The sequence below is a fragment of the Acinetobacter amyesii genome (assembly GCF_023499985.1).
In the GTDB taxonomy this organism is placed as follows: Bacteria; Pseudomonadota; Gammaproteobacteria; order Pseudomonadales; family Moraxellaceae; genus Acinetobacter; species Acinetobacter amyesii.
The window spans coordinates 1-57,671 of record NZ_JAMCOU010000026.1 but is presented as its reverse complement, the minus strand read 5'-3'; the positions used below and the strand labels follow the sequence as shown (position 1 = coordinate 57,671).

Sequence of the window (57,671 nt, the reverse complement as noted above, 5' to 3'; positions counted from 1 at the left end):
ACGCACTAGAATAATTCTACGACTGTATTTTAAGCGACTGCCATGACTCAAATTTTGCAAAAAAAACCGCCTGCGCTCAATATCCGTGCTGGCCATTTAGCCCGCCAACTGATTGAACAAGAGGGTTTAAACGCTGCTCAAGTGGATATCCTGCCCGGTGCTGCTGGTGGCCCGAAAGGCATTGGTATTCAAGGTTTAGATCAGGCGATTTTTGCTGACTTTTTGCCACGTGCGCAACAAAAGCGTACTTTAATTGGTTCATCGATTGGCAGTTGGCGCTTTGCCAGTATTGCTGCTTGGGGAGCTATCGAAGGCACGAAACGCCTTTCTGAGCTGTATACCAATCTGAGCTTTCATAAAAAGATGAGTCGTCAAGAAGTCAGCGATGTGTGTCGTGGCATGCTGATCGATTTGATTCAAGGTCAAGAAGCTGCACTGGTTAATCATCCTGATTATCACCTCACTGTGCTTTCAGTCAAAGCTCAGCATATTTTCCAAAGTGATAAAGCCCTGCCGCTGTTAGCCTCTGTCGCAGGGATCGTGGGCACGACAGCGCTTGCACGTAAACACAGTCGTTATTTCATGCAGCGTGTGATTAGTCAGCCTGTGTCAGGTCATCAATTTACTGTGGCGGATGATGGCTTTACCACGCATTACCATGCATTGACTCAAGACAGTGTCATGCCGTGGCTTATGGCTTCTGCATCTATCCCCGGTGTCATGGCCGCGATACGTGATATCCCTGATGCGCCACAAGGCAGTTACCGCGATGGCGGCCTGATTGACTATCATATTGACCTACCCTTCCAAAGTCAGGGCATCGTGCTGTATCCGCATTTCACGGATAGCATCACCCCAGGTTGGTTTGATAAATTATTTAAACGCCAAGCCAATCCTGAAAATCAGGCGCGTACCCTGTTGCTGTCACCTTCACAAGAATACCTTGCAAGCTTGCCGCTTGGCCGACTGCCTGATCGTAAAGACTTTACCCTCAAAGGCTTAGACAACCAACAACGCATTAAAATGTGGAATCAATGTGTGGCTGAAAGTCAGCGTATGGGCGATGAGTTTTTGGAGTTGGTTGAAAAGCAACATTTCCCAGCAGTCATGCAAGCACTCTAAGCGTTACAGTAATCTCTTGCGAGGGACGCTATAATCCTGTTTCAGAATTTTGAGCTTATTTAGTATAGATTTATGCGGATATTTTTAACTGTTTTGCAGTATGCCTGCATCGCTTTTGCACTTTTCCTTGTTTATCAAGTGTCAACCGCCTTGATCAGCGGCCAATACGATTTAATGGAAGTGGTAGCAGATGTCGGTACCATTTTAATTTGTATCGATTTGACGGTGTTTTTATTTACCAGTAATGCAAAACAAGGCATTAGCATCGAAGACTATGCGAAACAATTGGAACAAAAGCCGTCAAAATTGGTATATGTCACCCGTAAATTGGGACATTTCGGTATTTTGCTGATCATTACCAGTTGGATTGTACCGATGATTCGCTAATGTATTTTAGTTCAATAAAAAGGATCATCATGTGTTCATGATGATCCTTTTTATGTCATCGGATTTTATTTATCCGAAGAAATTAACCCGTCCAGTTTTTACATCATACACTGCACCAACAATCGCCACTTTACCTTCTTGCACCAACTGCTGTAGCACTTCACTATTTTGCAAAATATAGCGGATGTTGTAATGCACATTCATTTGCGTCACTTGCTCTAAAAATGCCGGACTCAGCGTTTGTGGTTGCATCAATTCGGCAACACGCGATACAGACTCATTGAGTGGCCCCAGCACATATTGAATATGTGGCATACGCGTCAGGCTCTGAATCGATTGACCAGCTAAATGCAACTGACAAGCACTGCTAACCGCACCACAGTCCGTATGACCAAGCACCACGATCACTTTGGCGCCTTTGGCTTCGCAGGCAAATTCTAATGAACCCAAAACTTTTTGCCCCGCGACATTCCCCGCTATACGTAAACTAAATAAATCACCAATTCCAACATCAAAGATCATTTCAGTCGGCGCACGAGAATCCATACAACCTAACACTGCCGCAATCGGATGCTGCCCTTCTTCAGCGGTCACCCGCAGTTGACGATAGATATCTCGTTGCAAACGCTCATTTTGTACAAACCGCTCATTGCCTGCTTTAAGCAAAGCGAGCACGGCCTCTGGGGTCAAACGTTGCTGTAAAGCTGCGGTACTGATATCAATATCTAATGCCGCCTCCTGCGCATCGGCATAATGTGCCTTGAAACCAATCAACTGTACTTGCACTTTACGTTGCGCCGCCTTTTCCTGTTGGTACTCTTGAATGAGTTGGAAAATATCAGCATCCATATCACTCACATGTGTGGCATCAATCACCACTTGTTCGCCGCGATGGATATGTTCCAATGCCGAGATTAATGCCGAACGGTTGAGAAAACTGACTTGTGAAGGCAATTCAATCCGTGTAATCACCCCATGTAAATGATGCTCTTTATACACCTTCAGTCCCTTATTAAAATTGGCGTATAAAATAAAGGCCGCACTACTGGCTAAACCAATCAAGATCCCGACCAATAAGTCTGTGAATAAAATCGCCAGTAAGGTAATGATAAAAGGAATAAATTGTTTCCAACCTTTTAAATACAGCTGTTTAAACAATTTGGGATGTGTCAGTTTAAAACCTGTGAGGATTAAAATTGCAGCTAATGCTGAAAGCGGAATCATATTCATCAAGGGCACTAAACACAGCACGGCAAACAGGAGCAACACGCCATGAAAGATGGCAGAACATTTACTTTTAGCTCCAGCACTGGCATTGACCGAACTACGAACAATCACTGACGTCAGCGGCATCCCGCCTATAGCGCCCGAAACAACATTACCGATACCTTGCGCCCATAACTCTCGGTTGGGGGGTGACGAACGCTTATGCGGATCTAATTTATCTGCTGCTTCCAAATTCAATAAAGTTTCTAATGACGCCACAACCGCCAAAGTAATTGCACCCGTATAAATCAGAGGATTATTTAAAGCGGTCCAATCCGGAAAGATCATCACATTTTGTGGCTGATCCCAAAGGTTAGGAAGTTGGATGAGATTTGATGGATGAACTGCAAAAGACGAGCCACTAAGCACCAACATGGCATTACATAGTGCAGCGAGGACTACAGCAACCAAGGCTGAAGGCAGAACCCAGTTTTTGCATGGACTCCTCTCCCAAAGCAACATCAAGACAATGCTACCTATACCGATCAGAACGGCACCGATATCCCATTGCAAATCGAGCGGCTGTGACTGCCACAGCACAGACCATGAAAATTGGTTCAAGCCAAACAAATAAAGTATTTGACTCCCAATCAAGATCAGCCCGATAGCTGCCAACAAACCCAATATGACATTGTTCGGAATAAAGTTGGCAAAGAAACCGAGCCGAAATATGCCAAATCCAATCTGTAAAATACCGGCAAAAACAATACACAATAAAAAGGCGGCATAGTTGCCGCCCAGTAATTCAAGCTGTACCAAAATGACTGCTGTTAAACCTGCTGCTGGGCCTGCAACACTGATATGTGAGCCACTCAGTACCCCAACTAAAATACCACCGACAATGCCAGCAATAATGCCAGAGAGAATCGGTGCGCCAGAAGCCAATGCAATGCCTAGACATAGTGGTAAAGCCACGAGAAATACCACTGTTCCAGATAAAAAGTCGTGAATATGAAATCGATGTCGTTCAATTTTAGATATCATCATTTTACCGTTTATAATAAATATCAAATAATTAGATGTAAGTATGTAAAGCCTAAAGTTTGTGACCACTTTATGGCGTGACTTATATTGTCTGACAATCGAACGATTCTATAGTGTGTTTTGATACGTGATTTGTGTGATTTTTACACTTTATTGCGAAGTTTAAGATTCAGCTCATTTATCTTTGATAGGCCGTAAAAGAAAATAAAAAAAACCTCCCAAATGGGAGGTTTTTTTAACAGTTCAAGATTACTTCGAACCTTTAATCCCTGCTTGTAATAACAACGCACCTAAACCACCAATTTTATTTTCTTGTGGTTTCGCTGCTTGAGGTTTTTTATGACCTTGTGGGCGGTCGCCTTGCGGACGAGCATGCTGTGGACGTTTCGCATGTGGCTTACGCTCACCACGTTGTTCTTGCTGCGCATTGTCACGACGTGGTTGACGTTGTGGTTTCGCTGCAGCAGCACCTTCTGCACGCATAGACAAGTTGACACGGTTACGTTCAACATCGACATTCAAGACACGAACTTGAACAATTTGACCTGGTTTCACGACTTTGTGCGGATCTGCAACAAATTCATTTGCAAGTTCAGAAATATGCACTAAACCGTCTTGGTGTACACCCACATCCACGAATGCACCGAAGTTAGTCACATTCGTAACCACACCTTCAAGCTGTAAACCTTCAGTCAACTGCGCCACTTCTGTGATGTCTTCACGGAATTTAGCCGTGCGGAACTCTGGACGTGGGTCACGGCCTGGTTTTTCAAGTTCAGATAAAACGTCTTGAATTGTCGGTAGACCAAATTGGTCATTCACAAATTCTTCGGCGTTTACTTGGCGAATAATTTCAGTATTACCAATAATATCTTTGACTGTGGTTGCTTTCGCTGCCACAATTTTTTCTACTAAACCATAAGATTCAGGGTGAACAGCAGAAGCATCAAGTGGCTCAGAACCATCTTGAATACGTAAGAAACCTGCTGCTTGTTCAAAGGTACGTTCGCCTAAACGAGGTACTTTCTTCAAACTTTGACGGTTGTCAAAACGACCATTTTCTTTACGGAAATCCACAATTTGCTGTGCAATTGATTTATTCAAACCCGCGATATAACCCAAGATTGCAGATGATGCTGTGTTCACATCTACACCAACAGAGTTCACGCAGTCTTCAACTACTGCTTCTAGTGTTTTTGCTAAACCGGTTTGGTTCACGTCATGTTGGTATTGACCTACACCAATCGATTTCGGATCAATTTTCACAAGCTCCGCCAATGGATCTTGTAAACGACGAGCAATCGACACTGCACCGCGAATAGATACATCTAGCTCTGGCAATTCTTGAGATGCCAATTCAGATGCTGAATAAACAGATGCACCCGCTTCAGAGACAGACACACGAATCAAATTCAAATCCGTATTCGCAGCCATCATTTCGGCCACAACCGCTTCAGTTTCACGGCTTGCAGTACCATTACCAATCGCAATTAATTCAACATTGAATTCGCGGCAAAGGCGCGCAAGTTCAGCAACTGAACCAGCTTTATCTTCTTTCGGGGCAAACGGGTAAATAGTGCTGTGTGCAAGTACATCACCTGATGCATTGACAACAGCCAATTTCACACCCGTACGGATGCCAGGGTCTACACCCAAGGTGCAGCGTGCGCCTGCAGGAGCAGAAAGTAATAAATGACGTAGATTTTCAGCAAAGACATCCATCGCTTCAGCTTCAGCAGCCAAACGTTTTTCAGTCAATAATGAATGTTCAATCGCAGGACGAACTTTACCGAGCCAGAACAATTTTGCAGTTTGTTTTAAAAAATCTGCACGCGCTTGTGGATGAGCTGTTTCTATATTGTATTCAGTTTCAATACGAACCAATGGTGCTTCATCTTCACCATCGACTTTTAAGCCCAAGACATTTTCTTGACGGCCACGGAGCATCGCCAGTAAACGGTGTGAAGGGACTTTGTTTAAGCTTTCAGAGAAATCAAAGTAATCACGGAATTTTTTACCGACTTCCTTTTTCTCATCACTTGCCACTAAACTTTTCAACACTGCAGTTTTCGCAAATGTCGCTTTTAGCTCAGTGGTTAATGCAATATTTTGTGCCCAGTCATCAATTAAAATGTGTTGAATCGCATCAAGTTGACTTTCAACATCTGCATAATCTTCATGGCTAAAGCCTGCCAAAGCTTCCGTAGGATCGATCGCTTCATTAAAGATTTTTTCAGCGATTGGGCCTAAACCCGCTTCTTTGGCTTTAAATGATTTACTTGTACGTTTTGGACGGTACGGCGCGTAAATCTCTTCTAAAGCATTTTTCGTTTCTGCTGCATTCACGCGAGCAAGTAAGTCATCAGATAACTTGTTTTGTTCTTTTAGAGATTCGATTACCTTTTCACGGCGCTCAAATAAATCACGCAGGTAAGTCAGACGTGTATCGAGCTGACGTAATTGAGTATCGTCCAGACCTTGCGTCACTTCTTTACGGTAACGTGCGATAAATGGAACACTGGCACCTTCATCAATGAGCTTGATGGCAGCTTCAATTTGATTTGGACGTACGGCAATTTCTTTTGCCAACTGCTGAACTAAGTCAGTCATCGTATTAGATCCCTGCAAGGATAAGTTCTAAAAGCCATGATTATAAAGACCAAGACCATAAAATCCACAATTGTTTTTATAAATTTATTCGTGGTTTTTAATGCCAATTCATCTCAAATACACATTTTTTTACGAAACTGACTATGAAACAGCAAATTAGCGAGACTCAGACAAGCAAACTGATTCGAACAACATGTATACATTTGGTATCTATGTCTTGATTTTAACTGCAATATTTGTTGCTTTAGAGCATAGTAAATTTATATAAATGAATCGTATACTCAAGTGAAATCGACTTTTTGTTTACGATGACAATAAAGAATAAGGAGCACGTCATGAGTTTAGTTGTACCTGCTGAAAAAACAGATGCCGTACAAGCCGAAACCGACCGAGTCGAACGCATTCTGGTTGTCGATGATGATGTGCGTCTACGCACCCTCTTACAACGCTTCCTAGAAGATAAAGGTTTTGTGGTCAAAACCGCACATGATGCGACTCAGATGGATCGTCTGTTGCAGCGGGAACTCTTTTCCCTGATTGTGCTCGACTTTATGTTACCTGTTGAAGATGGCTTGAGTATTTGTCGTCGTCTGCGCCAATCTAACATCGATACCCCAATCATTATGCTGACCGCTCGTGGTAGTGATTCAGACCGTATTGCTGGACTTGAAGCCGGTGCAGATGACTATTTACCAAAACCATTTAACCCGAATGAGCTATTAGCTCGTATTCGTGCGGTCCTACGTCGCCAAGTGCGTGAAGTTCCGGGCGCACCAAGCCAACAAATGGAAGTGGTGTCTTTTGGTCCTTGGTCACTCGACCTGTCTACTCGTACATTAACCCGTGAAGGTCAAGTCGTCACATTAACAACGGGTGAATTTGCCGTACTCAAAGCATTAGTTCAACACCCACGTGAACCACTGACACGCGACAAGTTAATGAATCTTGCTCGTGGTCGTGAATGGGGCGCGATGGAACGTTCAATTGACGTTCAGGTTTCTCGCCTGCGTCGTTTGGTTGAAGAAAACCCAGCACGTGCGCGCTATATTCAAACCGTTTGGGGCGTAGGTTATGTCTTTGTTCCAGATGGTGCTGAATAAGCCATAAAATAAGACCTGAGAATCGAGTCACCGTACCTCATGTCCGGAAATACCATTCGCTGCTGTCTGAGCCACTTGAAATTGAATGAATAAAAGTAATGTGCGCGAGTTCAGCGAATGGCAAAAATTTTGGTTACTTTTTTAAAAAGTAACATAACGAACTCCTCCCGAAGAACGTTCCAGCAGTAAGATTCCATCGCAAAGAATAAAAACTGCCTTTCAAAAAATTTGCTTAAAGGATTCTGCGTGAAACTCGAACCCATCGACCCACAGGAATTTACCGACTACGTTACCTACTCCGAAAAAAAACGGACACCTTGGGAACGCTTCCTCGATAAAATCAAACCCCGCTCTGCAGCTATGCGGACCACCGTATTGGTCTTATTTGTGGTGTTTTTTAGCCTGTTTATGTCCTTATGGTTCTTTTGGCGCACACTCTATTTACCCGAAATTCAACAACATGCTCGTTACCTCGCGGTCGAGCTTGAAATCATTAACAATCCTGATTTACGGATTTTTCATAACAATGCCGAAGTGGATGTCGACGACTGGATGCGCAACCGTGTCGGGATCGAATATGTGACCGATCCAAAAGAATTCCCCAATGTCAAAGACAAAGTCATTGCAGAGTTCTTTACCAATCAAATTGAAAAGAAACTGGCCAAAGAAATGCGCATTGATAATGCGACCGTGTATTTCCAATTTAAACCTGACCCACGCATCTGGATTCAAACTCCAGAAATGAATGGAAACTGGGTTCGCGAGCCTTTAAAAACCTATGCCAACTATAGCGCAGAGCTGATTTTAGGTTGGTTATTGGGTATTCCGCTGATTGCTGGCATCATTATCTTAACCTTGGTTCGTCAGCTCAACCGTCCACTAAAACGTTTACAAGATGCGGCAAACAACTATAGTAAACAAGGCACTGCACCTTATTTAGAAACCAACCATGGGCCACAAGAAATCCGTGAAGTAAACCAAGCCTTTAACCACATGGTCTACACGCTGGAACAAACTGAACGTGATCGTCGCATCATGTTGGCCGGTATTTCCCACGATTTGCGTACTCCGCTGACCCGTATTCGACTCAGCGCAGAAATGATGCCTGATGATGACTTCCTAAAAGAAGGTCTGATTTACGATGTTGAAGATATGGATGCGATTCTGAATCAGTTCATTTCGTATATGCGAGATGGCTCTGATGAAGTTCCGCAAGATACTGATTTAAATGCGCTATTGCAGGAATTAGTGATTCAATTTAAACCTTTAGATATTCGCTTTGAACCTCAAGACTTACCGATTATTCAAGCACGTAGCCTGTCCTTAAAACGACTAATAGGCAACTTAATCAATAACTCAAAACGCTATGGTGCCGAGCCGATTGAACTGTCTACCGAGTATGAAGGTGACCATATTCAAATTCGCGTTGCCGATAATGGCGAAGGGATTCCTGAAGACCAAATTGAAGACCTGATGCAACCTTTTGTACGTGGTAATGATGCACGTACCATTCAAGGCAGTGGACTCGGTTTAGCCATTGTAAAACGTATTGTGGATATTCACGAAGGTCAACTTTCAATTCACAATCGAGCAGAAGGTGGACTCGAAGCGATCATTTCTTTACCACTGCAAAAACTCGAAAATGATGAAATATTAAACAACAGTCCATTGGAAAAAATTAAGCAAAGTTTAACTGAACGCTTTTAACAAGCGTTCAAAAAAGCAACGAACAGTTTTGTTTAATCCTTAACCATTGTTATTTTTAACTTTATTATTCAGTAGCTTAAAAATCATAATAAAATCTTATACCCACATTTTTTCAAAAAATTAGACCTTAGCCTAACAGGGATGCAAAATGGCTTTTTTGATCGGTACAATCCGTATCAGTTTTGAGAATTTCACGAGAGTATATGATGTCTTTAGATCGCATCCGTTTAGCTGCCCTTCACGACAAAGTTATCAGCGCAGAAAAAGCTGCTGAATTCATTCAGGATGGTATGACGGTAGGTATGAGTGGTTTCACACGCGCAGGTGAAGCGAAAGCTGTACCTTTAGCGTTGGTTCAACAGGCTCATGCTAATCCTCTTAAAATCACCCTAATTACTGGCGCGAGCTTGGGTAACGATTTGGACAAAAAATTGACTGAAGCAGGTGTTCTTGCTCGTCGTTTACCGTTCCAAGTAGACAATACATTACGTAAAGCGATCAACAAAGGCGATGTAATGTTCATCGATCAGCATTTGTCTGAAACAGTTGAACAAATGCGTAACCTTCAGCTTAAAAAGCCTGATGTAGCAATTATTGAAGCTGTTGCGATCACTGAAGATGGTGGCATCATCCCTACAACTTCTGTAGGTAACTCTGCAAGCTTCGCAATTTTTGCTGAAAAAGTGATTGTTGAAATCAACACCAACTTAAGCCCAGCATTTGAAGGCTTACACGATATTTATATCCCAACATATCGTCCAACACGTCAAGCTATTCCATTGACTCATGTTGATGAACGTATTGGTACACATGCAATCAACATCGATCCTTCAAAAATCGTAGGTATCGTATTTAACAACGAATTGCATGACTCTCCATCTACAGTTACTGCCCCTGATGATGAAACTCAAGGTATTGCAAACCACCTGATCGCTTTCTTTGAAAAAGAAGTCGCTGAAGGTCGTTTACCGAAAAACCTAGGTCCATTACAAGCAGGTATTGGTTCAATTGCAAACGCAGTATTGACTGGTCTTAAAGATTCAAACTTTGAAGACCTGATCATGTACTCTGAAGTACTTCAAGACTGTACATTTGAATTGATCGACGCAGGCAAAATGAAATTTGCTTCAGGTTCCTCTATTACGCTTTCTGCGAAATATGGCGAAAAAGTATTTAATAACCTTGAACAATACAAAGACAAACTTGTATTACGTCCACAAGAAATTTCTAACCACCCAGAACTTGTACGTCGTTTAGGTATTATCGGTATCAACACAGCACTTGAGTTTGATATCTACGGTAACGTGAACTCGACTCACGTTTGCGGTACAAAAATGATGAACGGTATTGGTGGTTCAGGTGACTTCGCACGTAATGCGCACTTGGCTATCTTCGTGACTAAATCAATTGCAAAAGGTGGCGACATTTCTTCTGTTGTTCCATTTGCTTCTCACGTTGACCATGCTGAACACGACGTTGACATCTTGGTTACTGAACAAGGTCTTGCTGACTTACGTGGTCTTGCCCCACGTGAACGTGCTCGTGCTGTAATCGACAACTGTGCTCACCCAAGCTACCGTGCAGCATTGAACGATTACTTCGACCGTGCATGTGCAAAAGGTGGTCAAACACCTCACCTTCTACGTGAAGCATTGTCTTGGCACATCAACTTCGAAGAGAACGGCCATATGTTAGCTGCTCAACCTGAAGTGAAAACTGCTTAATTGACAGTGAACTAAAAAAACGCTCTTCGGAGCGTTTTTTTATGGCTTTTATTTTTCAATATGACTTATCAAGTCTGCAAAACTCGACTAATCTAAATTGGTCAAAATACATGCTAAAACAAAAATTATGTTTATTATCCGCCCCTATCTCGAAACTGATTTAGACGATGTGATTGCACTTTGGGAACTGTGTGATCTGACCCGTCCATGGAATAATCCTGAAATTGATATATTTCGAAAATTGGCTCAACGTGATCAATTATTTTTATTGGCGGTCAAAGATGATCAACTGATTGCAACTGTGATGGGTGGCTATGATGGACACCGAGGCTGGGTCAACTATCTCGCCGTACATCCACATTTTCAGCGAAATGGCGTCGCTACCGCTCTCATTCAGCAATTAGAAAAACGCTTAATTGCTCTAGGCTGCCCAAAACTTCAATTACTGATTCGCCAAGACAACATTGACGTACAAAATTTTTATGAACAATTGGGCTATGAAGAGGTTGAAGTGATTTGTTTGGGTAAACGTTTAATCAAGGATTAGTGGCCAGACAAATCTTCGGTCAAGCCTTGTAACAACATCAAAAAAATTCGACATTGCACGATCAAAACAAAAATGGATTGCATTGCTTGGCTTTAAATTTTAGGATTTGCCCCCATCATTTTCCCAGAACATAGAAAAGAGATTTCCCATGCGTGTAGATATCTGGTCAGACGTGGTTTGCCCATTTTGTTATATTGCGAAAAAACGCCTTGAAGCTGCTGCCGAAGAATCGGGTGTAGAGCTTGAAGTGTTTTGGCATAGCTATCAACTTGATGCAGATGCGCCCGCTCGCCTAGAAATTTCTAATACTGAACGTCTAGCTCAAAAATATGGCCGCAGTATTGAAGAAGTAGAGGAAATGCAGCGCAATATTGCCGAAATGGCAAAAGCTGAAGGTATTGAATTTAACTGGCAAAAAGCCAATTCAGGCAATACTTTCAACGCGCACCGCTTGATTCATCTTGCACAAAGCAAAGGTCTCGGCAGTGAAGCCAAAGAAGCTTTCTTCTATAGCTATATGACGCAAGGCTTGGCCATTGGTGAACGTGAAACCTTAGAAGACGTTGCATCTCGTATTGGTCTAAACCCTGTTGAAGTCGATGACTTATTAGACTCAGATGAATTTGCTGATTTCGTCAAATACGACGAAGAAGTAGCACGCGATCAACTTAAAGTTACGGGTGTACCGTTCTTTGTGTTTGAGCAACGCATTGCTTTAGCAGGCGCTCAACCGAAAGATGTATTTAAAAAAGTGATGGACAAAGCTGCGGAACTCCCTGAGCTTGCTCCTACACCTGTCTGTAATGATGAAAGCTGTGAAACACCTGAAAAATAATTCAGCGTGTTCAAACAAAAATCCCCGAACTTCGGGGATTTTTTATGATCAGTTTTTAACTTCAATAAAATTAAACTTATTCAACCAAGAAGCTGATTTTTAAGTTCACTCGATATTCCGCAATTTTATTGTCTTTCACCACAACTTTTTGTTCATTAATCCATGCACCCTGAACGTTCTTTACGGTTTCAGTGACTTTATTAATTCCCGTTTGGATCGCATCTTCAAAACTTTTTGTGCTACTTGCATTTACTTCAACGACTTTAGCAACAGACATTGTATTTATCCTCATTGTTATGATTTTGAATCTTCATCATATGATTAAGTCACTTATTTTGGTTATTTTTTAAACATCAAAACAGCAAAATATTACATGTCTTACACAGGAGTGAATTCCACTTCGAGGGATTACAAACTGACCATCATTTATTACATGCTTTCTGTTTAAGCCAAGGCCACTACCGATTAGGCTAAAAGCTTCATTCTTCAAACGATCATGCTCGGGAGTAATGTCATGACTATTGAACCTCAAGCAACTTCTGCTGAAACCGAACTATCTACCAATACAACCCCTCAAACAACCACCAACGAGTCCCAAACAGGGAAGAATAGCTTTCTCTCACGTTTTTCTCCAACCGTCAAAGGTGCTGCGATCGGAGCTGTTGCAGGCAGTATATTGCCTGTTTTTGGTACGATTAGTGGTGCCATTATTGGTGGTATCGCAGGCAAAGTCTATGAAAAGAAATGTGCTAAACATTCATAGATTTTTCATCTATATCTGAGTGATACGCCGCTGTCACTCAGCCACTAAAAACTCTAGAGCAATAACTCTAATAGACTGTTTTATATAAATAAAAATTCATACCGTTTATCTTGCGTTGCCGAATCGATCATTTTTAATTGATTATTTTTTGATATTATTTTCACATAAATTCAAGTGATTAATTTTCTCCCTGACTCAATTTTTGAGTTACTAATGATTGATAGGAATACACAAATGAACGCAATCAAATATGCTATGGCTGTTGCTGTGATGGCGCTTTCTGCAACTGTTTCTGCACAAATCGTTTACGTACCAGATTTTCCAGTAAAAAAAGCTGTAACTGCTGAAACTGCCAATGCAGAGAGCCAAGCTCCAGCTGCTGATACAACTGAAGTTATAACAAACACAGAAAAAAAAGCTTAATTTTTAGCTGATTTTTCCATAAAAAACCGATGGCTCCCACCATCGGTTTTTTATTTTTTGTGCCTTTTATTTGGGCTTTATTCTTTACTTAACATTAAAAATGAACATCTAAAAGCGCTCGATCGCTGATGATGACTTCAAAAAAATTGATCAAACCATACCGCTATATCTTTTGCAAAACCTATCTTTAAGCTAATGATTTGGTATTATTTTTAAACAAAATGCGCATTAATTGTCATATTTAACGCTTAATTTGTAGAAGCTGACATTTATTTCCATGTTTTTTTTAATGAAATCTCTATAATCAAATGAACTAATCGACTTCTTTATTTTTAAATTTACATTGTCCTATGCAAGAACTTCAGGCACTGATACAAGGAAAAATTTCACCGCAGGTTATAGATATTGAACGCCTGATTGAATTGGCCAATACATATCGAAACCCGAATTCGGCTGAATATAAATTAGTAGAACTTGCAACCAATATTGTATTGGCTAAATATTTAGAAAAAGCACAAAAAGTCCTTTAGGAAGTGGACAAATGAATTTACAAGACAAAGTACAATTAATAAAAGAAATCCATGTACTGACCCATCAACTTGAACATCGTGCTTTGAGTTTTTATGAAACTGCGCTTTCTAAACGTCGAATTCATGAAATTTTTGCCTTATGCGATGAACCGATTTTTCAAAAGCAAATATTAAGTTATCGTGCATTAACTAAGCCACAAATGGCTGCCACTGAATTTTCCAAACAAACGCCATATTCATTGTTATTTCGTGGCTATTTTAACCATGATGCTGCACTTGAAAATGCTTTATATCAATATCCAGAGATGGGTTGGGCCTTGCTGCATGACCATAAATTAGGTTGGCAAGTGTGGATGATTCCAGCCAAACAGCGCACGGCGTTACTCAGTGAATGGGGCAATTTTAGCGAATGCTATGATTGGTTAATTGAACAACAACAGCTATATAAATGTTTAATCAGTGATACCGATCTACGTCTACATGCCTTACGCCTAAAGGATGAAATCATCACAGCGCCAAGCTATGTTGCAGCAAGTGTGGACGACCTACTGCCAATTGAAGCGATAAATAAAGACGGATCTGTCGATCTAGATCATTGCGATAAGCAAATCAATGAAGCGGATACGTTGCTTGATAACTCAAATACAAATAAACCAGAGCTTTCTGCACCTGATACCGTTCCTCTTGTTCTAATTGAGCAGCCAACACATGCCCCATCGGAAGAAAATCTCAACTCGACAATGGCAGTCGTTGAACTTCCTGAACAGATTCAAATCGCTCAATATACCGCTCGCGTTCAAACGTTGCAAAACATCGATGCGCAATTGGCCTTGTATGAATTGCAGTTTATGGATCAGCCTGAACTCACAACACAGCTTGATGTTCTATTGCATACGACAGATGGTACAGATTGGAAAAACCAGCCACTGTATTTAGCAGAGCAAATCAATACCGAAGGTCGCTTCATCAAATATCTCTTGTTGTTTGGTGCTCAAACGCAAATGGAAGCCATTCGACTCTCTCAGCTGTTTTGCCAACAACATCAACATGAACTTGCTGCGATTAAAGTCTTATCATGGGACAATCTAGAGCAACTCTGTGCTGCACCTGATCAGCTCTATCAACAGTCTCAGCAGGCTGAAATGATATGGTCGCAAAACGACTATTATCCATTTATTCCGGCACAGTTAATTCATACGCAAAAATTCATTCATTTTGATGAACCTGAACCGACACTACATACCCCGTTGTTATTATTACAAGAACGTCAAAAAATACGGTTAATCCACGGTCAAAAACGCATGGCACTCTTGCGTACCGAACAAGCCCTTCCCTATTTGATCCTCCATCGACAGCAAGGTTTAAATTGGCAAAGCATCCAAAATGTGATCCAACAATTGCCTCAACCCATTGATGTGATTTCGCTTTATCAAGCACTTAAGCAAATGACCGAAGATTAATTGCATTTATTTTGTAGTTTGGCTTGCATTTATCCGATAAAAATAACAAAACTACAGATGCAGGATACTCAGATGATAATTAAATAGAGCCAAAACATATGCATAAAAAACAACAGTACTTTATTCGGACTTTGCTTTTTTCCGCATCAATGAGCTTGATGTATCAAGTTGCTTGGGCCAATGAAACTGATGCTGTCGTCAATGAAACTGAGGGTGAACATTCGCAGGATGTGCCTGCAACCGAGCAAAGTTCACCGTATATCATGCCAAAGACCTATGATTTTTTAGATCAAATTCCACGTTGGATTGATGCAACACCGACCTTCTTACCTGAACAATCAGATCACCCCATTGTTCCGACAACAGAACAAACGGAAAATAATAGCTGGACCGATCGACAACAGAAGAAAGTCCGAAATTGGGCAGATCGAACGGCCGTTCGCATGGATAACTGGTTTGGGCAAAGTGAGCCTGATAAACCAGCCAATGCTACCCTTAGGGTGATTTTAGACAACAGTTGGAATAAGCACGATGAATACGAAATTAAGCCACGTATTCGCGGTAAAATTAAGCTTCCCACTTTAGAAAAAAAATTGAGTGTGGTCTTTGGTGATGACTCACTTGATAATGAATTAGAAAATAATGCTGCAATTACCAATGAAAACCCTGCGGGGCGTAGTGATAAAAATTATGACAATAAGCAAACCCGTGAAGATAACAGTTCGCTCGCGTTACGTTGGTCAGAAATTTCAGATCGACTGCCCTTCGAAACTGACGTTGATCTAGGTTTACGTTCTGGTGATGACCTATATGTCCGCTTAAAAGCAGCTAAAAAATGGCAACTCGACAATGATTACAGTTTTTTAGCCGAACAAATTTATCGTTATGGTATCGATAGTGAAAATTATCTAAGAACCAATTTAGAATTAACCCATGCCCGTCCAGGCCAACCCTTTATCTCAAACCAATTCAACCTGACCTATGCAGATGCACAGGATGATGATCTGAAATGGGATAACTTCAGTTACCGCCAACACCAATTTTTTAAAGGTAACCGATTCAACTACGGCCTATATACAGGTGGTTTTTACAATAACGATCAACTGCGTTTAAACAGTTGGGGACCCTATGTATCATGGCGACAGCCCTTTCTACGTGAATGGTTTTATATCCAAGGTGATCTCAACTACCTCAACAACCATCGTGACGATAAAAGCCACTTTGTGGGCGCTTTAGTGCGCCTTGAAGCCTTGTTCTAGAACCCGCTATTTCACAGCGAATAAAAAGCCCATCTCAACAGGATGGGCTTTTTTTAAATAACTCAGCTTCAATTTTTCTTAATCACACGTACACGATCATTACGTACAATACTCGGCTGTTTTTCAGCGACTTTTTTCACTTTAGGAAAACTATACTGAACACGATCATTTCGCATCACACGGCGACTATCAACAAAAGGGTTGATATCGTATTGTGCGATCTGCTTTGAAACCTGCACACGGTCATTACGCACCATTTTTTGCTTAGCGCTGTCTGCCTGAGCAGATTGCATGAGGCCCATAGAGAGCAGCGAGCCCATTACAGCGATCACTAAAATTTTCATCTTAAGATTCCCAATACTTAACGATCGCTATTATAGATTAATTATTTATTTTTAATTTATTTTAAAGATTAAAACATGGACGTTTTTATTCATGTGCTCTATCGAAAAACCAAATAAAAAAACCTCCCGAAGGAGGTTCATTTCATATCTACCGTTACTTCAGCAATAAGCTGTTAATCCGTTTGATGTATTGGGCAGGATCTTCGGGTAAACCGCCTTCAGCAATCAACGCTTGATCGAAGATCACATTCGCCAAATCATCAAATTGCGCTGAACCTTCTAATTTTTGTACCAACGGATGGGATGGATTGATTTCCAAGACTGGTTTTGACTCGGGAACCGCTTGTCCTGCTTGTTTTAGCATACGGACCAGTTGCGGTGATAACTCACCCTCAGCCACCACCAAACACGCAGGAGAGTCCACTAAACGTGTTGTTACACGCACTTCAGAGGTCTTATCTTTTAACGCATCCGACAGTTTTTCAACAACAGGTTTAAACTGCTCAGCAGCTTCCTCAAGTGCTTTCTTCTCTTCAGCATCTTGTAGATCACCCAAATCAACTGCACCTTTTGATACATTCTGTAATGGTGTTCCATCAAACTCAAAAACAAATTCCATCGCCCACTCATCCACTCGTTCAGTCATGAGCAGCACTTCGATACCTTTTTTCTTGAACAATTCAAGTTGTGGTGAGTTTTTCGCAGCATTTAAACTATCAGCAGTCACATAGTAAATTGCCTTTTGGCCTTCTTTCATATTGGCTTTATAGTCTGCAAATGATGTTTTCACTTCATCATTATTTGACGAAGCAAAGCGTAATAATTTTAGAATACGCTCACGATTCGCCATGTCTTCGCCTAAGCCTTCTTTTAAGACTGAACCAAACTCAGCGTAGAATTTTGCAAACTTCTCTTGATCAGCAACATCTTCAGATTTCGCCAAACCATCTAGCACCGTTAAAATACGGCGGGCGTTACCTTCACGAATCGTTTTAACGTCGCGACTTTCTTGTAATAATTCACGGCTTACATTAAGTGGTAAGTCTGCGCTATCCACCACACCTTGAACAAAACGTAAATAATTTGGAATCAAATTATCCGCATCATCCATGATAAATACACGTTTCACATACAGCTTAATTCCTGCTTTAGCTTCACGTGTGAAAATATTGCTTGGTGCGCGAGATGGAATATAAAGTAACTGTGTATATTCCGTACTTCCCTCTACACGGTTGTGTGTCCATGCAAGCGGGGCTTCAAAATCATGGCTCAGGTTTTTATAAAACTCAGTATATTGTTCTTCACTGATCTCATTTTTATTACGCGTCCATAATGCACTTGCTGAGTTAATCGCTTCCCACTCATCCGTCAGTACATATTGACCAGGTTTTGCTTCTTCGCCTTCGGCAGCTTCCTCTTGTTGCCAAACTTCTTTCTGCATCTCAATTGGCAAACTAATATGATCAGAGTATTTATTAATAATCTGCTTAACTTTGTAACGATCTAAATAATCTAAAGCATCCTCGCGTAAATGCAAAATGATGTCGGTTCCACGTGAAGCCTTATCAATTGGCTCTACATCAAACTCACCTGTACCATTACTAACCCAACGTACCCCTTCAGCGGCATTTACCCCAGCACGACGTGATTCCACTGTAATTTTTTCAGCAACAATAAAACCTGAATAGAAGCCCACCCCAAATTGACCAATCAATTGTGCATCTGACTTTTGATCACCCGTAAGCTTCGACATAAAATCTTTAGTGCCAGACTTAGCAATCGTACCCAAATGATCAATCGCTTCTTGTTGTGTCATACCAATACCATTATCCGAAATGGTAATTGTCTTCTGCTCTTTATTTAAATGAATACGCACATGTAAATCTGGATCATTTTCATAATATTCAGGATGGTTAATCCCTTCAAAACGTAATTTATCACAGGCATCAGATGCGTTTGATACTAACTCACGAAGGAAAATTTCAGGATTTGAATATAAAGAATGTGTTACTAAATGCAGTAACTGAGCCACTTCCGCTTGGAAGCTGTGTTTTTGAGATTGTTGTTCGCTCATCAGTCTCTCCGTTCATACTGAGTAAAATTATCAATTGCCTATATGAATGGAGGGACTTCACTATTTTTCAATAGTGTGAATGGAAAATTTTTATTCTGTCGCACTAAATTTTAAGGTTTAAAAAGGTCCTTGTTTATAAACGCGGTCCATGTAGAGATCCAGTTTTTGCTGCCGCATTTTATATACATCACTTAAACAACTGACATTGTCACGGCACTGATCGCGTAGTTGTAGCCATTTTATTTGTTGATCTTGAATTGCACCACGTGTCCCCATGGGAACTAAATGACGAATAATCGTATAGGTCGTGGCCATTTTGACATCGGCATCATTAATACTCCGGTTATCACAAACCGCATGTTCGGTAATGGTTTTCGCCTTTTTACAATCAAAACTTGCGGCATAACTTGTCGAAATAAAATAAGCACTGCCCAAGACCAGCATACCCTGAATAATTTTTTTCATCGTCTTTTCTCTTCTTCCAACTTGCTGATTTATTTCGACTCTAACAGTTCCACCTAAATTTTCTATTGCCTATTTGTTCAATTCGATCAACTGATGAATGGAATATGCTGCATAAAAAAAACCCTGCCTAATGGCAGGGTTTTAAGATCAGTTCAAGCTTAGAATTTGTAGCTATAACCAATTGTATACACCATAGGATCGATATCTAAATCGAATTTACCGCCACCTAATTCATCAATTAAAGTCACTTCAGGGCTTAATTGAGCATAGCGAGCATCGAAGTATACACCCCAGTTTTTCGCATCAGCTGGTTGGTAATTAAAGCCGACTTGACCTGCAAAACCAAAATCTTCTTTTACATTTTTAGCCGCGCCAGATTCATCCCAAGCAACAAATGCTGTACCACCTACACCAATATATGGTGTAAAGCGTGTTGAATTTTTAAAGTTATATTTTGCAGTAATTGTCGGTGGAAGATGCTTAATTTTAGCAGCTTTATCACCATCCAAAAGTACATCATGACCAATTGGAGTAGCTAAAAGTAATTCAGCTGAAATGTTGTCATTAAAGAAATATTCAACCGATGGTGTAAATGCTAACTCATCATCCGCTTTTACTGTACCTAATGCGGTTTCAGTGTCACCTGTTGGAGAAATTACAGAACCACCAACTTTCACTTGCCATTGACCAGCCATCGCTGATGCAGACATACCCAATAATGCAATAAGAGCAGCTTGTTTTAACATTTTTAAACAACCTTCTAGAATGAATAATTAATATTAAACATTAGTATTAAAATTATGCAATAACATTATTTAATAATTTATTACACTATTATATAAGTTATTATTAATTAAATATATTTATTTTAATCATAGTACAAAGGTTGGTTTTATTTATCAACCATTATAATTAACTTATTATTTAAAATATACCAACCATTTTAATCAGAATTAATCAAATGAATGATTTTAAACCAACTAAATTCATCAGGTTTAAATAATAAAAAAGGCGATTATATAATCGCCTTTTTATTTATCTTTGAAAATTTTTTAGAGTACCATTGCGGCAATCCAACCAAAGATCATTAATGGAATATTGTAGTGAATGAAGGTCGGGACCACACTGTCTTTCATGTGGTCATGCTGACCATCCATATTAAGGCCTGATGTTGGGCCTAAAGTTGAGTCTGATGCCGGAGAACCTGCATCTCCTAAAGCTGCTGCTGTACCAATAATGGCAATCGTTGCCGCTGGGCTAAAACCAAATTGAATACAAAGTGGTACATAAATAATGGCCAAAATTGGGATTGTTGAGAATGAAGAACCAATACCTAAGGTAATTAATAGCCCTATCAATAGCATCCAAAATGCAGCTAAACCTCGGCTGTTTCCAATCCATTCAACTGAAGCTTGTACCAGTGTTGGTACTTGATTCGTAGCCTCAATCACAGATGCAAAGCCTTGCGCAGAAATCATAATGAAACCCACCAGTGCCATCATGCGCATACCACTGATAATGACATCGTCGGCTTCTTTCCACTTAAAGATACCTGCACAGCTTAAGATCGCAACACCAACCAGACCCGCCAAAATCATCGACTCAGATATGACTTGAACAGAAAGCGTAGCAACCACTGCAACCGCAGCCATAATCAAAGTAAATTTAGCGACTTGTGGTTTACCATTTTCATCTGCTTTTACATCAGATGAGATGGTGTGCTGTGATTCCTTAACCTGAACGTCAGCATACTCTCGTGGTTTACGGTAGCTATAAAAAACAGCAATTAATAAGCCAACAAACATCCCAAATACTGGAATTGCCATAGCAGTTGGAATTTGATCATAGCTGATGTTGAAACCGTATGGCTTACCAAAGGTATTGATGTTTTGACCTAAAATATCATTAAGGAAAATAGCACCGAAACCAAAAGGTACCAGCATATAAGTCGCCACAAGACCAAAAGTCAGAACACAAGCAATCAAACGACGGTCAAGTTTTAAATGATTAAATACGCTGAGTAATGGTGGAATTAATACTGGAATAAACGCAATGTGCACTGGAATCACGTTTTGTGAACATACGGCGGCTAAAGCGATAGTAGCGAAAATTACGTATTTCACGCGATTCTGGGCTTTCACATTACTGTTACCTTTGAGTTTGGTAATGAGTTGATAAGCCAGTAAATCTGGCAAACCTGAACGCGCAAGTGCCAAAGCAAATGCCCCCAACACGCCATAAGCAAGTGCGATTTGAGCACCGTTGCCTAAGCCACTATTAAACGCTTCGATGGTACCATGAATACCAAGGCCAGCTAACAAGCCACCTGTTACTGCACCAATGATCAGCGCAAATACAACAGGCACGCGTGCCAGCGACAGTCCAAACATGACTGTAATTGCGGCAAGAATAGCAAACATAAGAAAAAAGGGAGTCTGACAAAAAACCGTATTTTATCAGAATTTGCTCGCTATTTAGCCCCCTATCGATGAAACTGCCACTGTTGAACGATTTACTTAAAGCTGCTGTGATTGCGCAAATTGAGCGATGTAACCTGCAATTTTTTCGGGTTGGCTCAGCACGGCCCAATGATTGGCATTGACTTCAACTACAGATAAATCTTCAACCCAATTAGGTAATTCTTTAATGTAATCTGGACTGACAAAATTATCATGTTTCAACACAATCGCTTGTACAGGACAGACGGCATGACGTTGTCTAGGCTGAGTTAAGCGGGGAATAAAATTAGCACGGTAAAGCGCAATACCGTGTTTACCATCATGCTGAATATTATGATTCAAAGGCAATTCTTGAGTACGTTCTAAATCATTCACAATTTTTCCCCAACGTTCAGCATTCAAAAAATGCCACGCGGTCGGTGCCAAAAATGGTAATTGGAATACCCCGATGTACCATGACTTACTTAATAATTTGAGTAATTTTTTCTGCTGATGCTTAAAGCTATTTCTGAGCAAAAATGCCGCATGATCCAAACATGGCCCAGAAATAGTTGAATAAGACAAAATACGTGAGCGAAATTTTGGCTCAGTCACCGATTCCCAAGATTGGATAGAGCCCCAATCATGCGCGGCCAAATGAAAACTACGCTCGCCTAATACCGCTTGCGTCACACTATCTAAATCAAGTGAAAGTTGTTCTAAACGGTAATCTCGTACTTTACGGGGCACAGAGGACTGCCCTGCACCTCGCACGTCATAGGTGACGATATAAAATTCATTAATAAGATGTTCAATAACCGGTTCCCATACTTCCTGATTATCAGGATAACCATGAACCAAAACCAATGCCGGCTTAGTTTCATCACCCCATGTCTTCACATAGAGCCGTTGTTGATCTGTGGTATTCACCCATTGCGTATTTAGTGGTTGCATTCTTCTTGTCCTTTTATCGATTCCATCGAATTGACGTTTTATTTGTGAACATGGGCAATGTGATCAATGCCACAGTTTGGAAACTCATTTAGTATGCAAAGTTCAGCATAAAAAAAAATTGACCCAGTATGAGCATAATCCAGAAAATAATGACAATGCCTATTGTCTCTAAATTCTTACTCAATCATTATGCCCCTTATAAAGGTGCTGGCATTTCGATTGATAAAATTGATCTCGCCAATTATCACATTCGCGTCAAAATGCCATTAACTCGAAAAAATCAAAATATTGTCGGTGTACATTTTGGCGGTAGTCTATATTCAATGGTTGACCCATTTTATATGTTGATTTTGATGCATCACCTTGGCTCACGTTATATCGTGTGGGACAAAGCGGCAAATATCCAATTTTTATCTCCCGGGCGTGGAACGGTATACGCTGACATCCAGCTCGACCCAAATGAAATCAATCATATTAAAAACTTAGCAGATAACCACGCACCTGTACTACGGAACTATAGCTTAAATATTTTTGATGAAGCAGGCTTACGTATCGCTGAAGTTCAAAAAACCCTATACATTCGTCGCAAGCAACCCCGTCCACGCAAATAAAAAAGGCGCTTATCTTTAAGCGCCTTTTCATTCAAATTTATCGGATTGGATTAGCGATTTTGCTCAATTGCAGCACCTGCGCCACCACCGATAGCACCACCAATCGCAGCACCAGTATTACCACCAAAGATACTTTTACCGACTGCAGAACCAATCGCACCACCTACACCACTATATGTGGCATTTCGGTTTGAACCGTTTTGAGTTTTACTACCGACAGCTGCACCAGCACCACCACCAACGGCAGCACCTACACCACCACCAACGTTGTTACCCACACCACCACCAATGGCACCACCTAAAGCTGCAGCACCAATACGCTGTTCATTGGGCGACATACTTTCACAACCAGCAAGCATTAGGGTCGACATCATCGCGACTGCGCATACGCTCATTACTTTTTTCATTGTGATGTTCCTTGTCTTCTTCAATACCTATGATTCTAAAACCATTGTATGAAACAATTAAACATAGCTTGTTACGGCTTGGAGCATAAATGCTGCATTTTGTAAAAAACGACGCCTAATCGCTCACGAATCACTCAGGATTTTCATCCAAAATCATCAAATCTTTTGTGGTTTCACCATTTTCAGTCAGCACAGCATGAGAGAGTTTGGCTTTGCTTTCTGGATCTGTTGCCTGATCTAGTTTTAGCGTGCGTTTAATCGGGTCTTGCCCTTTCTTAAACTCTACACCTTCTGCATCAATATTGGTGTTTTGACGAATAATCTGACCGTCCTGCTTCACCGTCGTCTTGGTTTCAATTTTAGAGGTCGGGACGATGACGCCACCACGTTGTAGTACTGGAATCGATAATTTCTTTTCAGAAAAATCACTTTGATGATCTGAAAGTTCAATTTCACGTGCCACGATATCCTGACCTTTATTGGTCATTTCTAACACTGTTGCAGTCACTTGGCGTACAGGTTCTTGACCTGCAACACGGCGAATCACTTCTGTTTTTAGTACTGGAACTACAGCTTTATCTTCTACCACAATCGAATTGGGCATAGGTGCAGCAATCGCTGTCAATGAGCTGAATAATGCAGAAACTGCGAATAATTGCTGTGCGAATTTCATCAAAAGACCCCGTTATGTTTAAGTTTAAAAATCAAGAGATTTGTTATGTTCTATTTTTACTATAGGAAATAAATCAACATTAGGAAAGCTTTAATTTTCAATTCATCCGCATAAAAAAAGCCACCCAAAGGTGGCTTTTTTGAATGATTTAAGGGCTAATTAAAGACCGTTAAATTCATCGTTAAATGCTTGGCTTAATGCTTGATCTACATCAGAGAAATCATTGTGAAGCTCAAGCTCTGCAGCTTCAGACTCTTGACGACGACGTTCTAAGTGGTAAGCCAAACCTGTACCCGCTGGGATCAGACGACCTACAACTACGTTTTCTTTCAGACCACGTAATTCATCTTCTTTACCTGTTACAGCAGCTTCAGTTAACACACGAGTTGTTTCCTGGAACGATGCAGCAGAAATGAACGAGTCAGTAGAAAGCGACGCTTTGGTAATACCCATCAATTGACGTTCAAACTTCGCTGGGAACTTGTTCTGAGCTGCCACAGCTTGGTTTTCTTGAACAACGCGGATGTATTCCACTTGCTCGCCTTTGATGAAGCTTGTATCACCACCGTCAGTGATTTCAACTTTACGAAGCATTTGACGTACGATCACTTCAATGTGCTTGTCGTTGATTTTTACACCTTGCAGACGGTATACGTCCTGAACTTCGTTCACGATGTAGTTTGTCAGTGCAACTTCGCCTTTCAAACGCAAGATGTCGTGTGGGTTTTGCGGACCATCAGAAATGGTTTCACCACGGTTCACATGCTCGCCTTCGAACACGTTAATCGTACGCCATTTCGGAATTAGCTCTTCGTAAATCTCAGAGCCATCATCCGGAGTAATCACAAGACGGTTCTTACCTTTGGTCTCTTTACCGAAGCTTACGATACCTGAAATTTCAGCAAGGATCGCATGTTCTTTCGGTTTACGTGCTTCGAACAAGTCAGCTACACGCGGTAGACCACCGGTAATATCACGTGTACGTGAAGATTCCTGTGGTACACGACCAATAACGTCACCGACACCAATTGTTTCGCCGTCGCGCACAGTCAGAATCGTGTTTTGTGGTAGGAAGTAGAACTGTTCGCCGCCATCTGTTGTATCCAATACAACAGCTGGACGCATATCTTTACCAGATGCTGGACGTGAAGTTACTGGAAGTACCTCAATAGTCGTCATACCTGTTGCATCATCAGTTTTCGATGTCACAGTTACGCCATCAGCGATTTGGCTGAAACGCACTTTACCTGCAACTTCGGTAACAAGTGGATGTGTATGCGGATCCCAAGTCGCTACGATACCGCCAGCTTCCACAGCTTCGCCATCTTTAATGATGATTGAAGCACCGTATGGAATTTTGTAACGTTCGCGTTCACGACCGATGTCATCTGCGATACCGATTTCACCGGAACGTGAAGTTGATACCAAGTGACCTTTAGCGTGTTGTACTGTTTTCACATTGTGGAAACGTACTGTACCTTTGTTACGAACTTGTACGCTGTTAGCAGCAGAAGTTCGGCTCGCAGCACCACCTACGTGGAACGTACGCATTGTTAACTGTGTACCTGGCTCACCAATTGATTGAGCAGCCATTACACCCACAGATTCACCTGGATTCACCAAGTGACCGCGAGCAAGGTCACGTCCGTAACATTTCGCACATACACCGAAAGTAGATTCACAGTTTACAACTGAACGTACTTTCACTTCATCGACACCTTGCTCTTCTAAGTAGTTTGCAAGTTTTTCGTCGATTAAAGTATTACGTGGAAGAATCACATCATCCGAACCTGGTTTCTTCGCATCTTCAGCAAGTACACGACCCAATACTCGAGTACCTAAGTTCTCGATGACATCGCCACCTTGAATGAACGGAGTCATTACAAGACCGTCGAAAGTACCACAATCTGGCTCAGTAATTACCAAGTCTTGTGCAACGTCAACCAAACGACGAGTCAAGTAACCTGAGTTCGCTGTTTTCAATGCAGTATCGGCCAAACCTTTACGTGCACCGTGTGTTGAAATGAAGTACTGAAGTACGGTCAAACCTTCACGGAAGTTCGCTTTAATTGGTGTTTCAATGATCGAACCATCTGGTTTCGCCATCAAACCACGCATACCCGCTAACTGACGAATCTGAGCTGCCGAACCACGGGCACCTGAGTCAGACATCATGTAGATCGAGTTGAATGATTTTTGTTTCTCGTCTTCACCCTGTTTGTTTTTAACAGTTGTGAAAGACAAGTTGTCCATCATCGCTTTCGCTACTTGGTCGTTTGTACGCGCCCAAATATCGACAACTTTGTTATAACGTTCGCCGGCAGTTACGAAACCTTGCTCGAATTGTTGTTCAATTTCACGAACTTCAACTTCAGCTTTTTCGATAATTGCTTGTTTTTGTGGCGGAATCAACATGTCTTCCATACCAACAGACACACCTGAGTGAGTCGCTTGACGGAAGCCCAAATACATCAATTGGTCAGCGAAGATAACAGTATCTTTTAGACCCAATTTACGGTAGCAAGAGTTGATCAATTTAGAGATGTTCTTTTTAGTCATCTCAACGTTGATTTGTTGGAAATCCATACCTTCAGGTACAACTTCCCAAAGTAAACAACGACCTGGAGTTGTGTCTACAACAATGGTTTGTTGTTCACGGTTACCATTTTCGTCAATGACAGTTTGGTGTACACGTGCTTTTACGCGAGCGTGTAAATCAACTTGACCTGTTGCAAGTGCACGGTTTACTTCGTCAGTATCCGCAAACACCATGCCTTCACCTTTGGCATTGATCGCATCACGAGTGATGTAGTACAAGCCTAAGACAACGTCCTGAGAAGGTACGATGATTGGCTCACCGTTCGCAGGAGAAAGAATGTTGTTTGTTGACATCATTAACGCACGAGCTTCTAACTGAGCTTCAAGTGTTAATGGTACGTGTACTGCCATTTGGTCACCGTCGAAGTCGGCGTTAAATGCCGCACAAACTAACGGGTGAAGACGGATCGCTTTACCTTCAATCAGGGTTGGTTCAAATGCTTGAAGACCCAAACGGTGAAGTGTAGGCGCACGGTTCAACATCACTGGATGTTGACGAATTACGTGAGCAAGTACGTCCCAAACTTCTGGAGTTTCACGCTCAACCATTTTCTTCGCAGCTTTAATGGTTGTCGCTTGGCCAGATGCTTGTAGTTTCGCAAAAATGAATGGTTTGAATAATTCAAGCGCCATTTTTTTCGGAAGACCACATTGGTGAAGACGTAAAGTCGGACCTACGGTAATTACCGAACGACCAGAGTAATCGACACGTTTACCCAATAAGTTTTGACGGAAACGACCTTGTTTACCTTTGATCATGTCTGCCAAAGATTTAAGAGGACGTTTATTCGAACCAGTAATTGCGCGACCACGACGACCGTTATCAAGCAATGCATCAACAGACTCTTGTAACATACGTTTTTCGTTACGTACGATAATGTCTGGTGCTGCAAGGTCTAGTAGACGTTTTAAACGGTTGTTACGGTTAATTACACGACGGTAAAGATCGTTTAAGTCAGAAGTCGCAAAACGACCACCTTCTAGAGGAACCAACGGACGAAGATCAGGTGGAAGTACTGGAAGTACATTCATCACCATCCATTCTGGTTTGTTGTTCGACTCTTTGAACGCTTCCATCAATTTCAGACGTTTAGAAGCTTTTTTAAGCTTCGTTTCTGAAGTTGTATTTGGAATTTCTTCACGAAGACGTGAAATTTCAGCTTCAAGATCGATGTCTTTCAACAAATCTTGAACTGCTTCTGCACCCATTTTCGCAGTGAATTCATCACCGTGTTCTTCTAAAGCAGTGAAGTATTCTTCATCGTTTAGAAGTTGGTATTTCTCAAGTGGAGTCATACCTGGGTCAGTTACAACGTATGATTCGAAATACAATACACGTTCGATATCACGTAAAGTCATGTCTAAAAGCAGACCAATACGGCTAGGAAGTGATTTTAAGAACCAAATATGTGCAACTGGAGAAGCAAGGTCAATATGACCCATACGCTCACGACGTACTTTTGCAGTTGTTACTTCAACGCCACATTTTTCACAAATGACGCCTTTGTATTTCATACGCTTGTATTTACCACACAAGCATTCGTAATCTTTTACTGGACCAAAGATTTTGGCACAGAATAAACCATCACGTTCAGGTTTGAACGTACGGTAGTTAATGGTTTCAGGCTTTTTAACTTCACCATGAGACCACGACTTAATCATTTCTGGTGACGCAAGACCAATACGGATGCGATCAAACTCTACAGGAGCATGACCGTCTGAATCCGTCTTTTTGCGCATGATATCGAGCAAGTCTTTCAATTTTTTTCTCCGTGTGTTGTGGAGATTTTCACTACACAACTGGGTCACAAATATTGTTTTTTAACTGAATTTTAATCCCCCTTAATCCCCCTTTTTCAAAGGGGGAAAAGTCCCTCTTTTGCAAAGAGGGATTTAGGGAGATTTAATGGAGATTCTTAGTCACCATTTTTCAGTTCAATGTTGATACCTAAAGAACGGATCTCTTTGGTCAATACGTTGAACGATTCAGGCATACCTGGGTCCATGTAATGGTTACCATCTACAATGTTCTTATAGATACGGGTACGACCTTCAACGTCATCCGACTTCACAGTAAGCATTTCTTGAAGTGTGTATGCTGCACCGTAAGCTTCGAGTGCCCATACTTCCATCTCACCGAAACGCTGACCACCGAATTGTGCTTTACCACCAAGCGGCTGTTGAGTTACTAGAGAGTAAGAACCAGTAGAACGCGCATGCATCTTGTCGTCAACCAAGTGGTTCAATTTCAACATGTACATGTAACCTACAGTTACTGGACGGTCAAAACGCTCACCTGTACGACCATCATACAATACTGTTTGACCAGTACGTGAAATGCCACCAAGCTCTAACAATTCTTTGATTTGTGATTCTTCAGCACCATCAAATACTGGTGTTGCTAAAGGAACACCTTTACGCAAGTTACCTGAAAGCACCAAGATTTCTTCATCAGTTAAGCTATCAAGATCTTCTTGTTCGCCACCAACTTTGTTGTAAATCTTGTCTAAGAATTCACGAAGCTCAAGTACAGTACGTTGCTCTTTCATCATCTTGTCGATTTGATCGCCAAGACCTTTAGCCGCCATACCTAAGTGAGTTTCAAGAATCTGACCCACGTTCATACGTGATGGTACACCCAGTGGGTTAAGTACAACATCAACTGGAACACCGTATGCATCGTGTGGCATGTCTTCTACAGGTAAGATGTTTGATACAACACCTTTGTTACCGTGACGACCCGCCATTTTATCACCCGGTTGGATGCGACGTTTTACAGCTAGGTAAACTTTAACAACTTTTAGTACACCAGTTGTCAGCTCATCACCTGTAGACAATTTACGTTTTTTCTCTGCAAATTTCTCGTCAATTTCAAGGCTCTTCTCTTTCAAGAACACTTGAATTTGAGTTAAACGTTCAGCAATCGCTTCGTCGACTGGTTGGATTTCAATAAGATCAACCAACTCAAGACCAGACAATAACTCTTCAGTTAATTTGTCACCGCGTTTAGTTGTACCGCCACCATTCGATTCTTGACCTTTCAACAAACGAACAATACGTTCACGAGCTGCTTCTTCAAAGATTTTGAATTCTTCTTTCAAATCTTTGCGGTAAGCATCTAATTGAGCTTTTTCAATTGCTTGAGCACGTTCGTCTTTTTCAAGACCATCACGTGTAAACACTTGAACGTCAATAACAGTACCTTTAACACCAGAAGATACACGTAAAGATGAATCTTTAACGTCAGCCGCTTTTTCGCCGAAGATTGCACGAAGAAGTTTTTCTTCCGGAGTAAGTTGGGTTTCACCCTTAGGTGTTACTTTACCTACAAGGATATCGCCCGCTGTTACTTCTGCACCGATGTAAACAATACCTGACTCATCAAGTTTAGAAAGTGCTGCTTCACCCACGTTCGGGATATCGGCAGTAATTTCTTCCGCACCCAATTTAGTATCACGTGCTACACATGACAATTCTTGAATGTGGATTGATGTTAAACGATCTTCTTGAAGCACACGCTCAGATAATAAGATCGAGTCTTCATAGTTGTAACCGTTCCAAGTCATGAATGCTACGCGCATGTTTTGACCCAATGCCAATTCACCGCCATCTGTAGATGGACCATCAGCTAATACGTCACCACGACCCACTTGATCACCAAGGCTTACAAGCACTTTTTGGTTAATACAAGTGTTTTGGTTAGAACGTGTATATTTGATCAGGTTGTAGATATCTACACCTGCTTCACCCGCGATCATTTCGTCTTCGTTTACACGAATAACAACACGAGACGCGTCGACGAATTCAATACGGCCACCACGTTTCGCAAGAACACATACACCTGAGTCGTGCGCTACGTTTGCTTCCATACCTGTACCAACAAGCGGCTTGTCAGCGATCAACGTAGGTACTGCCTGACGTTGCATGTTTGAACCCATCAATGCACGGTTGGCATCATCGTGTTCAAGGAATGGAATAAGTGATGCAGCAACAGATACAACCTGCTGTGCAGATACGTCCATATGCGTCACTTTTTCAGGAGGCATACGTACGAAATCACCTTGGTGACGTACAGAAACAAATTCTTCTGTTAAATTACCGTCTTTATCTACACCTGAATCGGCCTGTGCAATCACAGTACCTACTTCTTCAATCGCAGAAAGGTATTCAACGTCATCCGTTACACGACCATCAACAACTTTACGGTAAGGCGTTTCTAAGAAACCAAAATCATTCGCTTTCGCATAAACAGAAAGTGAGTTGATCAAACCAATGTTTGGACCCTCAGGAGTCTCAATTGGACATACACGACCATAATGAGTTTGATGTACGTCACGTACTTCGAAGCCCGCACGCTCACGAGTCAAACCACCTGGGCCCAATGCTGATACACGACGTTTGTGTGTAATTTCAGACAACGGGTTGTTTTGGTCCATGAACTGAGACAACTGGCTTGAACCAAAGAATTCTTTGATTGCAGCAGCAACTGGTTTCGCATTGATTAAATCTTGCGGAGACAAGTTATCAGTTTCAGCTTGAGATAAACGTTCTTTAACAGCACGTTCAACACGAACTAGACCAACACGGAATTGGTTTTCTGTCATTTCACCAACAGAACGAACACGACGGTTACCCAAGTGATCGATATCATCGACTTCACCTTTACCGTTACGGATTTCAACTAATGTTTTCAATACATCAGTGATGTCTTCGTTCGAAAGAATACCTTCAACTTCACGAGACTTCTGATCCGTACCCACTTCGTAAGGACGACCCAAACGACGGTTGAACTTCATACGACCTACTGGTGATAAGTCATAACGTTCAGAAGAGAAGAACAAATTGTTGAATAAGTTTTCAGCAGCTTCTTTTGTTGGTGGCTCACCCGGACGCATCACTTTGTAGATTTCTACAAGTGCTTCTTCACGACCAGTTGTAGTATCTGCACGTAAAGAGTCCGCAATGAATGGGCCACGGTCGATGTCATTGGTATAAAGTACGTTGAATTGTTTAACGCCGCCTTCAGCCAATTTCACCATAATTTCATGGCTTAATACTGTATTTGCAGCAATTACTTCGCCATCACGTAACGTTACATCTTCAGCAACAATACGTTCATATAGGTATTCATCAGGAACAGAAAGTTTTGCAAGACCTGCTGCTTCCATTTGACGAACATGGCGCGCGTTAATACGTTTACCTTGTTCAACAATTGTTTTACCGTCTGTACCCACGATATCAAACTGTGCCATTTCGCCACGTAGACGTTCTGGAACCAAGTCAATTTGATAGCTACCCATATCAAGATATACAGGTACTTTTTCGTAGAACATGTCTAGGATTTGTTCGTTATTATAACCCAAGGCACGAAGCACAACAGTCGCAAGTAATTTACGACGACGGTCAATACGAACATATACAAGATCTTTTGCATCGAATTCAAAGTCTAACCATGAACCACGGTAAGGAATGATACGAGCAGAATAAAGAACTTTACCGCTAGAGTGAGTTTTGCCTTTATCGTGATCAAAGAATACACCTGGTGAACGGTGTAATTGAGATACGATTACACGCTCAGTACCATTGATCACAAAGGTACCGTTGTCTGTCATAAGTGGCATTTCACCCATGTAGACTTCTTGCTCACGCACATCTTTGATTGTTTTAGTTTCGCGATCTTTAATGATCAGACGAATTTTTACACGCATTGGCGCCGCATAAGTTGAGCCACGAAGAATACATTCGCGCACATCAAATTCAGGCTTACCAAGACTATACTCAACAAATTCTAAAGCAGCATTGCCAGAATAACTTTCAATAGGAAAAACTGAACGAAATGCGGCTTGGAGACCGATATCTTCGCGGTTTTTTGGAGTTTTGCCGTCTTGAAGGAAAGTTCGGTACGAGTCGACTTGAATCGCGAGCAAGTACGGAACATCCATTACCTTGGGCAATTTACCAAAATTCTTACGGATCCGTTTCTTTTCGGTATATGAGTATGCCATCTGGAGTCCTCGGAAAGTAAACTAAGTCCGCCTGCAGAACGAACTTAGAAGGAATTACGCAGGCCGATATGGCCACCACTTTCACAAATGCTGCAATTTTTAGTGGTATTAAAACGCTTAACAATATTTTTTACTGAAAAATATTGGTAAGCGTTTGGTTTTATAAATTATTTTTAATTTGTATGATTTTTATATCATGCAAACAAAAATCGAGCCGATTATTGTAACGCAAAAAGGCTGATGACCCAAGGGCCACCAGCCATTTTTTGGAGCCGATTATAAAAAAATCGACTCCCCTTAAGATTACTTAAGTGTAACTGTAGCACCAGCTTCTTCAAGTTTTTTCTTAAGCTCTTCGCCTTCTTCTTTAGAAACGCCTTCTTTAAGAACTGAAGGAGCGCTTTCAACAAGATCTTTAGCTTCTTTAAGACCAAGGCCAGTAGCTTCACGAACTGCTTTAATTACAGCAACTTTGTTAGCACCGAAAGAAGTCAACTCAACGTTGAATTCTGATTGTTCTTCAGCAGCAGCACCAGCAGCGCCAGGAGCAGCAGCAACTGCTACAGCAGCAGCAGATACGTTGAATTTTTCTTCGAAAGCAGAAATAAGTTCAACAAGTTCAAGAACAGTTTTTTCAGCAACTGCGTTTAAGATTTCTTCGTTTGTTAAAGCCATGAGAGTAACTCCAAATGGGTATTGAATGGTGTGTAAATTGATTTAAGCTTAAGCAGCTTCTGACTCGTTTTTCTCTTTGAGCGCAGTAATAAGACGACCCAATTTCGAAATAGGAGCTTGAAGAACGTTTGCAAGCATAGTAAGCGCTTTCTCTTGGTTTGGAAGGTTCGCGATAACGCTAACTTCAGCACCTTGATAAACTTTACCGTCAAATGCAGCAGCTTTAAGTTCAAATGCTTTATTAGTTTTAGCAAATTCTTCGAACAAACGAGCAGCTGCGCCCATGTCGTCTTCAGAAGTTGAGAAAGCTAAGATTGTTGGGCCAACAAGGTTGTCGCTCAAGATATTGAATTGAGTATCTTGAAGAGCACGTTTAGCCAAAGTGTTACGAACTACACGAGTAGCAACACCTAGTTTACGAGCTTCAACACGTAGAGCAGTTAATTGCTCAACAGTTAAACCTTGATAGTCAGCAACAACAGCAGCATACGCAGTAGAAGCAACTTCAGTTACTTCAGCTACGATCTGTTTTTTGCCTTCGATAAGAAGAGCCATTGTAAAACCTCCTAACGGTGATTTATGCACCTATACAGATGCACTCCCAATTCGTTAGCTCATCACTGAACCAACACGCGGAGGAGGAACAAATCACACCACCGCGTCTACTCAGGCTGGGCTATTAAGAAGAAAGCATAAAACTCCCCTCGCCTGAGGTCTTTGACGCTGATAAATCTAAATTTATCAATTCAAAGTTTGCCTGAATCACGCAATATACGACGAAGCGTTTCTTGCGTAATATTTAAAGCAGTGCTTCAAATATTACTCAGGGCTTTAAAATTCTGTAATAAGTCGAAACTTATTTAGAAACGTTTGCTACATCAACAACAAGACCAGGACCCATAGTTGAGCTTAAAGTGATCTTTTGGATGTAAACACCTTTAGAAGTAGCAGGTTTTGCTTTCTTAAGGTCAGCTACAAGAGCTTCAACGTTTGAACGAACAGCTTCAGCAGTGAAACCTACTTGACCGATCGCAGCGTGGATAATACCCGCTTTGTCTACACGGTAACGTGCTTGACCAGCTTTCGCGTTTTTAACAGCAGAAGCTACGTCAGGAGTTACAGTACCCACTTTAGGGTTTGGCATTAAGCCACGTGGACCAAGAATCGTACCTAACTTACCAACAACGCGCATTGCATCCGGAGCTGCAATTACTACGTCAAAGTCAAGGTTACCCGCTTGGATGCTTTCAGCAAGATCATCAAAACCAACAACGTCCGCGCCTTCAGCTTTAGCAGCTTCAGCAGCAGCGCCTTGAGCAAACACAGCTACACGTACAGTTTTACCAGTACCTGCAGGAAGTGTAGTCGCGCCACGAACAACTTGGTCAGATTTACGAGGATCAACACCTAGGTTTACAGCAACATCCAAAGATTCTTTGAATTTTACTGCTGGAAGGCCGTTAAGAACTGCAACTGCTTCTTCCAAAGTGTAAACTTTGTTAGCTTCAACAGCAGCAACAATGGCTTTTTGACGTTTAGTTAATTTAGCCATGTCTTATAGCTCCACTTCCAAGCCCATAGAACGCGCAGAACCAGCAATGGTACGTACACGTGCGTCTAAATCAGCACCAGTAAGATCTGGTTCTTTAGTAGTCGCAATTTCTTCTAATTGAGCGCGAGTCAACTTACCAACTTTAGTTTTATTAGGTACAGCTGAACCCTTTTGGATGCCCGCAGCTTTCTTAAGAAGAATCGCAGCAGGAGGAGTTTTCATGATGAATGTGAACGACTTGTCGTTGTACACAGTGATCACTACTGGAATTGGAAGACCAGCTTCAACTTTTTGTGTCGCAGCATTGAATTCTTTACAGAATGCCATGATGTTAACACCACGTTGACCTAGTGCAGGACCAATCGGTGGAGATGGATTTGCTTTACCAGCTGGAACTTGCAGCTTGATATAGCCGTCAATCTTCTTAGCCATTTCAATTACCTCTGGGTACTAACGCCGCTAGGCTCCCCATACATATAAGTAACGATACCGTTACAACAACAATGCCCGACTCATAACAAATCGGGCGTTTATCAACCAAGTTAAATTAAACCGATTTTTCGACTTGGCGAAATTCCAGCTCAACCTGAGTTGGTCGATTAAATACATTAATCGTCAACGTTAAACGTGACTTATCGTATAGAACTTCTTCCACCACGCCTTTAAAATCGGTGAATGGGCCGTCAATTACGAGTAATTCTTCACCTGGTTCAAACATCGTCTTAGGACGAGGTGCTTCACCAGTATTGCGTACACGTGCAAGAATCGCATCAGCTTCTTTTTGCGTAATTGGTGCAGGCTTTTCTGCAGTACCACCGATGAAACCTAATACTTTTGGACATTCTTTAACAATGTGCCAAGTTTCATCATTCATTTCCATCTCGACTAACACATAGCCGGGAAAGAATTTACGCTCAGATTTACGTTTCTTACCATCCTTCATTTCCACTACTTCTTCAGTAGGGACAAGGACTTCACCAAAGCTATCGGCTACAGCGCTACGCTGGATTCGATCATTAAGTGAGCGTAACACTTGTTTTTCATAACCAGAATAGGCATGAATAATGTACCAACGTTTCATAGCTCTCTTACCCGATAATAAACTTCATTAACCAGCTCAAAGCATAGTCAAAGCACCATAATAAAATAGATGCCACTAAGACTACCGCAAGTACCTGCCAAGATGTGGTCATGGTCTCTTGCTTGGTTGGCCAAGTCACTCGACGTAACTCAATTCGAGCATCTTTCAACAATCGAACAAAGCCTTTGCCTTGATGGGTGGCGTATAATAAACCTAAAGCCACGATGATACAAGCCAAAATTACCCCAACACGGACCCAAACATCATTCGCTGGTGCCCAGTATGCTGGCAAATGTTGATTCACCATCATAGAACTACCGAGTAAAATCAACGCGATAACCCACAGAACATAGTCTAAAGGGGAACCAGAATTAACAACTTCAGCAGGATTATTTCTTTGAGGAATTGGCGCGTCGCTTAATGCGTCACGCGATTTATCATTCGACATTTTTGTACTCGTCGTAGGATTCGCGACTTATTATATGACCAGTTGAGCCAGCATCAAGCTTCTTTTTAAAAAAATTTGGCAGGCCAGGAGGGACTCGAACCCCCAACATTCGGTTTTGGAGACCGACGCTCTACCAATTGAACTACTGACCTGCAGAGCAAATCGAGAGTCGAAACTCTCGATCTGTACAAAGATAACTGTATTATATTATGCAGTTACTTTAGAAACAACACCCGCACCAACTGTACGGCCACCTTCACGGATCGCGAAGCGTAAGCCAGCATCCATTGCGATTGGGTGGATTAATTCTACTGACATTTCTACGTTGTCACCAGGCATAACCATTTCAACGCCTTCTTTAAGCGAGATCGCACCAGTTACGTCAGTTGTACGGAAGTAGAACTGTGGACGGTAACCGTTAAGGAATGGAGTATGACGGCCACCTTCGTCTTTAGAAAGTACGTATACTTCTGCGTCGAATTTAGTATGCGGTTTGATTGTACCTGGTTTAGCAAGTACTTGACCACGTTGAACGTCTTCACGTTTAGTACCACGTAGAAGAACACCACAGTTCTCGCCCGCACGACCTTCNTCAAGAAGTTTACGGAACATTTCTACGCCAGTTACAGTTGTTTTAACTGTATCTTTAATACCAACGATTTCAACTTCTTCGCCTACTTTCACGATACCAGTTTCAACACGGCCAGTTACTACTGTACCACGACCTGAAATTGAGAATACGTCTTCGATTGGCATAAGGAATGCTTGGTCGATAGCACGTTCTGGTTCTGGGATGTAAGAATCAAGAGCTTCAACAAGAGCAACTACAGCATCTTCGCCGTATTGACCAGCTTCACCATTAAGCGCTGCAAGAGCAGAACCACGGATTACTGGAGTGTCGTCACCTGGGAAGTCATAAGTAGAAAGAAGTTCACGAACTTCCATTTCTACTAATTCAATTAATTCTTCGTCGTCTACGATATCGCATTTGTTTAGGAATACAACGATATAAGGTACACCTACCTGACGAGAAAGGAGGATGTGTTCACGAGTTTGTGGCATTGGACCATCAGTCGCCGAACAAACAAGGATCGCACCATCCATTTGCGCAGCACCAGTAATCATGTTTTTAACATAATCGGCGTGACCTGGGCAGTCTACGTGAGCGTAGTGACGGATTGGAGAATCGTATTCTACGTGTGAAGTATTAATTGTAATACCACGTGCTTTTTCTTCTGGTGCAGAGTCGATTGCAGCGTAATCTTTCGCTTCACCACCGAATTTTTTTGCACACACAGTTGCAATCGCAGCTGTTAAAGTCGTTTTACCATGGTCAACGTGACCGATTGTGCCCACGTTAACGTGCGGCTTATTACGTTCAAACTTAGCCTTAGCCATGCTTTTCTTCCTCGTTTACGTCGAACACAATTCTGAGTAAAACCCAGCTCCGACATATCGCCTAAAAAAATAAACACCCAATACTTGAAAAGCAGACTAAAAAGCCTGCTTCTGGAATCTTGCGCAACATTTAAAGTTGCTAAACTGTAAAATCTGGAGCTCTTATCGAGATTTGAACTCGAGACCTCTCCCTTACCAAGGGAGTGCTCTACCACTGAGCTATAAGAGCAAATATAAGCACTTCAATAGATATGGAGCGGGAGACGAGGGTCGAACTCGCGACATGTAGCTTGGAAGGCTACCGCTCTACCAACTGAGCTACTCCCGCACGATGTTGGTACAAACCACTTATTGAAGTCTTAAAATTGGTGGTGAGGGAAGGATTCGAACCTTCGAAACTTTCGTAGCGGAGTTACAGTCCGCCCCCTTTGACCGCTCGGGAACCTCACCATTTTACACTTACTTCAGTGTTGTTCTTTCTACTCACTCTCAAACTTTCTAAGATGGTGCCGGCACACGGATTCGAACTGTGGACCTACTGATTACAAGTCAGTTGCTCTACCAACTGAGCTATGCCGGCGTTTCCTAGTGTTTCGTACGTTTCGTATCGGAACGGTGTGCAGTTTAGCAAATCTTGAAATCCTTGCAAGTGTTTTTTCTAAAAAAAACGTGAAAAACTCATAAAATCAATCCATTTGATGATAATTCAACCGCTTTGATCACTGCGCGAGCTTTTATTTGGGTTTCATTCCACTCTGATTCAGGATTTGAGTCGTACACCACCCCTGCTCCAGCTTGAACATAGACCTTATTTTCACGAATTACACAGGTACGAATCGCAATCGACATGTCCATTTCGCCATGCCAGCCTAAATAACCAACAGCACCACCAAAAATTCCACGTTTTACTGGTTCAACTTCGTCAATAATTTCCATAGCACGGATTTTTGGTGCGCCTGAAAGCGTACCCGCAGGGAATGTTGCCTTAAAAACATCCAAAGCATCGACATTATCACGTACTTCACCTTGCACATTTGACACAATGTGCATGACATGCGAATAACGTTCGATCACCATTTGATCAGTCACGTGAACTTTACCGATTTTAGAAACGCGTCCAACATCATTTCGCCCCAAATCGATCAACATCAAATGCTCTGCAATTTCTTTTTCATCAGATAGCAAATCTTTTTCTAGCGCTAAATCTTCTTCTTTTGTTTTACCCCGTGGTCGCGTTCCCGCCAAAGGACGAACTGTTGCCACACCATTTTCTAAACGGGACAAAATTTCAGGTGATGAACCGACGATATGAAAAGGAATGTCATTTTCTAGTGTCTGCCCTTGCACCAAGAACAAATATGGCGATGGATTGAGGTGACGTAGTGCACGATAGACCTGTAAAGGCTCACCATCAAAATCGGATACCATACGATGACCTGGCACAACCTGCATCACATCACCTGCTTTAATGTACTCTTTTACTTTTGCAATAGAGTCAATAAAGTTATCGTGTCCGGTGATGGATTCAAACTGTGGTGCAGTATGCTTATTTGCTTTGAGTGCAATTGGGGTTGCCAAAAGTTCTTCTAGCTCATCCAATTGTTGCTGCGCCTTGGTATAGGCCTCAGCATCATTTACATCGGCATGCACAATTAAGAATAAGGTATCCTTAAGGTTATCAAAGACGATGACGGTTTTTGATAGCATCATCCAAATATCCGGAATCCCGACCGGGTCAGCTTCTGGAACGTTATTGAGCTTTGGTTCGATATAACGTACAGCATCATAACCAAAGTATCCAACCAATCCACCGGTAAAGCTCGGCAACGCTGGCAAATCTTGCTGTGTAGGCACTTTATATTGTGCTTGGAAGTCACGAATGTATTGAAACGGGTCATCACATTGTTGTTTTTCAACCGAGCCATCAGCATGTTGAACGGTCAACTGCCCTTCATTACACGAAAATACGGTGGACTCGCCCAAGCCAATAATGGAGTAACGCGCCCAGTTTTCGCCACCCTCTACAGATTCAAATAAATAGGCTTGTTTATGTTGTTTTAATCGCGCAAAGACAGAAAGTGGAGTTTCTGTATCTGCCAAGCGCTGACGATATACTGGAATCAAGTTATATCCAGCAGTTTTCAGTTGTTCAAATTGAGTTTGTGTAGTCATTTGGGTTTCTCTATATTTCGCGTGGTCAATTTCAGTTAATTTCTTCTCATGCTGATTGAGTGACGCCATCGAAATACTACACACTTGCTCATTTTCACTTCCTTAACCCTACTTATTTCAATCCAATAATTCTTTTAAGTTATCAACCACGTGCTGCGGCTGACAATCTCGAATATTTTCACCATGATTATAGCCATAGCTGACCACAATACAATCAATACCCGCACGACGTGCTGCCTCTACATCATTGACAGAATCACCCACCATCAAAATTTGCTGTTTCGGCAAGGCATAATGCTCCGCACAATACTCTAGCTGCTTGGGATGTGGTTTACGCTCTTCAAAACGATCTCCGCCAATCACATCATCAAAGTATTCATGCATACCCAGTGCCTGCACAATACTGCGTGCTGGTTGCTCTGGTTTATTGGTCACACAAATGAGAATTTTTTGCTCTGCTTTTGCCCAATCCAAAAACGCTAGAATACCGTCAAAGGGCTGCGTCAAGACACAAGGATCGGCATTGTAAATCTTTAGAAAAGTTTCCAATAAAAAGTGGTGCTGTGCGGCATCCACTTTCCCGGTCAAATATTCAAGTACGCTATGACAAAATAATGAAGTCCCTTTCCCAATCCAGTTTCGCACCTGCGCTTCTGTGACCAACGGTAATTGCAACGCATTTAAACTCATATTCATCGCACGATGTAAGTCAGATGCTGAATCGACTAGCGTTCCATCCAGATCAAATAAAATCATTTGGCGTTCTGCTAAACGAACTTCAAACATAATGTCCCTCTATTTTTTTGTAAATTTTCACCATAAAAAAGGCATGCCCATGCATGCCTTTTGAGGAATGTCTCGGTTTATTTAAACAAGCCCCATGCAATAATTGCAAGAATGATTAAAACAATGACTGAGATTAAGCCCACAGAGGCATTTTTTTGCGCTTCACGCTCTTGCTCTACACATGTCGCTGGAATTTCTACATCACATGCTTCATTTTTCGGAACAGCAGTTACGTCAATTCCCTCAGGAATTGGTGCAGGTTTAGGCACACCTACATTGGTCGGCATACCATCACGAGTCAATTGAACCGAGCCATCTCGCTCTTTCAACTCTGGCATACCTTGATCATTCATTTGTTGTGCTGCGGTTTTAACAACAGGCTCTTGTGCCTTAGTCTCAGACGTGTTTGCTACAGACTCTTGTGCCACAGTTTCAGAAACTGCAACAGCTTCAGACGGCTGCTGAACAGGTGTAATTTCTTCTGTTTGCAACGCTTCAACGCTTTGTTCAATATCCGCTGGGATCTGAACAGCTTTAGCTGGAGCCAATAAACTAAACTTCACACTGGCAAACTGTACAATATCACCTTCTTTTAAAAGTGATTCACCAGTCAAACGGACATCATTAATAAACGTCCCATTGGATGAATTAAGATCTTGCAACCAGAGTGCCTGATCTTTCAGTACAAAGGCAGCATGTTTACGCGATACATCAGATTCTTGCAAAACAATATCTGCTTGTTGATGGCGACCCACCAACATATCACGCTCAATACTAATTTCTTGTCCTGTTAAATCACCAGAAATTGCTTGAATTTTCCAAGTCATGAAGTTAATTCTCTATTGCTCGTTTTTTTCATCATAGCATGCTGTGGTTTTAAAGCTAAACCACTCTGCTGTCTAACCTAAGGCATGCCCGCCACTTTGCCATTCGGTACGGTAATGGTTTGGCGCTTCACCGCAGGTTCAATGGCGATTGGCGTGGAGACCACTGCCGCTGGCTGTGTCATTTGTGGTGCTGTCGGTACCGTCTTATACACAGGGGCTGGCGCTGTACCTTTTGAAACAGGTATGCGCTGTTGATACACATCGTCCACATTTTCAGGCAATTTCGCAAAATTACCATCATTATCCAGTGCCAGTTGCAGACTATAGAGCTGACTGTAACGCTGCTGAGACATTTTCTTCACATCAGCAGAATTTCCAACAATGGTCGGATGAATAAAGATCAGCAAATTGCGTTTACTGTTGGATTTTCCTTCCGAGCTAAAGAGTTTGCCCAGTACAGGAATAGCCCCCAACCCAGGAACCGATTGGCGTCCATGCAAGGTATTGTCAGAGATCAAACCACCCAACACAATCGTTTGACCATGCTCTGCCAAGATCGAGGTTTTGATCGCGCGTTTAGTCGTAACCAAATCCGACGCTTGGCCTTTATTGTCTTTTACATCAGAAACTTCTTGCTCTACCTCTAAACGCACAGAGCCGCCGTCGCCAATATGCGGCACAACTTTCAAAGTAACACCGACATCTTTACGCTCAATCGATGTATATGGATTGGCTGTACCACCATTGGTGGTGACCGAGCCTGTCACAAATGGAACGTTCTCACCCACCACAATATAGGCTTCTTCGTTATCCATCGTCACAATAGACGGTGTAGATAATAAATTGGATTTGGTTTTTTCTTTTAGGGCCTGAATCATCGCACCATAGAGTTTGCGTGAACCATCACTACCTTCACGATAGTCACCAAGGACCAAAGAAGTACCGGCACTCACCGCGCTACCTGCACCCGCAGCGCCACCAGTTAAATAACCTGCGGCAATATTCTTTAAACTAGAACCAAAGTTATCAAAGTTAATTAAGCCGATACCACTACTGATATCACCCAACGCCCATTGCACACCGAGTTGATCGGTATCCGTGCCTTCGACTTCAATAATCGCCGCTTCGATCAGCACTTGCTGACGACGAATATCAAGCTGAGAAATCGCAGATTCAATTTCACGCATGAGCTGCGGATCTGCTTTCACAATCAGTGCATTTTGTGTGGTATCGGCAATAATACTGACGCCATTGGCATTAAAACTTGAAATACCATTTTGCGTATTATTGGAAGAGTTATTGCTGTTGAGGTTAATACCTGAACTGGTGTTATTTTGTGAACTGAATGACTGTGAATTCGAGCTGTTATTATCATTCATTAAGCTGTTCATCGTGCTGCTGTTTGAGCTATTCGATGAATTCGTACTCGAAACAGCTTGCCCCGTGACCAAGCCTTGTAAGATTTCCGACAAGTTTTTTGCACTCGCATACTTTAAACGGAAGACTTTCAACCCACCCAATCGATCTGCCGCAGGTACATCTAAAGTTTCAATAATCTTACGAATGCGTTTACGTGTCGCTGTATCACCTTTAATGATAATGCGATTGGTTCGATTGTCCGCGATAATACGAATTCGTGACCCTTTCGGGTCTTTTGATGCACCGGTCGAACTCATCGACTCTAACAGTCCAATCATTTCTTCGGCCTGACTCGATTGCAGCGTCACAGCTTCGATATCATTTTGACCCGTTCCATCTAAATTACGAATAATCGTTTCGAGCTGGTAAATATTACTTGCACGGTCTGAGACGATCAGCGCATTGGTCCCCGCCACTGCTGACAAATGTGCAAATTGCGGCATCAATGGGCGCAACGCTGGAATTAAGTCGTTGGCATTAGTGTTATCAAGCCAAATTACTCGGGTGACAATTTGGTCTCCAGACGCACGGTGGCGCGCATCATAAGGAATGCCCGAGCTTTTTACATTACTGTCTGGAACCAGTTTAATGGTGTTGCCCGATGGAATTGCCACTACACCATTCACATTCAACACACCGAGAAACAGGTCATAGACTTCATTTTTATTTAAAGGCTTATTGGAAATAACCGTTACATTTCCTCGTACCCGTGGATCAACTGCAAAATTTTTCCCCGTGATATCTGCGACTTCATTAATGAATGCCGTAAGATCTGCATCACGTAAATTGATTTTCCATGTTTGTGCATAACTTGCTGTGCTGACCATAGCAACCAAGGGCACCATGGCATAGGCAGCTAAAGTTGAACGGTTATTATTAAATAAAGCCATATACGCCTGTGTTTCCTAACCCTATAAAGTGATGAAACATCACTAAAAATCCTGTTGTATGGTCATCACTTGATCACCACGTTTGACTTCAAGTTTCACCTGCCCTTCACGGCGGGCTTGTTCTAATAATTGCGCCTCAGATTGTCCTGCACCGACCGCCTGCCCATTTAAAGACATGATGCGGTCACCCGGCTGCAAACCCAATTTATTTCTTAAGGCTGCAGGTGTTCGATTTGAAACTTCAAACCCACCATTAACTGATGGATTTACCCCCATTTCCTGCATATATTGTTCACGATTTTCAGTCATGCGTTGTACGGCCTGACCAATCGCGGACTGCGTTGTGCTTTGCCCTAAATTTGCAGGATCAGTTGTATTTTGCATGCTGTTATTCTGCAAAGATCCGCCTGATGTTGCATTGGCTGTAGGGACAATCGGTTGATCTAATCCGTTTTCAATACCTTGGAACGCCAATTCACGCCGTGCACCATTACCCTGCGTTAAAATCACCTTATCCCAATAAACTTCAGCCAGTTGATATGATGAACCTTGAATGGTTTCTCCAACCAAGTAGCGATCTGAACTCTCATTGACCTTAATCACTGCCGACGAGTAGCGACTTGGCTGTCCAACCACCACACCTTGTAACACCATATTTAACTGCGCGTCAGCTGCTAAACTGCGATTTTCCTGAAACAAGGCAAAAGAACTAATATTAGGAACTTGCGTTTGCTGTGAACCCAATTCAACTCGGTCTAACTGCATGGCTTGTGGCGGTGCAATCAATAACCAAAATAAAGCGGCTAACTTCCAGCACAGGTACAAAATTATTAAAACCAAGACCGCAGGTGCAAGTCGATCTGTTTGCTTCCAATTGATCTCGCGGATTTTTTCTAAATAGTCAGCCATCAGTTCACCCCACTCAATAGAGGTTGACGCGAACTAATCACATACGTATCTAATCCAGCCTTACCTTCATAGGAAGCAACATTCATCAAAAAGCGCTGGGTTAATTGCACATCCAACATGAGGTCTGGCTCAAGTGACAAATTCATCATTTTTTGTTCACGTTGATCTCGAACATCAATCGACAATTTGCCATTATCATCTTTTAATTGGGCCAACATGGCAGGCACATTCATTGACTCTTGACGCTGTGCAAAGCTAAAGGATAAATCCCCGCCTGCCCACTGCATCTCACCTGATGACTGACTAAATCCCTGTTGTGGCTTATATTTAAACTGCACATCTTTTAATTGAATGGCATTCGTTGGCCATTGCCAATCGGCAAAACTTTTTAAGGTTTCAGGGGCAATTTGACCCTCTAAGTTTTTGATACTGATACTTTTGCCAAAACCATACCCCATCACACCTTGCAGTTTGGTATTACCACTATGAATTTCAACATTTGCACCTAAGCGCAATAAAATCAAATCCCACGGGCGCGTGTTCCAGTTTAACGAGCCTTTCAAGTTTCCTCGTGTCCAATCTGCTTGCCCGTGCCAAATATTGCCACTGACGTTATGTAGCATTTGGTTATTTTTATAAAACTTTGTAATGAGCCACGCTGCTGGTACTTGCAGCATAACGAAAATTAAAAAACTGATCGCAGCAAAAATGAGCCACCGAATATTATTAGTTTTATTGATCATCCCACCACAACCGATCCATCAATTTTTTTCCATCATTTAAACATTTTTCTTTATAGACACATTATGCATACTTTTTCTGCATAGCCAATTCAAAGAGATAAAAAAACCAGGCATTTGCCTGGTTTAATTATCCTGAACTCAGGATATGACGATTTCATGAATTATACTTAAATTAAGAAATCTTCTAGTTTCGCGCCTTTTTCCAACTCAGCCACTAACCAACGTGGTTGCTTACCACGACCAGTCCAAGTGTCATCTGCATTGGTTTTGCTACGGTAACGTGGCTCAACCGCTTTACGAGTTGATTTTTTACGTTTGCTTGAACCAAATTCAAGGATTTGTTCAACGCTTAAATCTAAATTTTCTGCAATTTCAATAATACGGTTGTACGCATCTTCAATCGCTTGATCTTTTTTAGATGCAATCAGCGCTTCAGCTTCTACTTGAAGCTTCTTTAACTCTTCAACTGATAAATTACTAATATCAGGCATAATCTTTAACTCCGAAATTTCATTTTAATAATGCTTATGAAAACTCGCTCATAATATTATAATAAAATTTTTATTCAATATATAACTTTCATTTTACTACAATATTTTAACACGACTCCTTAAAATATATAAAGTTAAATTGTATTTAAATATTATTTCCCACTGAAATCTCCAAAGCTTTTATTTTAGTTTTTATACTTTCTGGAATTGAAGTTTTTTGTAGGGTAGTTTTATCCACGCACACAATAACTGCATCGCCTGTTGCAACGATTTTTTGTTGCTTTTCACTCCATAATATATAACTCATACGAAATGCACTATTCCTTAATTCTTCAACGCGCGTTGCCACTTTTAAAATATCAGGATAAACCACTGGGCTTAAATATTTACATTGGCTTGAAGCCACAACCGTAACCACAGACTGATTAAATATATCCAACTGATCTAAATAACCAATCCGCGCACTTTCCATATAACGATAATAATGCACGTTATTTACATGACCAAAAGCATCCATATCCCCCCAAGCGACGTGTTGAGTATGAACCAATGAATATTGAGCTAAATCTTCTTGCATATAATGTCCTTATATTCGAATTTCCATAAAATTGGCATTATTTTCAAATATTAAATTTAATTGTTTGATCAAGTTATCCTGCTGATTTAAGGCTGACTTGATGCGTAAATAACTCATTAATACATCATTTGGATATAATTCTAACAATGCATCTGCTTCAGCTTGACGTGCTGTCGCTTGGTAAATATTCCATTTTGCAAAACTAAAAACAGGCAGCGCAGGATACTTTTCTTCCCAACGTTGAATCTGCTGTTCTACAGCCACATAGTCAGGGTTTTGCTTCAGCATTTTTTGCTGGAACCACAAAAAGAACACTTCTTTGTTAAATTGCTGTTCCAGCAAATGAATGGCCAATTGCTCATGCTCCTGACTCATCTCTGGCATACGAGACAAGACTTTCAACCATAGCACCTTGACCGCATATTTACGCTCTGTGATTTGATCTTGCAAATCCAAATAACGCTGCTTTAAATGCTGTAAGTCATCGACATCAGCTTGATCAAATGCAGATAATAATTGTTCCAACCAAGCTTGTTTTGTCAGCTCATCTAAATGTCCATAACGTGTCGAACGCAAATACAACCAAGGAAACTGCAACGCAAACATGCCCCATAGCGTGGTTAGGCGCTGCTCATAGGCACTACTGACTTTTTGCAACCATGGCGATAGTTCATGTTGATTTAAAAATTCAAGATGCGTTAAAGCCTTTTCACCCTCTTGTTGGGATAAATGAATTTCAATCCGTTGCAATTCTGCAAGTTCAAAAGCCATTGGATTGGTCTGAGTTAATGCATTTAGTGCTGTTTCATATTGCTGCTGAATCCAATATAAACGCGCATCGATCACCCCTTTTAATAATCCAGACTCAGTAAAAGCTTGCTGAATAAAGTTTTTTTGATCTTGTGCAGCATTTAAAAGCCAAATGACAGCCAATTGCTCATAGGGATGTAGTTTATTAAAACTAAAGACCGTTTCAGATTTACGTTGTTCTCGACTTAAATAGCGTTTAACCGCATACCAAAGCATTTGCACGACTAAACTCAGTAATGCTAGCAATAATGCTAAAAACCAAATATTGGATTGAACTTGCCATTCACGCCAGTATAAATACACATAACCTGCACCATGTCCAAAACTCAGCAAACTAATAATGGCGACAACCAATAAACTAATAAATAAATAGGCCAATAAAATATGTTTCATAGTCGATTATCCTATGAGTGCCCGAGTATTTAACAGCGGTACAGAAATAACCGGAATGTCCTTTAATTGTTCTAAACGTTGGCGTATCAATTTTAATGAAGCATCTGGCAATTGCTGCATAATTTGCATAATTTCAGTGATTTCTTGTTGAAATTGAGGATATTGTCCTTGATTTAAAACCTGCTGAGCCAAAATTAAACGTAACTGCATTTCTTTTAATACCAAGCTACGCTGCATTAATACGGGACTCGGTTGTTCGACTGATTCGACTTGAATCCATTTTTGCCAAAAAGAAAGACCTTTTTGCTGCTCTTTTGAACTATAGGGCTTTAATATTTCTTTTTCTAACAATTGATCGATCGATTGCAGAGTATTTTTCACTTTATCAGACTGCAACTGACGCTCTGTCACATATTGCTTTAAGGTTTCACGGTCTTTTTGAATTACCTGATGCAAACTCATGCGCAGTGCAGGTGCCAAGCTCAACTGATCTAATTGTTGATCTAATTGGTTTAATTTTTCCAAGGCGACAGCAAATTGTTGTTGCTGCATGGCAAATTCAACCAAATCAAGTTGCTGGCCCACAACCAACATCGGCTCAATACTATGGGTCGCCTCAGCAGCAATCGAAGCATTCGATGTCGTTGCAGCCGACATCTCGGTCGTTGTGCCGCTCAACTGACGTTTCAAAGCCACGACCTGATCATTCAAACCTGCATTGCGCTGTTGCAATAAAGTTTGTTGTTGCATCAGTTCGGTTTGTTGAGCATTGACCTGAAACAAATCAAAACTGAGTTTAGCCAACCAAAGTACGGCGACAATGACCACAACGACAAACAACTTCTTCATGTATTTCCCTGCACGACTTGCACATGCTGCAATATGTGTGTCGCGTTTAAATCTTCGAGTTGAATAATTTTAAAATCTTTGTTCAGTGTTATACGACTTTGCTCAAGTAGCTCGAACAACCTTACACCTAAAACTAAAAAATGTGCATGACTCAGCACTGATAAATGCGACTGAATCAGGTCAAGCCAATTGAGCCAACTGGCCTCACTGGTGATCAACATACAATATGGAGATGACAACTGATGTTCAGAAATGAGTGTTTTTACTTTTTGAGTGGTCTCTTCCGGTAGATGCCGTTCGTATAGCACAAAATTGAGAACCTGAATGCCACGTGCTAGCAACTGCTGCATCATAAATTGACGACCGCCTTCACCGCGCCAAAATGCAACGCAAGCCCCAGTCTCCAATTGTTCTAAATGGCTTAAGGTGAGCATTCCCTCCGAGGTTTCCACCTGCGGTACAACACTGTGAATGCCATAATCAGCCAGCTTTGCTGCAGTTGCATCACCGACTGCAACCCATTGAATATGTTCGAGCTGATCAAGTGAAATGCCTGCCTTACGCAAACCTTGCATTCCAAAGGTAACCGCAGAGGGGCTCACCACAACCAATACATCCGCAGCACTCAACTGGGCGTAGCACGCTACCAATGCTTCTGACCATGCCCGTGGCTTAAGCTCAAGTAATGGAAGCTCAGCCACAGCAACACCCGCAGAGCGCAGCGTCAAGCTAAGCTGCGTTGCACGATCTAACGGACGTGTATTGATAAAAAGCATGTATTAATACAGTGCCTTTAAAATTTCACCTGCACCTTGCGCTAACAAGTCTTGGGCCAATTTGACACCGAGCTGTTCAGCTTGTTCAGGAAGACCTACTTGCTGTGCTTTCAACAAGGTTTGACCGTCAACACTACCGACACGACCTTCCAAATGAATCTGACCATTTTCTAAGGTTGCATAACCTGCAATCGGTACTTGGCAGCCACCTTCTAGATATGCATTAAATGCACGTTCTGCGCGTACACAGGCATTGGTCTCTGTATGCATTAAGGGCAAAATTAAATCCAATACAGTTTGATCTTGGTTACGACATTCTAGGCCCAATGCACCTTGTCCAACTGCAGGTAAACTCACAACAGGCTCAAGAGTATGACGAATACGCTCTCCTAAACCCAGACGCTTCAACCCTGCACTGGCCAAAATAATCGCATCATAGTTACCCGCATCGAGTTTAGATAAACGCGTACCCACATTGCCACGCAGATCAATAATCTCAAGATCAGGACGTTGTTTTAAAATTTGGCATTTGCGGCGCAAGCTCGATGTCCCAACCTTCGCACCCTGTGGCAACTCATCAAAACTGTTATAGGTATTTGAAACGAAAGCATCTAATGGGTCTTCACGCTCACAAATCACGGCCAAGCTTAAACCTTCAGGCAAGGCCATTGGCACATCTTTCATCGAATGAACTGCCAAGTCTGCACGACCATCCAACAATGCCGCTTCTAATTCTTTTACAAATAATCCTTTCCCCCCAATTTTGGCTAAGGGGGTATCTAGAATCTTGTCACCTTGAGTCACAAAGGTCACCAACTCAACTTTCAAATTTGCATGAAGTGCTTCTAAGCGTGCACGAATATGTTCCGCCTGCCAAAGTGCAAGCGGGCTTTGTCGAGTTGCGATCTTAAGGATATTCATAAATTTTAAAATACAGTCTATTGGGCTATTATTCTAAACTTAACTTGCTCAGTTGAAAATGCAAGCTTAATTCGCAATGTGCTTTAACCCTTGCCCTATAATTTTTGTATTCGCTCGCGTAAATTCGGTAAATGCCGACGGCTGACCGACAAGCGCTCGTCTAAATCTCGACAACGCACTTGATATTGCCCTGAGCTTACAACCTCTAAACCATCTAAAAAGCTCACAGACACCAAGGCATTACGATGGATGCGTATAAAGCGATCACCAAATTCATGCTCTAAATCTTTCAGCGTTTCATCAATGAGTACGCTGCCATTTTTGTGCCGAACAGTGACATATTTCTGATCTGCAAGAAAATAGTAAATATTTTCCACAGGTACCAACTCTACACCACGATAGGTCTTTGCCGCGATTTGATGGCGGCTGATTTTAATTTCGTCCATATTTTCTTTTTGTTTTATCGTGCTCAATTGAGCTTGGGTTAATTTAGTTAAATGATCTAAAACCTGCTGCAATTCCTGTTGCATAACTGGTTTTAGTAAATATCCCTCTGCATTCGATTTAAATGCATCAAGTGCATGATGATCATATGCAGTGCAAAAAATAATAGCGGGCATGGGGTCTAATTCACGCAACAATTTCGCGCAAGTCAACCCATCCATTTCAGGCATTTGTATATCTAGTAAGATGACATCAGGCTCGAGGCTTTGAGCCAAGTCAATCGCTTGTTGACCATGTGAAGCTTTCGCAACCACTTGATGTCCAAGTTGAGTGACTAAACGTGACAATCGCTCTACTGCTAGAGGCTCATCATCACAGATTAGGATGTCCATTTCTCCTCCTTATCTCGTTAACGTCATTTATTTTTATTGGTCAACTGAGATTTCTATTTATATTGATATTGCACCACAGTCGTATACATTCCCTCGCCTGCGTAGGTTTGAAAAGTGACATGCTGACCATAATATGCCTCAAGTCGCTGTTTCACGTTTTCGATGGCAATACCATTCCCCTGACGTAATTTAATTGTATCCTGTGTATAGGGATTTGTAATAACGATATTAATTTGATTTTGTAATATTTCAATCAATATATTTATCGTACTCTTTGTCAAAATCTTTTCAACTCCATGAAAAATACTATTTTCTAATAAAGGTTGTAAAGTTAATAGTGGAATTTGTACTTGAGCGTATTGTTCAATACCTTCTAGTTTCCACTCCACCTTAAGCCGATCACCTAAACGCATTTGTTCAATGGCCAAATAACGCTGACACAGATCGATCTCATCTTTGAGACTTACCAACTTCAATTCTTGAAAACTTGCACGGAACAAGCGAGATAAATTCAGTAGCATTTGCTCCGCTTTATCTGGGTCAATCGCAATCAAGCTAATCACATTGTTTAAGCTATTAAATAAAAAATGTGGATGAATCCGAGCTTGCATAGCCTGAATGCGTGAGTTTAATTCACTATGATGTTGTCGACCCCACTGTTCTCTTAAATATAAATATCGAAAACAAAATGCCCCAAGCAACACACCATAGCTCAGATTTAAAACCACACCAGCAGTTAAAACGTCTGCACTCAAACCAGCTAAACTGAAATTTTCACCAAAATAGATCAAAACATTTAAAGTTATGGTGGTGAATAACACCAAAGCTTGCAATAAAACAAACCCGCTAAACATGAGCATTTTCATGCTTAAACCACACGTCTTACTTTGCAAAAGCTCTGAAAATGCAGCAAATGCCAATAAAATCCAGTTAATAAACAACACATGCTGCATGACACTGGAAAAACTTAAAGCATGCCACGAATGAGCTTGTGCCAAAGCCAAGACCAAAGCCACAATATTGCCCGCAAGAAAAAGCTCCCACAAATAATGCCAGCGGCCCATTTTTCTTGAAAATACAGAAATTGTCATAGGCCCAAACCTTGTCTAAAAGTTTGATCAACTTGCCCTTCGGCAACTGGGTTCGAATTTGCTATACTCTTGCTCAGTTCTATGCTTTTTATCTTATTGAGCCGACATGACCACATCTTCTAATTCCTCAAATCCGTCACAAGCCCAAACTTCAGGCATGTGGGGCGGTCGTTTTTCCGAAGCTACTGACGCTTTTGTTGCTGAATTTACAGCATCTGTACAGTTTGACCAACGCTTTTATAAACAAGATATTGCAGGTTCAATTGCACATGCAACCATGCTTGCAAAAGTCGGCGTTCTGACTGAACAAGAGCGTGACGATATTATTAATGGCTTAAACACCATTAAAGCAGAAATTGAAGCGGGTAACTTCGAATGGCGCATTGACCTAGAAGATGTGCACATGAATATTGAGTCACGCTTGACTCAACGTATCGGTATTACAGGTAAAAAACTACACACCGGTCGTAGTCGTAATGACCAAGTTGCAACCGATATCCGTCTGTATGTTCGCGACGAAATCGATGCGATTTTAGAATTATTGAAAAAATTACAAAAAGGTATCTTGGGCTTGGCGGCGAAAAATACCAATACCATCATGCCGGGCTTCACGCACTTACAAACTGCACAGCCAGTGACTTTTGGTCACCATTTAATGGCATGGTTTGAAATGCTGGTACGTGACTCAGAACGTTTAATTGACTGCCGTAAACGTACCAACCGTATGCCTTTAGGTTCTGCTGCACTTGCAGGAACAACCTACCCAATTGACCGTGCATTCACTGCCGAATTACTAGGTTTTGAAGCTGTCGCTGAAAACTCTTTAGACGCCGTATCTGACCGTGATTTTGGTATTGAATTCAATGCTGCAGCATCACTCATCATGATGCATTTATCACGCATGTCAGAAGAAATGATTCTTTGGACATCGGCACAATTCAAATTTGTGAACATTCCTGACCGTTTTTGCACCGGCTCTTCAATCATGCCGCAAAAGAAAAACCCAGACGTTCCTGAGTTGATTCGTGGTAAAACTGGCCGTGTATATGGTGACTTGATGAGCCTATTGACCCTAATGAAAGGTCAACCTTTGGCATACAACAAAGACAACCAAGAAGATAAAGAACCACTATTCGATGCAATTGATACTGTTCGTGGCTCACTCATGGCATTTGCCGACATGATCCCTGCACTAGTGCCAAACATTGACATCATGCGTGAAGCAGCGCTGCGTGGCTTCTCAACTGCAACTGACCTTGCCGACTACCTGGTTAAAAATGGCGTGGCATTCCGTGATGCACATGAGATTGTGGGTAAAGCAGTTGCTCTCGGTGTTCAAGAAGGCAAAGACCTTTCAGAATTAACCCTTGAGCAACTTCAACAGTTCTCTGACTTGATTCAAGCGGATGTCTTCGAAAAAGCTTTAACACTCGAAGCATCTGTCAATGCACGTAACCACATTGGTGGTACTGCACCTGCTCAAGTTGAAGCAGCAATTGAACGCGCGCATGCACGTTTAGAAAAACTTTACGCATAACTTTTTCAAGTTAAATGGAGTATTGATATGTCTCGACAAGTTTTTTGCCGTAAATATCAGGCTGAAATGGAAGGTTTAGACTTTGCACCATTCCCGGGTGCAAAGGGACAAGAATTGTTTGATACGGTATCTAAACAAGCTTGGCAAGAATGGCTAAAACACCAAACTACGTTGATCAATGAAAAACGTTTAAACGTGTTTGAAGCTGACGCGAAAAAGTTCCTTGAAGAGCAACGTGAAAAATTCTTCAGCAATGATGAATCTTTAGAAAAAGCCGAAGGCCTAAAGCCTGAGGCGTGATAAAGCGGAGCACTGCTCCGCCACGCCGCAAGACAAGCAGCTATGCTGTGCGTAGGCTTTAATTGAAAAGAATCTCCAATCTTGGGGATTCTTTTTTATTGCTCTAAAAATTACGCAAGACAAGCGAAGCGCTTAGCTTCAAATGTCATGAAGGAGTCCAAAGGGGCTCCTTTTTTTGTGCTTCGGAGCACTGCTATTTTCGCAAAACAAAGATGACGTCTGTGTAAGCTTTCATTGGGAAATGATCTTCATCATTGCTGAAATATCTTTTATCCATTGATCAATTTTATTTAAACTTAAATAAATGTATTTATTATTTAAATAATGTTAAATGTATTTTTATCATCACATATATCGATTTTCATTGTTTAAATCCAAACAAAACCTACCAAAGTTATCGGCCAATTTGTATCAAAAATTCTTAATGTAAATTTGTGATACATTTCTCAATAAAACACAACATTACACTACAATAAACTCCATGTATTTCTAAATCTGCTTTCCTATAATAGCAATCAAGAAGATGGAAACATCTTCCATAATAGCGATAAGTAACCCCGATTTTCCTTCCCAGATTTCCCCCAAAATCTGGGAATTTTTTTATCCAAAATTTGCGCCAACGTCTCACATTTAACTTCAAGCTCTAATCAAATGAAGCGCTGTTCAAACTAGTCAAACCCTCAATTTTTTCTAAAAACTCGGCAATAAAAAAGCCCCGATCACGGAGCTTTTAATAACTTACTTTAAATCAAGGTTGCTTTAAATACGGCCATGCGGCTTTCAAATATATAAACATCGACCATAACGTTAAAACTACGGCTGTATAGAGCAATCCATACGCCAACATTTCTAGAGGTTGCCAATTCAGCAAGAATACTGAAATCGCAATCATCTGAAATGCTGTTTTATATTTACCAACGGTTGAAACCGCAACACTGGTACGTGCGCCTAATTCAGCCATCCACTCACGTAGCGCAGACACCGTGATTTCACGTGAAATAATTACAATCGCTGCAAAGGCCATCGAAATGGTCGGTTGCCATTGCACCAAGACGATCAACGCAGTTGCGACCATCAGTTTATCTGCAACAGGATCGAGAAAACGCCCAAATGCTGAAGTCTGATTTAAACTTCTCGCAAGGTAGCCATCAAACCAGTCCGTGACAGCTGCGATCACAAAAATAGCGGTCAGCAATATATGACGTGACATGCTTGCAGCATGCTCACCCACGCCCATTGCAGGTGGCCAGTACGCCACCAACAAAAACACAGGAATTAAAGCAATTCGTGCCAATGTTAAAATATTAGGAATATTCAGGATTCGACCTGTTGTCATAGACACCCCAGTTTTCCCCTCATGCACGATGAAAATGCAAAATAATTTGAGGATTTATCCATCGTTAGTTGCACTCACTTTATACGAAATGCCCCACAGTGTCACTAGGCAAACACCGTAACAGTCTGTCGCGCAATCGCTATCAACTGGTTATTTTCATCCCATAAATGAGCATATTCTGTAGCGTATCCATCCGCTGCATAATCGGTAAATACTTTATATTTAAACCAATTATGCAAGCTTGATTGCAAGGGATGTACATAAGTCAATGTCCACGTTAAAGAACTCGCAGGTGCCATGGTTTTGTACATAGGCAGTACACCGGGCGGCCACATATCCATCGAGACCAGTAAATCAGCGACGGTCATCTTACGGTTATCATGGCGTTCTGGATTAAAACGCATCCAACCACTAAAGTCAGGCTTTTGACTTGCTGTACACGGATACTGCCCATCTACCCAGGCCAAATCCATTTGCTGAAAGCACTGGGGTGCAAGTGGATGATGTTCGGCTATCTTTAAGCTGCTCACTTCAGGAAAATCGGGTGCTTGACGCTCCTGATTGACGACAATGCTTGATTCACGTGGAACACCAAAGCTCGCCAATAAAATGCTTTGTACGGCATCATCTTGCCAAAGTCGAACTTCAATGGTGGTGACGGATTTGCCCTGTCTTAAAATTTCCGCACTTAAACGCACGGGCGCCAATTGTACTGGCCCAACAAAGGTCACATTACAACTGAGTAAACGTCGCTGCGGATCTGCAATGAGGGCAACGGCTTTGTGCATCATCATGCCAGCCACTAAGCCGCCATAGATCGTACGTCCTTGCAACCATCCTTCTGGAATCTCAACCCATTCATTGTGTTCAATATGTTGATACAACTGCGCGAGTGACATCATCATCCCTGATCATATTTTTGATTTTTATATCATTGTATAAAAATCAAATGATGTGAATGATCAGTGACTCATGCGTCAATGAGCATTTTGGCAAATTCAGACTTGATGCGTCATCGATTGAACTTAGTTCTCTCTATTCATGCAGGATTTTATAAATGGTGCGCGCCATCACATCGCCTAATCCCGGTACAAGTTTTAAATCATTTTCAGAAGCCTTCAACACCCCTTGAATGCCACCAAAATGGGTCAGAAGATCCCGACGACGTTTTGGCCCTAAGCCCGGGATCACCTCAAGTACCGAAGAGCCGCGCTTTTTATCTCGTTTCGCTCGGTGTTTGGTAATGGCAAAGCGGTGGGCTTCATCACGAACCTGTTGAATCAAATGCAGGGCTTTATGGTCTTCGGGCAATTGGATTTTTTCACCATCGGTAAAGTGCAAAGTTTCCAAACCTGGTTTACGCCCCTCACCTTTGGACACCCCGACCATAAAGGCATCGAGCTCGAGCTCCTGCATGACTTCCATCGCCATGTGTAATTGACCTTTGCCTCCGTCAATTAGTAGCAAATCGGGCAACATATGCTTTTTATAGCGGCGGGTCAGTGCTTGACGCATTGCAGCATAATCATCGCCTTCGGTAATGTCATTGATGGAAAATTGGCGATAGT

51 protein-coding genes, 5 tRNA genes and 1 pseudogene are annotated in these 57,671 nt (G+C 41.6%); 15 read left to right on the top strand and 42 right to left on the bottom strand.

Going from position 1 to position 57,671, the window contains the following annotated elements:
* The first annotated feature begins 42 nt into the window (after positions 1–42).
* Positions 43–1,122 carry a patatin-like phospholipase domain-containing protein gene (locus tag M5F03_RS06855; protein ID WP_180156606.1) on the top strand — a complete coding sequence of 360 codons (1,080 nt, stop codon included), beginning with the start codon at positions 43–45 and terminating at the stop codon, positions 1,120–1,122.
* A 72-nt stretch (positions 1,123–1,194) separates the two neighbouring features.
* Complete coding sequence (locus tag M5F03_RS06850) at positions 1,195–1,509, top strand: hypothetical protein (protein ID WP_249707622.1); 315 nt, start codon at positions 1,195–1,197, stop codon at positions 1,507–1,509.
* 69 nt (positions 1,510–1,578) lie between these two features.
* Here M5F03_RS06850 and M5F03_RS06845 read toward each other — a convergent pair whose 3' ends face one another.
* Positions 1,579–3,759 (bottom strand): SulP family inorganic anion transporter, encoded by a 2,181-nt coding sequence (locus M5F03_RS06845; RefSeq protein WP_249707649.1) that lies wholly within the window; start codon positions 3,757–3,759, stop codon positions 1,579–1,581.
* Between the two features lie 249 nt (positions 3,760–4,008).
* Entirely contained in the window at positions 4,009–6,369 is a 2,361-nt protein-coding gene (locus M5F03_RS06840; RefSeq protein ID WP_249707620.1) for a Tex family protein, read from the bottom strand.
* A 335-nt stretch (positions 6,370–6,704) separates the two neighbouring features.
* On the opposite strand from M5F03_RS06840, the gene ompR reads away from it, so the two are divergent.
* The 5 genes from ompR (at position 6,705) to M5F03_RS06815 (ending at position 12,282) form a co-directional block, all read left to right on the top strand.
* On the top strand, positions 6,705–7,469 hold the full coding sequence (ompR, locus tag M5F03_RS06835) for an osmolarity response regulator transcription factor OmpR (RefSeq protein WP_180059384.1): 765 nt from the start codon (positions 6,705–6,707) through the stop codon (positions 7,467–7,469).
* A gap of 246 nt (positions 7,470–7,715) precedes the next feature.
* Entirely contained in the window at positions 7,716–9,176 is a 1,461-nt protein-coding gene (locus M5F03_RS06830; protein ID WP_180024744.1) for an ATP-binding protein, read from the top strand.
* 206 nt (positions 9,177–9,382) lie between these two features.
* Positions 9,383–10,900 carry a succinyl-CoA:acetate CoA-transferase ScpC gene (scpC, locus tag M5F03_RS06825; protein WP_233945492.1) on the top strand — a complete coding sequence of 506 codons (1,518 nt, stop codon included), beginning with the start codon at positions 9,383–9,385 and terminating at the stop codon, positions 10,898–10,900.
* Between the two features lie 127 nt (positions 10,901–11,027).
* A complete protein-coding gene (locus M5F03_RS06820; RefSeq protein ID WP_180078044.1) occupies positions 11,028–11,447 on the top strand; it encodes a GNAT family acetyltransferase in 420 nt (139 codons plus the stop codon).
* 148 nt (positions 11,448–11,595) lie between these two features.
* Positions 11,596–12,282: a DsbA family oxidoreductase gene (locus M5F03_RS06815; RefSeq protein ID WP_111885832.1), complete on the top strand. Its 687-nt coding sequence runs from the start codon at positions 11,596–11,598 to the stop codon at positions 12,280–12,282.
* A gap of 76 nt (positions 12,283–12,358) precedes the next feature.
* Here the strand turns inward: M5F03_RS06815 and M5F03_RS06810 are convergent, their stop codons facing one another.
* Positions 12,359–12,559 (bottom strand): dodecin family protein, encoded by a 201-nt coding sequence (locus tag M5F03_RS06810; RefSeq protein WP_067761311.1) that lies wholly within the window; start codon positions 12,557–12,559, stop codon positions 12,359–12,361.
* A 237-nt stretch (positions 12,560–12,796) separates the two neighbouring features.
* Here M5F03_RS06810 and M5F03_RS06805 point away from each other — a divergent pair, with 237 nt between their 5' ends.
* The 5 genes from M5F03_RS06805 (at position 12,797) to M5F03_RS06785 (ending at position 16,717) form a co-directional block, all read left to right on the top strand.
* Positions 12,797–13,045, top strand: coding sequence for a glycine zipper domain-containing protein (locus M5F03_RS06805; protein WP_218946142.1), 249 nt, complete (start codon positions 12,797–12,799; stop codon positions 13,043–13,045).
* A 234-nt stretch (positions 13,046–13,279) separates the two neighbouring features.
* Positions 13,280–13,468 carry a hypothetical protein gene (locus M5F03_RS06800; protein WP_111885834.1) on the top strand — a complete coding sequence of 63 codons (189 nt, stop codon included), beginning with the start codon at positions 13,280–13,282 and terminating at the stop codon, positions 13,466–13,468.
* Positions 13,469–13,818: 350 nt separating this feature from the next.
* Positions 13,819–13,998, top strand: a complete 180-nt coding sequence (locus tag M5F03_RS06795; protein WP_078189814.1) for a hypothetical protein — start codon at positions 13,819–13,821, stop codon at positions 13,996–13,998.
* 11 nt (positions 13,999–14,009) lie between these two features.
* Positions 14,010–15,458, top strand: a complete 1,449-nt coding sequence (locus tag M5F03_RS06790) for a hypothetical protein (RefSeq protein ID WP_249707618.1) — start codon at positions 14,010–14,012, stop codon at positions 15,456–15,458.
* 98 nt (positions 15,459–15,556) lie between these two features.
* Positions 15,557–16,717, top strand: a complete 1,161-nt coding sequence (locus M5F03_RS06785) for a hypothetical protein (RefSeq protein ID WP_180024741.1) — start codon at positions 15,557–15,559, stop codon at positions 16,715–16,717.
* A gap of 68 nt (positions 16,718–16,785) precedes the next feature.
* On the opposite strand, the gene M5F03_RS06780 is transcribed toward M5F03_RS06785, so the two are convergent.
* The 6 genes from M5F03_RS06780 to M5F03_RS06755 form a co-directional block, all read right to left on the bottom strand.
* Positions 16,786–17,061, bottom strand: coding sequence for a hypothetical protein (locus M5F03_RS06780; protein WP_078192833.1), 276 nt, complete (start codon positions 17,059–17,061; stop codon positions 16,786–16,788).
* 154 nt (positions 17,062–17,215) lie between these two features.
* A complete protein-coding gene (gene htpG / locus M5F03_RS06775; RefSeq protein WP_111885837.1) occupies positions 17,216–19,135 on the bottom strand; it encodes a molecular chaperone HtpG in 1,920 nt (639 codons plus the stop codon).
* Between the two features lie 117 nt (positions 19,136–19,252).
* Positions 19,253–19,600, bottom strand: coding sequence for a lysozyme inhibitor LprI family protein (locus tag M5F03_RS06770; protein WP_078189819.1), 348 nt, complete (start codon positions 19,598–19,600; stop codon positions 19,253–19,255).
* A 158-nt stretch (positions 19,601–19,758) separates the two neighbouring features.
* A complete protein-coding gene (locus tag M5F03_RS06765; protein ID WP_180024739.1) occupies positions 19,759–20,346 on the bottom strand; it encodes an OmpW/AlkL family protein in 588 nt (195 codons plus the stop codon).
* 306 nt (positions 20,347–20,652) lie between these two features.
* Positions 20,653–22,020, bottom strand: a complete 1,368-nt coding sequence (locus M5F03_RS06760) for a Na+/H+ antiporter family protein (RefSeq protein ID WP_249707616.1) — start codon at positions 22,018–22,020, stop codon at positions 20,653–20,655.
* A gap of 96 nt (positions 22,021–22,116) precedes the next feature.
* Positions 22,117–22,992 (bottom strand): alpha/beta fold hydrolase, encoded by an 876-nt coding sequence (locus M5F03_RS06755; protein ID WP_249707614.1) that lies wholly within the window; start codon positions 22,990–22,992, stop codon positions 22,117–22,119.
* A gap of 128 nt (positions 22,993–23,120) precedes the next feature.
* Here M5F03_RS06755 and M5F03_RS06750 point away from each other — a divergent pair, with 128 nt between their 5' ends.
* Positions 23,121–23,603, top strand: coding sequence for a DUF4442 domain-containing protein (locus M5F03_RS06750; RefSeq protein WP_078189823.1), 483 nt, complete (start codon positions 23,121–23,123; stop codon positions 23,601–23,603).
* A gap of 50 nt (positions 23,604–23,653) precedes the next feature.
* Here M5F03_RS06750 and M5F03_RS06745 read toward each other — a convergent pair whose 3' ends face one another.
* The 30 genes and pseudogenes from M5F03_RS06745 to M5F03_RS06600 form a co-directional block, all read right to left on the bottom strand.
* Positions 23,654–24,010 carry a YMGG-like glycine zipper-containing protein gene (locus M5F03_RS06745; RefSeq protein ID WP_078192840.1) on the bottom strand — a complete coding sequence of 119 codons (357 nt, stop codon included), beginning with the start codon at positions 24,008–24,010 and terminating at the stop codon, positions 23,654–23,656.
* Positions 24,011–24,140: 130 nt separating this feature from the next.
* Entirely contained in the window at positions 24,141–24,683 is a 543-nt protein-coding gene (locus tag M5F03_RS06740; RefSeq protein ID WP_111885842.1) for a hypothetical protein, read from the bottom strand.
* A 159-nt stretch (positions 24,684–24,842) separates the two neighbouring features.
* Positions 24,843–29,042, bottom strand: coding sequence for a DNA-directed RNA polymerase subunit beta' (gene rpoC / locus M5F03_RS06735; RefSeq protein WP_249707612.1), 4,200 nt, complete (start codon positions 29,040–29,042; stop codon positions 24,843–24,845).
* 155 nt (positions 29,043–29,197) lie between these two features.
* Positions 29,198–33,286: a DNA-directed RNA polymerase subunit beta gene (rpoB, locus tag M5F03_RS06730; protein ID WP_249707610.1), complete on the bottom strand. Its 4,089-nt coding sequence runs from the start codon at positions 33,284–33,286 to the stop codon at positions 29,198–29,200.
* A 303-nt stretch (positions 33,287–33,589) separates the two neighbouring features.
* Complete coding sequence (gene rplL / locus M5F03_RS06725) at positions 33,590–33,961, bottom strand: 50S ribosomal protein L7/L12 (protein WP_078189828.1); 372 nt, start codon at positions 33,959–33,961, stop codon at positions 33,590–33,592.
* 48 nt (positions 33,962–34,009) lie between these two features.
* A complete protein-coding gene (gene rplJ, locus M5F03_RS06720) occupies positions 34,010–34,516 on the bottom strand; it encodes a 50S ribosomal protein L10 (RefSeq protein WP_111885844.1) in 507 nt (168 codons plus the stop codon).
* A gap of 301 nt (positions 34,517–34,817) precedes the next feature.
* A complete protein-coding gene (rplA, locus tag M5F03_RS06715) occupies positions 34,818–35,513 on the bottom strand; it encodes a 50S ribosomal protein L1 (RefSeq protein ID WP_078189830.1) in 696 nt (231 codons plus the stop codon).
* Positions 35,514–35,516: 3 nt separating this feature from the next.
* Positions 35,517–35,945: a 50S ribosomal protein L11 gene (gene rplK / locus M5F03_RS06710; RefSeq protein WP_004868049.1), complete on the bottom strand. Its 429-nt coding sequence runs from the start codon at positions 35,943–35,945 to the stop codon at positions 35,517–35,519.
* Positions 35,946–36,060: 115 nt separating this feature from the next.
* On the bottom strand, positions 36,061–36,594 hold the full coding sequence (gene nusG, locus M5F03_RS06705) for a transcription termination/antitermination protein NusG (protein WP_078189831.1): 534 nt from the start codon (positions 36,592–36,594) through the stop codon (positions 36,061–36,063).
* A gap of 7 nt (positions 36,595–36,601) precedes the next feature.
* The gene (gene secE / locus M5F03_RS06700) at positions 36,602–37,042 is read right to left on the bottom strand and encodes a preprotein translocase subunit SecE (RefSeq protein ID WP_078189832.1); all 441 of its coding nucleotides are present in this window, start codon (positions 37,040–37,042) and stop codon (positions 36,602–36,604) included.
* A 76-nt stretch (positions 37,043–37,118) separates the two neighbouring features.
* Positions 37,119–37,194 (bottom strand) — tRNA-Trp (locus M5F03_RS06695).
* 55 nt (positions 37,195–37,249) lie between these two features.
* On the bottom strand, positions 37,250–38,440 hold the full coding sequence (gene tuf / locus M5F03_RS06690; RefSeq protein ID WP_249707608.1) for an elongation factor Tu: 1,191 nt from the start codon (positions 38,438–38,440) through the stop codon (positions 37,250–37,252).
* Between the two features lie 154 nt (positions 38,441–38,594).
* Positions 38,595–38,669: transfer RNA gene (locus M5F03_RS06685), tRNA-Thr, on the bottom strand.
* A 23-nt stretch (positions 38,670–38,692) separates the two neighbouring features.
* Positions 38,693–38,768 (bottom strand) — tRNA-Gly (locus M5F03_RS06680).
* A 38-nt stretch (positions 38,769–38,806) separates the two neighbouring features.
* A tRNA-Tyr gene (locus M5F03_RS06675) sits at positions 38,807–38,890 on the bottom strand.
* Positions 38,891–38,944: 54 nt separating this feature from the next.
* Positions 38,945–39,020 (bottom strand) — tRNA-Thr (locus M5F03_RS06670).
* Positions 39,021–39,118: 98 nt separating this feature from the next.
* Positions 39,119–40,612 carry an anthranilate synthase component I gene (gene trpE, locus M5F03_RS06665; RefSeq protein WP_249707648.1) on the bottom strand — a complete coding sequence of 498 codons (1,494 nt, stop codon included), beginning with the start codon at positions 40,610–40,612 and terminating at the stop codon, positions 39,119–39,121.
* Between the two features lie 117 nt (positions 40,613–40,729).
* Complete coding sequence (gene gph / locus M5F03_RS06660; RefSeq protein ID WP_249707606.1) at positions 40,730–41,398, bottom strand: phosphoglycolate phosphatase; 669 nt, start codon at positions 41,396–41,398, stop codon at positions 40,730–40,732.
* 77 nt (positions 41,399–41,475) lie between these two features.
* Positions 41,476–42,225, bottom strand: coding sequence for an FHA domain-containing protein (locus tag M5F03_RS06655; RefSeq protein ID WP_249707597.1), 750 nt, complete (start codon positions 42,223–42,225; stop codon positions 41,476–41,478).
* Positions 42,226–42,302: 77 nt separating this feature from the next.
* The gene (gspD, locus tag M5F03_RS06650; protein ID WP_249707595.1) at positions 42,303–44,534 is read right to left on the bottom strand and encodes a type II secretion system secretin GspD; all 2,232 of its coding nucleotides are present in this window, start codon (positions 44,532–44,534) and stop codon (positions 42,303–42,305) included.
* Between the two features lie 42 nt (positions 44,535–44,576).
* Positions 44,577–45,443 (bottom strand): type II secretion system protein N, encoded by an 867-nt coding sequence (locus M5F03_RS06645; RefSeq protein ID WP_249707593.1) that lies wholly within the window; start codon positions 45,441–45,443, stop codon positions 44,577–44,579.
* Positions 45,443–46,186: a type II secretion system protein N gene (gene gspN / locus M5F03_RS06640; protein WP_180078023.1), complete on the bottom strand. Its 744-nt coding sequence runs from the start codon at positions 46,184–46,186 to the stop codon at positions 45,443–45,445. Before gspN ends, M5F03_RS06645 begins: the two co-directional genes overlap by 1 nt.
* Positions 46,187–46,353: 167 nt before the next feature.
* Complete coding sequence (locus M5F03_RS06635; RefSeq protein ID WP_180078124.1) at positions 46,354–46,680, bottom strand: H-NS histone family protein; 327 nt, start codon at positions 46,678–46,680, stop codon at positions 46,354–46,356.
* Between the two features lie 142 nt (positions 46,681–46,822).
* Entirely contained in the window at positions 46,823–47,254 is a 432-nt protein-coding gene (locus M5F03_RS06630) for an acyl-CoA thioesterase (RefSeq protein ID WP_078193123.1), read from the bottom strand.
* A 9-nt stretch (positions 47,255–47,263) separates the two neighbouring features.
* Positions 47,264–48,457: a heme biosynthesis protein HemY gene (locus tag M5F03_RS06625; RefSeq protein WP_249707591.1), complete on the bottom strand. Its 1,194-nt coding sequence runs from the start codon at positions 48,455–48,457 to the stop codon at positions 47,264–47,266.
* Positions 48,458–48,463: 6 nt separating this feature from the next.
* Positions 48,464–49,306: a hypothetical protein gene (locus tag M5F03_RS06620; protein ID WP_249707589.1), complete on the bottom strand. Its 843-nt coding sequence runs from the start codon at positions 49,304–49,306 to the stop codon at positions 48,464–48,466.
* A complete protein-coding gene (locus tag M5F03_RS06615) occupies positions 49,303–50,082 on the bottom strand; it encodes a uroporphyrinogen-III synthase (protein WP_249707579.1) in 780 nt (259 codons plus the stop codon). The genes M5F03_RS06620 and M5F03_RS06615 overlap by 4 nt, the downstream gene beginning before the upstream one ends.
* 3 nt (positions 50,083–50,085) lie before the next feature.
* Positions 50,086–51,003 (bottom strand): hydroxymethylbilane synthase, encoded by a 918-nt coding sequence (hemC, locus tag M5F03_RS06610; protein ID WP_249707577.1) that lies wholly within the window; start codon positions 51,001–51,003, stop codon positions 50,086–50,088.
* 95 nt (positions 51,004–51,098) lie between these two features.
* The gene (locus M5F03_RS06605) at positions 51,099–51,839 is read right to left on the bottom strand and encodes a LytR/AlgR family response regulator transcription factor (RefSeq protein ID WP_078193128.1); all 741 of its coding nucleotides are present in this window, start codon (positions 51,837–51,839) and stop codon (positions 51,099–51,101) included.
* Positions 51,840–51,892: 53 nt separating this feature from the next.
* Positions 51,893–53,046 (bottom strand): annotated as a pseudogene (locus M5F03_RS06600) (sensor histidine kinase).
* On the opposite strand from M5F03_RS06600, the gene argH reads away from it, so the two are divergent.
* Together argH and M5F03_RS06590 are read left to right on the top strand one after the other, a co-directional pair.
* Positions 53,037–54,467, top strand: coding sequence for an argininosuccinate lyase (gene argH, locus M5F03_RS06595; RefSeq protein ID WP_171319324.1), 1,431 nt, complete (start codon positions 53,037–53,039; stop codon positions 54,465–54,467). The pseudogene M5F03_RS06600 and the gene argH sit on opposite strands and share 10 nt — an antisense overlap.
* A gap of 27 nt (positions 54,468–54,494) precedes the next feature.
* Positions 54,495–54,767, top strand: coding sequence for an oxidative damage protection protein (locus tag M5F03_RS06590; RefSeq protein WP_078193129.1), 273 nt, complete (start codon positions 54,495–54,497; stop codon positions 54,765–54,767).
* A gap of 748 nt (positions 54,768–55,515) precedes the next feature.
* Here M5F03_RS06590 and pgsA read toward each other — a convergent pair.
* The 3 genes from pgsA to M5F03_RS06575 all read right to left on the bottom strand — a co-directional run.
* On the bottom strand, positions 55,516–56,103 hold the full coding sequence (gene pgsA, locus M5F03_RS06585) for a CDP-diacylglycerol--glycerol-3-phosphate 3-phosphatidyltransferase (protein ID WP_078190467.1): 588 nt from the start codon (positions 56,101–56,103) through the stop codon (positions 55,516–55,518).
* 104 nt (positions 56,104–56,207) lie between these two features.
* The gene (locus M5F03_RS06580; protein ID WP_078193130.1) at positions 56,208–57,002 is read right to left on the bottom strand and encodes a thioesterase family protein; all 795 of its coding nucleotides are present in this window, start codon (positions 57,000–57,002) and stop codon (positions 56,208–56,210) included.
* Positions 57,003–57,138: 136 nt separating this feature from the next.
* The coding region (locus M5F03_RS06575; protein WP_372491128.1) for a helix-hairpin-helix domain-containing protein at positions 57,139–57,671 on the bottom strand (533 nt) is incomplete at its 5' end.

What these genes read in the sequence shown, in the direction of transcription:
- rpoB (WP_249707610.1), bottom strand. Translation starts at nt 33,286, where the DNA reads ATGGCATACTCATATACCGAAAAGAAACGGATCCGTAAGAATTTTGGT.
- M5F03_RS06780 (WP_078192833.1), bottom strand. Translation starts at nt 17,061, where the DNA reads ATGAAAATTTTAGTGATCGCTGTAATGGGCTCGCTGCTCTCTATGGGC.
- scpC (WP_233945492.1), top strand. Translation starts at nt 9,383, where the DNA reads ATGTCTTTAGATCGCATCCGTTTAGCTGCCCTTCACGACAAAGTTATC.
- M5F03_RS06845 (WP_249707649.1), bottom strand. Translation starts at nt 3,759, where the DNA reads ATGATATCTAAAATTGAACGACATCGATTTCATATTCACGACTTTTTA.
- M5F03_RS06800 (WP_111885834.1), top strand. Translation starts at nt 13,280, where the DNA reads ATGAACGCAATCAAATATGCTATGGCTGTTGCTGTGATGGCGCTTTCT.
- M5F03_RS06740 (WP_111885842.1), bottom strand. Translation starts at nt 24,683, where the DNA reads ATGAAATTCGCACAGCAATTATTCGCAGTTTCTGCATTATTCAGCTCA.
- M5F03_RS06645 (WP_249707593.1), bottom strand. Translation starts at nt 45,443, where the DNA reads ATGGCTGACTATTTAGAAAAAATCCGCGAGATCAATTGGAAGCAAACA.
- rplL (WP_078189828.1), bottom strand. Translation starts at nt 33,961, where the DNA reads ATGGCTTTAACAAACGAAGAAATCTTAAACGCAGTTGCTGAAAAAACT.
- trpE (WP_249707648.1), bottom strand. Translation starts at nt 40,612, where the DNA reads ATGACTACACAAACTCAATTTGAACAACTGAAAACTGCTGGATATAAC.
- M5F03_RS06590 (WP_078193129.1), top strand. Translation starts at nt 54,495, where the DNA reads ATGTCTCGACAAGTTTTTTGCCGTAAATATCAGGCTGAAATGGAAGGT.
- gspD (WP_249707595.1), bottom strand. Translation starts at nt 44,534, where the DNA reads ATGGCTTTATTTAATAATAACCGTTCAACTTTAGCTGCCTATGCCATG.
- M5F03_RS06850 (WP_249707622.1), top strand. Translation starts at nt 1,195, where the DNA reads ATGCGGATATTTTTAACTGTTTTGCAGTATGCCTGCATCGCTTTTGCA.
- M5F03_RS06760 (WP_249707616.1), bottom strand. Translation starts at nt 22,020, where the DNA reads ATGTTTGCTATTCTTGCCGCAATTACAGTCATGTTTGGACTGTCGCTG.
- argH (WP_171319324.1), top strand. Translation starts at nt 53,037, where the DNA reads ATGACCACATCTTCTAATTCCTCAAATCCGTCACAAGCCCAAACTTCA.
- M5F03_RS06770 (WP_078189819.1), bottom strand. Translation starts at nt 19,600, where the DNA reads ATGAAAAAAATTATTCAGGGTATGCTGGTCTTGGGCAGTGCTTATTTT.
- pgsA (WP_078190467.1), bottom strand. Translation starts at nt 56,103, where the DNA reads ATGACAACAGGTCGAATCCTGAATATTCCTAATATTTTAACATTGGCA.
- M5F03_RS06750 (WP_078189823.1), top strand. Translation starts at nt 23,121, where the DNA reads ATGAGCATAATCCAGAAAATAATGACAATGCCTATTGTCTCTAAATTC.
- gph (WP_249707606.1), bottom strand. Translation starts at nt 41,398, where the DNA reads ATGTTTGAAGTTCGTTTAGCAGAACGCCAAATGATTTTATTTGATCTG.
- nusG (WP_078189831.1), bottom strand. Translation starts at nt 36,594, where the DNA reads ATGAAACGTTGGTACATTATTCATGCCTATTCTGGTTATGAAAAACAA.
- M5F03_RS06630 (WP_078193123.1), bottom strand. Translation starts at nt 47,254, where the DNA reads ATGCAAGAAGATTTAGCTCAATATTCATTGGTTCATACTCAACACGTC.
- M5F03_RS06755 (WP_249707614.1), bottom strand. Translation starts at nt 22,992, where the DNA reads ATGCAACCACTAAATACGCAATGGGTGAATACCACAGATCAACAACGG.
- M5F03_RS06605 (WP_078193128.1), bottom strand. Translation starts at nt 51,839, where the DNA reads ATGGACATCCTAATCTGTGATGATGAGCCTCTAGCAGTAGAGCGATTG.
- M5F03_RS06790 (WP_249707618.1), top strand. Translation starts at nt 14,010, where the DNA reads ATGAATTTACAAGACAAAGTACAATTAATAAAAGAAATCCATGTACTG.
- ompR (WP_180059384.1), top strand. Translation starts at nt 6,705, where the DNA reads ATGAGTTTAGTTGTACCTGCTGAAAAAACAGATGCCGTACAAGCCGAA.
- M5F03_RS06815 (WP_111885832.1), top strand. Translation starts at nt 11,596, where the DNA reads ATGCGTGTAGATATCTGGTCAGACGTGGTTTGCCCATTTTGTTATATT.
- M5F03_RS06625 (WP_249707591.1), bottom strand. Translation starts at nt 48,457, where the DNA reads ATGAAACATATTTTATTGGCCTATTTATTTATTAGTTTATTGGTTGTC.
- M5F03_RS06795 (WP_078189814.1), top strand. Translation starts at nt 13,819, where the DNA reads ATGCAAGAACTTCAGGCACTGATACAAGGAAAAATTTCACCGCAGGTT.
- M5F03_RS06840 (WP_249707620.1), bottom strand. Translation starts at nt 6,369, where the DNA reads ATGACTGACTTAGTTCAGCAGTTGGCAAAAGAAATTGCCGTACGTCCA.
- secE (WP_078189832.1), bottom strand. Translation starts at nt 37,042, where the DNA reads ATGTCGAATGATAAATCGCGTGACGCATTAAGCGACGCGCCAATTCCT.
- M5F03_RS06655 (WP_249707597.1), bottom strand. Translation starts at nt 42,225, where the DNA reads ATGACTTGGAAAATTCAAGCAATTTCTGGTGATTTAACAGGACAAGAA.
- M5F03_RS06855 (WP_180156606.1), top strand. Translation starts at nt 43, where the DNA reads ATGACTCAAATTTTGCAAAAAAAACCGCCTGCGCTCAATATCCGTGCT.
- M5F03_RS06615 (WP_249707579.1), bottom strand. Translation starts at nt 50,082, where the DNA reads ATGCTTTTTATCAATACACGTCCGTTAGATCGTGCAACGCAGCTTAGC.
- M5F03_RS06765 (WP_180024739.1), bottom strand. Translation starts at nt 20,346, where the DNA reads ATGTTAAAACAAGCTGCTCTTATTGCATTATTGGGTATGTCTGCATCA.
- M5F03_RS06810 (WP_067761311.1), bottom strand. Translation starts at nt 12,559, where the DNA reads ATGTCTGTTGCTAAAGTCGTTGAAGTAAATGCAAGTAGCACAAAAAGT.
- htpG (WP_111885837.1), bottom strand. Translation starts at nt 19,135, where the DNA reads ATGAGCGAACAACAATCTCAAAAACACAGCTTCCAAGCGGAAGTGGCT.
- M5F03_RS06620 (WP_249707589.1), bottom strand. Translation starts at nt 49,306, where the DNA reads ATGAAGAAGTTGTTTGTCGTTGTGGTCATTGTCGCCGTACTTTGGTTG.
- rplJ (WP_111885844.1), bottom strand. Translation starts at nt 34,516, where the DNA reads ATGGCTCTTCTTATCGAAGGCAAAAAACAGATCGTAGCTGAAGTAACT.
- M5F03_RS06785 (WP_180024741.1), top strand. Translation starts at nt 15,557, where the DNA reads ATGCATAAAAAACAACAGTACTTTATTCGGACTTTGCTTTTTTCCGCA.
- hemC (WP_249707577.1), bottom strand. Translation starts at nt 51,003, where the DNA reads ATGAATATCCTTAAGATCGCAACTCGACAAAGCCCGCTTGCACTTTGG.
- rplA (WP_078189830.1), bottom strand. Translation starts at nt 35,513, where the DNA reads ATGGCTAAATTAACTAAACGTCAAAAAGCCATTGTTGCTGCTGTTGAA.
- M5F03_RS06580 (WP_078193130.1), bottom strand. Translation starts at nt 57,002, where the DNA reads ATGTCACTCGCGCAGTTGTATCAACATATTGAACACAATGAATGGGTT.
- gspN (WP_180078023.1), bottom strand. Translation starts at nt 46,186, where the DNA reads ATGATCAATAAAACTAATAATATTCGGTGGCTCATTTTTGCTGCGATC.
- M5F03_RS06805 (WP_218946142.1), top strand. Translation starts at nt 12,797, where the DNA reads ATGACTATTGAACCTCAAGCAACTTCTGCTGAAACCGAACTATCTACC.
- rplK (WP_004868049.1), bottom strand. Translation starts at nt 35,945, where the DNA reads ATGGCTAAGAAGATTGACGGCTATATCAAGCTGCAAGTTCCAGCTGGT.
- M5F03_RS06820 (WP_180078044.1), top strand. Translation starts at nt 11,028, where the DNA reads ATGTTTATTATCCGCCCCTATCTCGAAACTGATTTAGACGATGTGATT.
- M5F03_RS06745 (WP_078192840.1), bottom strand. Translation starts at nt 24,010, where the DNA reads ATGAAAAAAGTAATGAGCGTATGCGCAGTCGCGATGATGTCGACCCTA.